The organism is Mesorhizobium sp. M1328 (assembly GCF_040318075.1).
Classification (GTDB): domain Bacteria; phylum Pseudomonadota; class Alphaproteobacteria; order Rhizobiales; family Rhizobiaceae; genus Mesorhizobium.
Map to the genome: position 1 here is coordinate 113,840 of NZ_JAMYLO010000009.1, position 56,928 is coordinate 170,767.

Here is a 56,928-nt window from a genome sequence, read left to right on the forward strand (position 1 = left end):
TCAAGGTCGCGAAACAGCATGTTGCCTTGTTCGATGGCGTCGCCCTGGCGACGTTCCATCATGCTGGACAGCACGTCGAAGCGCTGCTCGAGCCCCTGGAAGATGTAGTCCGCGTCGGGCATGGCAGGTGCATGGTCGATCTTGTCGGCAATAAGCGCGACTTGCCTGGCAAGCCGCTCCATCGCCTGTTCCGGCAGATTGGCTCGGCCGGCCAGCTCATCCACACGGCTCGACAATGTGTTGAGACGGTCGATGACCTCCCGACCCGGACGATCCTGCGACACTTCTTCGATTTGCTGGGCCAGTGAATCGATCCGCTTCTCGATGCGTTCGAAGGGCTCGGGGTCGAACGAATTGGCTTGCGCGGCAACCGTCGAGGCGACGATCGCGCGGGAAATCTCGTCGAGCCGCTCGTCGATCTGACTGAATGTGTCGCCGCCGCGATTGTCCTGCTGGCGGGCGAAATGGTCGACCGCTCCGGCAAGCGTGCGGACCTTTTCCTCGAGCGAGCGCAGCGACAGCGATTCCGGCAGATTGCTGACGGCATTGCTGATCTGTTCGAGCCGCTCCGTCAGCGCCGACAGGCCGGGTGCATCGGAACGCTTGCGCTGATCGGCCTCGACGCGGTCCTCGAAGGCGTTCCAGCGGCGGTCGAAATCGTCCCAGCGGCGTCCGACCGCCTGCACGCTCTCCTCGCGCGCCAGCGTATCGAGCGCGGCCTTGACCTGCTCAAGCTCGAGCCGCAGCATATTGACGCTTCTGTCGTCGCTTTTTTCGGCCAGTGTCTGGATGGCGCCGGAAAGGCGCTCGAACTCGACGCCGAGTTCGGCGCTGCCCTTGCCGCCACCATTTGACTGGAAGGCTCGCTCAATATTCTTGCGCAGTACATCGAACTCGCGTTGCAGGCCGGAGGTCATCTGCTGGCGCAGCTCTTCGCGCAGGCCGCGCAATTCCCCGGCGATCTTGCCGGCTAGGGCGACGCCGTCCTCCTGACCGCGCACCCGGTCGATATCGCGGGCGATCGCCTGGTAATTCTGGTCGAAAGCCGCTGCTGGACCTTTCGGCCGCTGCGCGCGTGGATCCTCATACCGGCGCTGCTGGCCATAGGGTTGGGCGCTGGAATAGCGCGGTTCTGCCGCTGATCGGCGCGGATCGGGGTGGCTTGCCGTCTCCTCGCGCGTCCGCTCTAGTCGCTGCTCCAGCGTTTCCAGGGAGCGGTTGAGCTCTTCAAGCGTCGTGTGCGGCCGGCGTTGCCTGCCGGCGTTGAGTGTATCGAGGTAGGACCGCTTGCTGTTCATCAATGCGCCCGTTTCAGAATTGCTGGCTTTCACCAGGTTCCCAAAGTCCTGCCGGGACGAAGGCGACTGCTTGGCTTGTTGCAGTGGAAGACGAGCTTCCCGGGTCTCATCCGCGCTCCGAAAAACCGTGAAAAATTCAATACAGGATAGACACGGGTAACCGACATGCGCACATTTCGCCCCAACGTGGTAAACAACGCGTTAACCAAGCTTAAGAAGTTGCAACTTTGTCGACTGGTCGCCGACCGCGCCGCCTGTCTTTTTGGACGTACAAAGGACGCTGTAGAATTTTGATCTGCCGCATGATCGCCTCCGAAATCGGCCGCGGCCTTTGGGTTATCCGCCGGCGCTGCGGCATAAAGTTCCAAGCCCAGAACGCTCTTGCGTGGTGAGGCGGCTATCGATATAGAATTGACGTAAACGTAAATGAGCGCATTACGCCGTTTGCGATTTGTTTGTTGAAACCACGAGTGGAAGCACGCCCCCGCTTTCACTCAGGCGACGCAAGGTCCGCGACCGCGACGCCGCCAGACGGGGAAGCCAGTGACCATGAAACTTATTTCGCCCGGCCAAGCCGCGGCCAACACCAACGATATGTCGAGCGAAGCCGGTGAAGAGCTTGTCCGCATCGGCGAAATGGCCAAGAAATACGGAGTGACGCTGCGTACGCTGCGTTTCTATGAGGACAAGGGTCTACTCAACCCGCAGCGTGACGGATCGACCCGTCTCTATACGCGCCGCGACAGGGCCCGGCTGAAGCTGATCCTGCTTGGCCGCAAGGTCGGGTTCTCGCTGCGCGACGTCAAGCAGATGATGGACCTCTACGATCCGAACGGCTCCAACACCAAGCAGTTGCGGCTGGCGCTCGACAAGTCGGAGAAGCAGCTTGCCCGTCTGCAGAAGCAGCGGGCGCTGATCGACGACGCCATCAGCGAACTGAGTGCTTCGATGTCGACCGTCCGGCAAATGCTGATCGAGCGCTCGGCGCCGCAGGCCAGCGTGGCGAGCTAAACTAACCTGTCGATTTCCGACGAATGAGAACCGCGTGGCTTTCGCTGCGCGGTTCTTCGTCGTTTGCCGTCTTTCGTCGTTTGCCGTCTTTCGTCGTTTGCCGTCTTTCGTCGTTTGCCGTCTTGGCGCGCGGCAGAAAATTTGCCGCACCGCAGAATTGACGTTTACGCAAACGTCAATATTTGTTATCTCGACCGTAACGTTGGTCCGCCTGCCATCCTCATATGCTGGGGCTGATTTCGGGGCCAAGACCGCATGGTGGAGGAAACGCATGCCGATCTACAGAGCGCCGGTCCGGGACACGCTGTTCGTGCTGAACGAAGTGCTGGGATATCAGCGTTATTCCAATCTTCCCGGATTTTCCGACGCGACGTCGGATGTGCTCGAGGCCATCCTTGCCGAGGGCGCGAAGCTCGCCGAAAACGTGATGCAGCCGCTGAACCGTGTCGGCGACGTGGAAGGCTGCGTGCACAATGACGACGGTTCGGTAACGACGCCGAAAGGCTTCAAGGAAGCCTTCGACCAGTATCGCGAGGGCGGCTGGATGGGGCTCGCGGCACCTGTCGAGTTTGGCGGGCAAGGCTTGCCCTACGCGGTGCACACTGCGGTTGCCGAATATATGGTGTCGGCCAATATGTCGCTGATGATGTATGCCGGCCTGACGCAGGGCGCGATCGCTGCGATCATCACCCATGGCACCAAAGAGCAGAAGGCAACATGGTTGCCGAAGCTGGTCGAGGGCGCCTGGACCGGCACCATGAACCTGACCGAGCCGCACTGCGGAACCGATCTTGGCCTGCTGCGCACCAAGGCCGTCCCAAATGGCGACGGCACCTACAGGATCTCCGGCCAGAAGATATTCATCTCGGCCGGCGAGCATGACATGTCGGACAATATCGTCCACCTCGTGCTGGCCCGTATCGAGGGCGCGCCGGATGGCGTGAAGGGCATCTCGCTGTTCATCGTGCCGAAGCTCAAGCTCGATGCCTCAGGCAATCCGGGCGAGAAGAACACCGTCTCCTGTGGCTCGATCGAGGAGAAGATGGGTATCCATGGCAATTCGACCTGCGTCATGAATTACGACGACGCTGAAGGCACGCTGCTCGGCGAGGCCAATGGCGGCCTGAAAGCAATGTTCACCATGATGAATGAGGCGCGGCTTGGCGTCGGCCTGCAGGGGCTCTCACTGTCGGAGGTTGCCTACCAGAATGCGGTTTCCTACGCCAAGGATCGTCTGCAGGGCCGCTCGCTGTCAGGGCCGATGGCGCCGGACAGGAAGGCCGATCCGATCATCGTCCATCCGGACATCCGCCGCAGCCTGATGACCATGAAGGCTTTCAACGAGGCCGGCCGCGCGCTGGCGCTGTGGACGGCGATCAAGTCCGACATCGCTCACCGCTCCAGTGACGACAAGGATCGCCAGGCGGCCGACGACTACACCGGCCTGATGACGCCGGTGGTCAAGGGCGTGCTCACCGACAAGGGTTTCGATCATGCGGTAATGGCGCAGCAGGTGTTCGGCGGCCACGGCTATATAGAAGAGCACGGCATGAGCCAGTTCGTCCGCGATGCTCGCATCGCCATGATCTATGAGGGTGCCAACGGCATCCAGGCGCTCGACCTCGTCGGCCGCAAGTTGGCCTTGAATGGCGGTCGCGCGATCCAGGCTTTCTTTAAGGAAGTCGGCGAGTTCTGCGAGGAAAACCGCACCGACGAAAAGATTGCGCCCTTCACCAAGGCGCTGAAGAAGGGCCTCAACGATCTGCAGGCGGCGACGATGTGGCTGGTGCAGAACGGCATGGCCAAGCCCGACAATGCCGGTGCCGCCTCGACCGACTACATGCATCTCTTCGGCCTGGTGGCGCTGGGCTATATGTGGGCCCAGATGGCCAAGGTGGCCGCAGCGAAATTGACGAATGGCGCCGACGGCGCTTCGTCTTTCTACGACAACAAGCTGGTGACGGCGCGCTTCTTCATAGAGCGGATCATGCCGGAGACGTCGGCGCATCTTGCCCGCATCTCCAGCGGTGCCGACACATTGATGGCACTGCCGGCGGAAGCGTTCTAGGTTCGGCGTTCCCCTCCCCCTCGAGGGGAGGGTGGCCCGAAGGACCGGGAGGGGTCCTGCGTGCAGTGCGCCGACCTCCATTCTGGTGCATGCCTTGGGAGGAGAACGATCGCAATGCCGTGGCACGTAGCGCAGGTTGTAAAAGATAAGGTCGAGCACGTCATCGGCGACCCCACCCGGCCGCTTCGCGGCCACCCTCCCCTCGAGGGGGAGGGGAACGTCGGCGCGAGGGAGAAAGCATGACCAACCCCGCCGAAATCCTTGGCCTTCCCAAGCCCGCCTGGGCGGCGGACGAGGTCGGCATGCTTTACGACATGGCGCACCGCTTCATGTCTGAAGAGATCGCGCCGCGTTACGACGAGTTCGAGAAGAACGAGATGGTCGACCGCGAAAGCTGGCTGAAGGCGGGTGCTGCCGGCCTGCTCTGCGCCTCGATGCCGGAGGAATATGGCGGATCGGGCGGCACCTTCGCGCATGAGAGCGCCATCATCGAGGCGATCGGCCATGTCGGCGTCGACGGGTTCGGCATTGGCCTGCACAATTCGATCGTTGCCCCCTATATCCTCCACTACGGCTCGGAGGAGCAGAAGAAGAAGTGGCTGCCGAGGCTGGCGAGCGGCGAGCTGATCGGCGCCATCGCCATGACCGAGCCGGGTGCGGGCTCCGACCTTCAAGGCGTCAAGACGCGCGCCGAAAAGGACGGCAACCGGTACAAGCTCAACGGCTCGAAGACCTTTATCACCAACGGCCAGCTCGCCAATTTCATCATCGTCGTTACCAAGACCGATCCTGAGAAGGGCGCCAAGGGCATCTCGCTGATCGTCGTCGAGACTGACGAGGTGGAGGGTTTCGAGCGCGGCCGCAACCTCGACAAGATCGGCCTCAAGGCCAACGACACGTCGGAACTGTTCTTCAACGACGTGCGTGTGCCGACCTCGAACCTGCTCGGCAACGACGAAGGCCAGGGCTTCGTCCAGTTGATGCAACAATTGCCGCAGGAGCGGCTGCAGATCGGCACCACTGCTATCGCCATGGTCGAGCGGGCCCTGGCGCTTACCATCGACTACGTCAAGGAGCGCAAGGCCTTCGGCAAGGCCATCATCGAATTCCAGAACACCCAGTTCAAGCTTGCCGAATTGAAGACCGAGGCGACCATCGGCCGCGTCTTCTATAATGACTGCGTTGCCCGCCACATTAACGGTGGCCTCGACCCGGTGACGGCTTCGATGGCCAAATACTGGCTGTCAGACCTGCAAGGAAAAGTCGTCGACGAATGCCTTCAATTGCATGGCGGCTATGGCTACATGAATGAATATCCGATAGCGCGCATGTTCCGCGACGCCCGCGTCCAGCGCATCTACGGCGGCACCAACGAGATCATGAAATTGCTGATCGGGCGCTCGCTCTGAGCGAGTTTCAGCAAACCCAAGGAGCAGGAAAATGGCCGAAGCTTATGTCTATGATGCGGTGCGCACGCCGCGCGGCAGGGGCAAGAAGGATGGCTCGCTGCACGAAGTGCCGGCGGTGCGGCTCGGCGCCAAGGTGCTCGAGGCCATCCGCGACCGCAACGGACTGGACACCGCCGCTGTTGACGACATCATCTTCGGTTGTGTCGATCCGGTTGGCGAGGCGGGTGCGGTCATTCCACGTGCCGCTGCTTTCGAGGCCGGCTACGACACCAAGGCGCCTGGCATGCAGATATCGCGCTTCTGCGCCTCGGGCCTCGACGCCATCAATTTCGGCGCCGCCAAAATCGCGCAAGGCGCCGACGAGATCGTCATTGCCGGTGGCGTCGAATCGATGTCGCGCGTCGGCATGGGCGCCTCCGGCGGCGCCTGGTTCATGGACCCGTCGGTCGGCCTGCCGGGCTGGTTCGTGCCGCAAGGCATATCCGCCGACCTGATTGCCACCAAATACGGCTTTTCGCGCGACGATGTCGATGCCTACGCGGTCGAAAGCCAGAAGCGTGCCGCCAAGGCGTGGGGCGAGGGCCGCTTCAAGAATTCGGTGATCTCGGTCAAGGACCAGAACGGCCTGACCATCCTCGACCACGACGAACATATGCGGCCTTCGACCGACATGCAGTCACTGGCCGCTCTCAACCCGTCCTTCGTCATGCCCGGCGAAATGGGCGGCTTCGATGCCGTCGCCGTGCAGAAGCATCCGGAGGTGGAAGAGGTCAACCACGTCCACCATGCCGGCAATTCGTCCGGCATCGTCGACGGCGCGGCGGCCGTGCTGCTCGGCTCGAAAAAGGCGGGAAAGACGCTCGGTCTCAAGCCGCGCGCGCGCATCCGCGCCTTCGCCAACATCGGCTCGGAACCGGTGCTGATGCTGACCGGCCCGGTCGACGTCACCGAGAAGCTGTTGAAGCGGGCGAAGATGAAGCTGTCGGACATCGACCTGTTCGAGCTCAACGAGGCATTCGCTTCGGTGGTGCTGCGCTACATGCAGGCTTTCGACATTCCCCATGACCGGATCAACGTCAATGGCGGCGCCATCGCCATGGGCCATCCGCTCGGCGCCACCGGTGCGATGATCTTCGGTACGGTGCTGGACGAATTGGAACGCCGCGACCTCAACACCGCGCTGGTAACGCTTTGCATCGGCGCCGGCATGGGCACCGCGACGATCATCGAACGCGTCTGACGGAGAAAGATGATGAGCTACACCAATTTCACCGTCGACATCGACGCCGACGGCATCGCGCTGGTTACCTGGGACATGCCGGACCGTTCGATGAACGTCTTCACCGAGGAGGTGATGCTCGAGCTGAACGCTATCGTCGACAAAGTGGCGAACGATGCAGCGATCAAGGGCGCGGTGATCACCTCCGGCAAGGATACGTTCTCGGGCGGCGCCGACATCACCATGCTGCAGAAGATGCTGGCGACCTTCGCCGCCGACAAGGCCAAGGACCCTGAGAAGGCGACCAAGGCGCTGTTCGATAATGCGGGCACTATGAACGGACTGTTCCGTAAGCTGGAAACCTCGGGCAAGCCGTGGGTTTCGGCGATCAACGGCACCTGCATGGGCGGCGCGTTCGAATTGTCGCTCGCCTGCCATGGCCGTGTCGCGGCCGATTCCGACAAGGTGAGGATGGCGCTTCCCGAGGTGAAGATCGGCATTTTTCCAGGCGCCGGCGGCACCCAGCGCGTGCCGCGGCTGACCGACCAGCAGCAGGCGCTGCAAATGCTGACCTCCGGCCAGACGCTGTCGCCTCAGAAGGCCAAGTCGATGGGCTTGATCCATGAGATTGCCGAGCCGCAGAAGCTGGTCGAAACTGCCAAGGCGATGATCAAGAACGGCTTGAAACCGGTGGCGCCATGGGATGAAAAGGGCTTCAAGCTGCCCGGCGCCCCGGTCTATTCGGTGGCCGGTGCCAATCTGTGGCCGCCGGCCATCGCCATTCTGCGCCGCGAGACCTATGGCAATTATCCCGCCGCTGCCGCCATCCTGAAATGCGTCTACGAGGGCCTGCTGGTGCCGTTCGACACCGCCTTGCGGATCGAGCAACGCTATTTCACCGAGATCATGCAGACCAGGGAAGCGGCAGCGATGATCCGTTCGCTGTTCGTGTCGCTGCAGGAACTGAACAAGGGCGCGCGCCGCCCGGCCGGAGTGCCGGAAACGAAGTTCAAGAAGATCGGCGTACTCGGCGCCGGCTTCATGGGCGCCGGTATCGCCTATGTGACGGCCAAGGCCGGCATTCCGGTGGTGCTGCTCGACCGCGACATGGAATCCGCGGCCAAGGGCAAGGCGCATTCCGACAACCTGATCTCGGATCAGGTAAAGAAGGGCCGTGCCAAGCCACAGGACAAGGACCAGTTGCTATCGCTGATCACGCCGACGGCCGACTATGCGGATCTCGCCGGCTGCGATCTTGTGGTCGAGGCGGTATTCGAGGATTCGGCCGTAAAGAAGGCTGCCACCGAACAGGCCGAGGCTGTACTCAAGCCGTCGGCGATCTTCGCCTCGAATACGTCGACCATACCGATTACATCGCTGGCCAGGAATTCGGCGCGGCCGAAGAATTTCATCGGCATCCATTTCTTCTCGCCGGTCGACAAGATGATGCTGGTCGAGATCATCCTCGGCAAGAAGACCGGCGACAAGGCGCTGGCAACCGCTATCGACTTTGTCCGTGCCATCAAGAAAACGCCGATTGTCGTCAACGATACGCGCGGTTTCTATGTTAATCGCTGCGTGCTGCGCTACATGTCGGAGGCCTACAAGATGCTGATCGAAGGTGTTCCGGCGCCAATGATCGAGAACGCGGCCAAGGCCGCCGGCATGCCGGTCGGTCCTTTGGCGTTGACCGACGAGACGGCGATCGACCTTGCCCAGAAGATCATGAAGCAGACCATGCGCGACCTCGGCGACAAGGCGGTCGATCCGAAGCAGATGGCGCTGATCAACACGATGGTCGACACGCATGGTCGCTTGGGCCGTAAGAACAGCAAGGGCTTCTATGACTATCCGGCAAAACCGGCCAAAAAGAAGCTGTGGCCAGGCCTCAGGGATCTCTACCCGCAGCTGGCGCCGGAGCAGGTCGACTATGAGGAACTGAAGCAGCGGCTGCTGGTCACCATCGCGCTTGAGGCGGTACGGGTGATGGAAGAGGGCATCGTTACCGACCCACGCGAGGCCGATGTCGGCTCGATCCTGGCCTTCGGCTTCGCGCCTTATACAGGCGGTGCACTATCCTACATCGACGGCATCGGCGCGAAGAAATTCGTCAAACTCGCCAAGCGCCTGCAGAAGAAATACGGCACCGAGTTCAAGGCGCCGAAGCTGCTGCTCGATATGGCGGAGAAGGGCGAGACCTTCTACGAGCGCTTCGATCCCTATACCAGGGACGAGGCCAAGGAGGCAGCGTGACGCCGTCTTCGGCGGTGGACAAGATGGCGGCCAAGGGGTAGAACAGGGAAGGTATTTTTTCCTGTTTCGAAGGAAGAGCAAGGTGCTCTCGCACGACCGCGTTTGGGCCGCCATCGACGCTCTTGCCGAGCGTTATTCGCTTTCGGCCTCCGGACTGGCCAGGCGCGCTGGCCTCGACTCGACCGCCTTCAACAAATCGAAGCGGCTGTCCTCAGATGGACGGCCGCGATGGCCGTCGACCGAATCGCTGGCCAAGATCATCGAGGCGACCGGCGCCTCGCTGGATGAATTTGCGGGGCTGGTCGAGGGTCGGGGTAATTCCGGCGCACTGCCCGTGCAGAGATCGTCGGTGCCGCTGCTCGGCTTCGCCCAGGCGGGCGCCGGTGGCTTCTTCGACGACGCCGGGTTTCCGGCGGGGCAGGGATGGGACCTGATCGAGCTTCCGGCACGGGCAACCGAAACCTCCTATGCCTTGAAGGTCCAGGGCGATTCCATGCTGCCGCTCTACCGCAATGGCGATGTCCTGATCGTCGAACCGGGGGCTACCATACGAAAGGGTGATCGCGTCGTCGTCAAGACCAATGCCGGCGAGGTGATGGCCAAGGTGCTCGACCGCCAGACACCGAGGTCGATCGCGCTGGTCTCCCTCAATCCCGATCACCCTGACCGCGACATCCCCATGCGCGATGTCGAATGGGTGGCGCGGATTGTCTGGGCAAGCCAGTAGGCGCGGGGCCGGTGCGTCTGCCTCACCTTGCCTTGGCTGTTCTGGCGATCCCGGCGATGGCCACGGCAATTGTCGCCGGCGGCCGCGCCGTCCAGAGCGAAAGCGGCGGCCCTTGGGAGCAAATCCAGGTCGGCCCTGAACCGCACCCCGCCGCGCCGGCTACGTCGGCCATCCCGAAACCAGTGCCGGCCAAGCAGGCGGCGCATTCGAGGGCAATCGATCCAGAAATCGTGGTGCCGCCGCAGCTCGGTTCCAACGAGCTTGAACGGATAGAGCCGCGCGCCCCGTTGAGCGATCTGGCATTGGCCGGACCGCCCAAGCCGCCAAAAACGAAAATGCCCGACGACTGGAAAGGCACGAAACTATTCCAGCCCGTCGCGTCGGCCGCCGGGGTCATCGAAGCAAAGGGCTATTCGATTGCGGTTTCCGGTATCGACATCGTCAAGCAGGAGGAGACTTGCACCGACGGCGGCGAGTCCTGGAATTGCGGCATCCGGGCCCGAACGGCCTTCCGCGCCTTTCTCCGCAGTCGTGCGGTGGTCTGTGCCGTGCCGCCCGAAGGCGGTCGTGATCTGATCGCCGCCGAGTGCCGGATCGGCAATCAGGATATCGGCCAATGGCTGGTCGAAAATGGCTGGGCGCGCGCCGCCAAGGGCGGCCCTTACGTGGAAGCCGGCGAGAAGGCGCGTGCAGCAAAAAAAGGCGTCTTCGGGCCGGCGCCGAGCGTTTCAGGCCTGCCGCCGCTCCCGGCTGCGTCGCGATCCGCGCCTGTAGCGCCTAGCTCGATCCTGCAGGAGCAAGACGGCGTCCTCATGCCGCCAGCTGACCAGCCAGCGCCCGCTGAATGAGCTCGCGCGTTTCGGCGATGCCGTAGAGCGCGGCGAAGGAGCCGAAGCGCGGCCCGCGTTCCTGACCTATCAGCACCTGATAGATCATCTGGAAGAAGGCGACGGAGACTCCGGGTCCGCCCTCCGGGCTCTGCTTGGAATGATCCTGGTACCGCTCGATCTTGCGCGCAACATTGAGGGCAGCGTTCTGGATCGCCTCGCTGTCGGCATCGGCCGGCAGCGCGGCGAGCGCTTCCGAAAGCTTGGTCAGCGCCTCGCGCTCGACCGCGTCGGCAGCACGGTACACTTTGGCCGGCTTCACGAAATCGTCGAAATAGCGGATGGCATATTCGGCCAGCCGGTCGAGCTCGGGATGGGTCGTCGGCGTCACACCCGGCGCGTGGCGCGAAATGAAACCCCACAGCACGCTCCTGTTTTGGGCATTCGAAGCGCTGACCAGGTTGAGCAGCAGCGAGAACGGAACCGGCAGGTCGACTGCCGGGGGATTGCCGTCATGCATGTGCCAGACCGGATTGCCCAGCCGCTCCTTCCAGTCCTGCCGCTGATAGGCAGAGAGGAACGTGTAATATTCGTCTACCGCCTTCGGGATGACGTCGAAATAAAGCTTCTTCGCGGTTCGCGGGCGCTGGAACATATAAAGGCTAAGGCTCTCGGTTGGCGCGTAAGTCAGCCACTCGTCGATGGTCAGCCCATTGCCCTTCGACTTCGAGATCTTCTGGCCGTGCTCGTCGAGGAACAGCTCATAATTGAAGCCCTCCGGCGCCGGAGCATCAAGCGCGCGGCAAATCTGACCGGCGAGCTTGACGGAATCGATCAGATCCTTGCCGGACATCTCGTAGTCGACGCCGAGTGCTGCCCAGCGCATCGCCCAATCAGGCTTCCATTGCAGCTTGGCATGGCCGCCGGTCACCGGCGTCTCGAAGCGCTCGCCGGTGTCCGGGTCGCGCCACACGATGGTGCCGGCGTCGAGCTTGCGCTCGTCGATCGCGACTTGCATGACGATGCCGGTCTTGGGATGGATCGGCAGGAAGGGCGAATAGCTCAGCGCCCGCTCCTCGCGCAGCGACGGCAGCATAATTGCCATCACCTTATCGAAGCGCTCGAGCATCTTGAGCAGCGTCGCGTCGAAGCGGCCGGAAGTATAATAGTCGGTCGAGGAAGCGAATTCGTAATCGAAGCCGAAACGGTCGAGGAAAGCGCGCAGCCGTGCGTTATTGGCGGCGCCGAAGGACGGATACTCATTGGAGAACGGGTCCGGTATCCTGGTCAGCGGCTTGCCGAGATAGGCGCGCAGCATGTCCTTGTTAGGCACATTGTCCGGCACCTTGCGCAATCCGTCCATGTCGTCGGAGAAGCACAGCAGCCGCGTCTTGACCTTGTCTTCGGTCAGCACGCGGAAGGCGTGGCGCACCATAGATGTGCGCGCCACCTCGCCGAACGTGCCGATGTGCGGCAGGCCGGACGGGCCGTAGCCGGTCTCGAACAGCACCGTTTCCGGGTAGCCGCTGCTCGCGTAGCGGGCGACGATCTTTTTCGCTTCCTCGAATGGCCACGCCTTGCTTTCGGCGGCGGCGGCGAGGACTTCCGGGCTGAGATCGATCGGCTGTTGTTCGGCCATGATGCTATTCCTGCAACTTTGCCAGCATCCATGCCGGCAGCCGCATGCTCTAGACCATGATCCCGAAAAGTGGAACCCGGTTTTCGGGCAGGACCGTGATCAGGCAAGAAGATTAAGAGCCCCCGTCCCGATAGTCAGGATGGATCAAGTTCCAACGCGTGACCGGAGCGCCAACGATCGCGGCTGTTTTTCCTTGCGGCGCCGGTCCCTCGTTCCTAACTTCGGGACCATCTCAAGGAGTTGTAAATGCCATTGTCGCCACACGAAGCCATGATCTACCTGATGGTCATCACCTCGGCGTCAGACCGCGACATGACCGACGTCGAACTAGCGCGGATCGGCGACGTCGTTCGATCCTGGCCGGTGTTTGAGGATTTCAACCAGGAGCGGCTGGTCGAGGTCGCCCAGGCCTGCCAGAAAATGCTGCAGGAAAAGGACGGGCTGGAGGGCGTCCTGGCGCGCGTCGCCGAGGCGCTGCCCGAACGCCTGCGTGACACCGCCTATGCGGCCGCCTTCGAGGTCGCAGCCGTCGATCTCGAGATGCGCCTGGAGGAGGTGCGCGTCCTGCAGCTCGTCCGCCGGGAACTCGACCTCGATGCGCTGACGGTCGCCGCCATTGCGCGAGCCGCCAAGGCCCGCCTTCGCACGCTGACCTGAGCCGGCGGCCAAGCTCAGAAAAAACTGACGGGAAAATAGCGCAGATAGAACTCGGCGAACGTGCCTTTCACCGAGATTTCCTGCAGCGCGTAGTCGAAAGCGGCGGCCAGTGCCGGATCGTCGGCCCTGGTGGCGATTGCCATGCCTGAGCCGAGATATTCGGGCGCCAGATAGGGGCCGCCGGCAAAGCGGCAGCAGCCCGCTGCATCCGAACCGCCGAGCCAGAAGGCGAAACGCATGCCGTCGCCGAAGGCGGCGTCGATCTTGCCGGCTTTCAGCTCGCCATAAAGCTCCTCCGGCTTTGCGAAGGGGACGATTTGGACGTCGCCGAAATAATCGCGCAGCATCCGCTCGTGCGCGGAGCCGGCGATCACGCCGACACGCTTGCTGCGCAGCTTGTCGAACATTGGTTCGGTCAGCGCCTGTGTCTTCAGCATGATGAAGCGTGCCGGAAATTGCAGGTAGGAGCGTGAAAATGCGTATTTCGACCGCGACTCCGGCGTCGCGGCGATGCCGGCAATGATCGCTTCGCCCTCGCCTTTCCCGAGCGCACCTTCGAGCTCGGCCCAGGGCAGCGCCTGGATCTGGCATTTTTCGGCAATGCCGAGCTCGGCGCAGATGGCGCGCGCCAGGTCGACATGGAAGCCCGACAGCCGGCCTGCCCCATCGAGGAAATTGAACGGCGGGAAATCCGTGGTGGTCAGGAATCGCAGCCGCGGCAGCATAGAAAGGTCCGGCTTTGGCAGCCGCTCCTTGGCGTCCCAAAACACCGGCACCTGCGGCTCCGCGGCGAGCGCAGCAGCCGCAAGCGATTGCGCTCCGATCAATATCGAGATCAATGAAATGGATATGCGCCGAAATGCCACGCGACGACTCCGTCCGGTCTTGCCCCGGCTTTCGTACGAAATAACACAGGTTTTTGTACGAAAAAAACACAGGTACAACGGTTTTTGGTTTCATCATTGCAATTTAGGGATATTGTTTAGTGAGTTTGCAAGTGACTGCGTGATGCCGGCTGAAGAGGAGCAGTAGGACGCACAGGGGAAGCAGCTTTGCAGTCCGGGGTTGATGGCGTGGTGCGGGTTGATCACTGCCATTGGCCTCAAGAGCGGAAGGCAACATGGGGTAGATGTTGCGATGGGTCATTTCGATCGTACCCTGGAGTTGATAGATCAGTTGCAGCACGCCGGCACAGCCGCCGCCGTCTGCGAAAAGCTGCTGGGGGTAACAAGCGGGTTCGGGCTGACGGCGCTGATGGCCGGGACGGTTCCGCAACCTGGCACGCCGAGAAACCAGCAAAAGGACCATGTGCTGCTCTGCGACTGGCCGGCCGAATGGCTTGAGCGCTACGTCGCGCGTAATTACGTCGATCACGACCCCGTCGTCAGTCACATGAAGCAGCTTCAAGCGCCATTCCAGTGGCGGGAAGCGTCTCAGGGCATCCGCATCGGCAAGAGCGGCGGCGAGGTGATGGGCGATGCCGGCGAATTCAAGCTGCGCGACGGGCTGGCCTTCCCGCTGATCACGCTCGATGGCCAGATCGTCATGGTGTCGCTGGGCGGCGAGGCTGTCGAATTGTCGGGCGCCGAATTCGGGCTGGTGTCGCTGGTCTCGACTTATGCGATTGGCCGCGCCATGCAGCTCCACACCATGGCAGGCAAAACCATCGACCATGTCGAATTGACGCCGCGTGAGCGCGAATGCCTGCAATGGGCCGCCGTTGGCAAGTCGGAATGGGAGATTTCACAAATTCTCGGCATTTCGGAACACACGTCAGAGAAACACCTTCTTAACGCCAAAAGCAAACTCGGTGCCGTCAACCGGGTCCAGGCCGTCGCGGAAGCGATAAGGCGCGGCTATATTAACTAGGTCGGCCGCGCCGGCCTAGAAATTCTTGCCTACGCGATCGCGTAATTTTTTCGGGAAAGCACGGCCGTATCTTCCTATTGAAACTAGGAGACGGCAAATGCTTTTTTCCCTCACGACCCAGGAATTGATGGAACGGCCCGACCTCTGGGAGGCAGTTCATCGTTTGCGTTACAGAGTTTTCGTCGAAGAGATGGGATGGACCGATCTGCAGCGCCCCGATGGCCTCGAGATCGATCAATTCGACCACGACGAGGCAGTGCACCAGATCGTCATCCGCAATGGCGAGCTCGCCGGTTACCAGCGGATGTTGCCGACGACCCGGGCACATCTTCTAACCGATGTGCTGGCGGACCTTTATGAGGGAACCCCACCGTCGGGCCCGAATGTCTATGAACTGACCCGCTATGCGGTTGCGCCGGGATTCCGCGACGGTCGGCGCGGCGTGTCGACGGTCGGCACCGAGCTGATCGCCGGCTTCGTCGAGTGGGGTCTGAAGCGCAACGTCAACCAGGTGATCATCGAATTCGAGCCGATGTGGGTGCTTCGCGCGCTGCAGCTGCATTTCCTGGCAACGCCGCTCGGTTACCAGCGTACCTATGGCAACCAGCAGGTGGTTGCCACACTGCTCACCTTCAACGAGCACACGCTCGACGTGGTGCGTTCGCGCCGCAACCACTTTGCGCCGGTGCTGGCCAGAGGGTACCCGGACATGCTCGGACAGAGACGCGCCTCGTGAGATTGGAGAGAGGCCATGAACGTTCACTCAAAAACAGAATACCGCAATCACACGCTGATCGTCACGGTGTCGTCGGGTGACGGCCGCCCGGTGCTGGACAGGCGGGCCTATGAAAGCCTGGCCAGGACATTCCACGAAGCCGCTGTCGACGACGACGTCCGCGTTGTGGTCCTTCGCGGCTTGGCCGGGTGCTTCTGCCTCGGTGCCGATTTCTCCGAATTTCTCGACGCCACCAAACATCGGCGACTGATCGCCGCCGTCACCGATATGTTCCGCACGCTGGCGACGTTCCCGAAACCGGTCCTTGCCTGTGTCGACGGCGACGCCGTCGGCGTCGGCTGCACCATCCTGTTCCACTGCGACATGGTGATCGCCTCGAGCAAGAGCACGTTTCGGGTGCCGTTCGTCGATTTCGGCCTGGTGCCGGACGCGGCGACCAGCATCCTGGCGCCGCAGAAGCTCGGCTATGCCGGGGCGTTCCGCTTCTTCTGCCTGGGCGACACGCTCGCCGCCGAAGATGCCAGGGCACTGGGCCTTGTCGGAGAGATCGTGACGGACGGGAGCGTCGAGGAAGCCACGCTGGCAAGAGCCAGGCAACTCGCCAAGAAGCCTGTCGCGGCGCTGCTGCAGACGCGCGACCTGCTCAGGGGGGACACCGGCGCGCTCTGCGACCGCATCGACCAGGAGATCTCGCTTTTCCAGCAGGCGCTGCAGGACGACACCACGCTGAAGCGACTGCAGCGGATTGCCCGGCTGGCGGCATGAAAGCCGCGTATCGATGAGGTGAGCTTATTTTTCGAGTAAAGTCGGCCCTTCGCCGATGATCTTCTTGTCCTCCTTGCCGATGACGTCGAGGTCGCGGCCGTCATAGGGAAGCGAAAGGAGAATGCGCTGCATGACGGCCAGCCGCGCGCGCCGTTTGTCGTTCGCCCGCACAATGATCCAAGGCGCGAACTCCTTGTGCGTGCGCTCGACCATCAGGTCGCGCGCTTTGGTGTAGTCGTCCCATTTGGTGATGCCGGCGATGTCGATTGGCGAAAACTTCCAGCTCTTCAGCGGGCTCCAGCGGCGGTCATGGAATCGCTCGAGCTGCGTTTCCCGGCCGATGTTCAGCCAGAATTTGAAGAAATGTATGCCCTCGTTGCGGATCATCCGCTCGAAATGCGGAACCTCGTCCAGAAATTGCTCGTGCTGCTCGGGCGTGCAGAATCCCATCACCGGTTCAACGCCGGCGCGGTTATACCAGGAGCGGTCGAAAGTGACGAATTCGCCCGACGTCGGGAAGTGGTCGACGTAGCGCTGGAAGTACCATTGTCCAAGCTCGGTGGGTGTTGGCTTGGTCAGCGCCACGTTGCGCGCCGTGCGAGGGTTCAGATACTGGCGCAAAACGAAGATCGTGCCGCCCTTACCGGCAGCGTCGCGCCCCTCGAACAGCGACATTACCCGCTTGCCTGTCGACTGCAGCCACGCCTGCGCCTTGACCAGCTCGATCTGCAGCTTCTCAAGCCTCTCGTCATACTCCTCGCTCTTCATCTTCTTGTCGTAGGGATAGCCGCCGGCGGTCAGCTTGCGGTCCTCGACCCAGTCGGGAAGCGTGGGGGCCTCGATGTCGAACTCCCGCTCCTTGCCGTCGATCATGATCTTCAGCGGCCCCGATGAGGGTGCGGCGGGGATTTCCTTCGCGTTTTTCATCGAGGCGAACCTTTCCAGCTTCCGGACTCATGCTATTGGGAGCCTTACTGCATCGGCCCGAAAATCGGAATCGATTTTCGGAAAGAACGATGCAGCATATAAAGTGGTAGAGCGTCCTTTGTGCGCCCAATTGGACGCACTGTGCTCTAGCGCCGGTCCAGCAGGAAGTTCTTGAAGTGGCCGCAGACGGAGCGCAAATGGCCGACATCGGCACAGAGCGGAAAGGCAGGGCGCAAGCCGTCGCCATGCGGCTGTGGAACAGCCGCTGGCTGCTGGCGGCTGCCTTAATTGCGGTGCTGATGGTCTATGGTTTTGCCGGCATGTCCGGCTATGTGGTGCTCCTGGCAGGCGTCGTGCTGGTTGCCGCTGCGATGCTGCCGGCCGGCGTCGCGCGTCAATCGACCCAAAATGCCGCGGCCATCGAGGCGAGCGGTCTGCAACGGCTTTCCGGCGAATATCTCGCGGCGGCGGTTGCCGATCCGCTGATCATTTTCGATCGCTCCGCCGCCATCGTCCACGCCAACGCCGCCGCCTTTGCCGCCTTTGGCGGAATTGCCCCCGGCATGTCGCTGTCGCTGAAATTCCGCGCGCCGGAAATGCAGGCCTTGCTGGATAGTATCTTGGCGGGCAACGTCGCTTCGGACAGCGTCGACTACATAGAAAAGCTGCCGGTCGAACGAGCCTATCGGGTGAGCGCGTCTTCTGTCGGCCATGCCACGGATCTCTACGTGCTGGTGTTCAAGGACCAGAGTGAGGCGCGCCGGATCGACAGAATGCGTGCCGATTTCATTGCCAATGCCAGCCACGAGCTGCGCACGCCTCTCGCCTCGATCACCGGCTTCATCGAGACGCTGCGCGGGCCGGCCCGCAACGACCCCGTGGCGCGCGAGCAGTTCCTGCAGATCATGCAGAACCAGACCAGCCGCATGGCGCGCCTCATCGACGACCTTCTGTCGCTGTCGCGCCTAGAGATGAAGCCCTATCTCAAGCCGGGAACCGAGGTCGACCTGCGCCAGGCCATCGACAGCGTCATCGATTCGCTTGGGCCGCTCGCAAAGGAAAACGGCGTCGTCATCGAGCGTGATTTCGCGGAAGGGCCGCTCGACGTGCCCGGCGATCGGGACGAGCTTTTCCAGGTCTTCGAAAATCTGCTGGAAAACGCCTGCAAATACGGTCAGTCGGGCGGACGCGTCGTGGTGTCGATCACGCGCAGCGATAGCGATCCCGAACCGGGCATCGACGTCACCATCAGGGATTTCGGCCCCGGCATCCCCGAAGAACACATCCCGCGCATCACCGAGCGCTTCTACCGCGTCGACGTAGAGAACAGCCGGACCCAGAAGGGCACCGGCCTTGGCCTGTCCATCGTCAAGCATATCCTGACCCGCCACAACGCCAGGCTCTCCATCAGGTCGGAGGTCGGCAAGGGCGCTGCGTTCACGGTCCATTTGCCGGCTCGCTGACGCGGTACTATCTCTAGCACATAATGGGCCGTTTCTTTTTTCTGTCATCCGGCTAGCGTATCAGCGGGGATTCGAGGGAACGACTCAACCACGAGATCCCGGGAAGGCATTTCGTCCATGCAGTCCGTGCATATCGTCAGCGCCTATGACGAGGAGCTGAAATATCTGTCGAAGCGCATCGCGGCGATGGGCGGGCATGCCGAGCGCATGGTCGAGCAGGCGGTCGCGGCGTTGGTTAATGCGGATCCGGGGCTTGCCCAGAAAGTCATTCGAGACGACCTGGTTCTGGATGAGGGACAGCGCGAGATCGACGACAAGGCGATCATCATCATCGCCAAGCGCCAGCCGATGGCGACGGATCTGCGCGAGATCGTAGGCGCGATCCGCATCTCGGCGGACCTCGAACGGGTAGGCGACCTCGGCAAGAACGTCGCCAAGCGGGTGGTTGCGGTCGCAGACGGGCGCCAGCCGAACAGTCTGTTCCGCGGCCTCGAGGCTTTGGCCAATCTGGCACTGACCCAGCTCAAGGAAGTGCTCGACGTCTATGCGTCGCGGTCGGTGGAGAAAATCGGTTTCGTGCGCGACCGCGACGACCAGATCGACGCCATGTACACGTCGCTGTTTCGCGAATTGCTGACCTACATGATGGAAGACCCACGCAACATCACCCCCTGCACACATCTCCTGTTTTGCGCCAAGAACATCGAGCGCATCGGCGACCACGCCACCAACATCGCCGAGACGATCTACTATATCGTCACCGGCGATCAGATGCCGGCCGATCGTCCAAAGGGCGACAAGACGGACAAGATTATTCTTCCTGCAACGCCACCGGCGAAGTGAGTTCTCCCGACACCGATGCGAATTTCGGATTCGCCACCTGACAGAAAATTGCGCTAAGCTTTCGACGCGCCGACTTCTCAGTTCCGCGATGAAGGCCCCGCCTTCAGGAGGCTGCGATGGAATATGTCCGCGAGTTTGCTCCTGCGCCGCCGCTGTCGGGCATAATCGCCTGCGGTGTCTATACGGCTGGGCGGCGCATCGCCGACATACCGATCGAGGAAGCCGGTGAATGGGCCGGGAAGCCGGGCCACGTGGTCTGGATCGGACTGCTGGAGCCCGACCGCAATTTGTTGCTGCGCGTCCAGGCGCAATTCCATCTGCATGAGCTGGCGATCGAGGACGCCGAGCATCCGCACCAACGGCCGAAGATCGAGCAATATGGTGATGCCCTGTTCATCGTTGCCCGCACGGCGCAGTTGATCGACAGCCGTGTCACCTTCGGCGAGACACATTTGTTCGTCGGCGCCGGCTATATCGTCAGCGTCAGGCATGGCCCGTCGACCTCCTACGCCGCCGTTCGCCAGCATTGGGAAAGCTGCCCGCATTCCCTTGCCAAGGGCGAGGATTTCGTCCTCTACGCCATTCTCGATTTCATCGTCGACAACTACATGCCGGTGCTCGAGCAGATCGAAAACGAGGTCGAGGCGATCGAGGACAAGGTTCTGCTGAAACCGATGACCGGCTCCGATATCGAACGGCTTTATATGCTGCGCCGCGATCTCTTGCGCCTGCGTAATGCGGCCCTGCCGCTGGTGGAGGTCTGCCGGCGGCTCACCAGCGCCGATCTGCCGCAAATCCACACAGCCATGCACCCGCTGTTTCGCGACGTCACCGACCACATCCGCACTGTCCAGGAAAAGATCGACAGCCTGCGTGAGGTTCTCGCCTTCGCCTTCGAGGCGAGCCTTCTGGTCGGTCAAAGCCAGGAGACGGCGATCTCCAAGAAGCTTGCCTCATGGGCCGCCATCTTGGCCGTGCCGACGGCATTCGCCGGCATTTACGGCATGAATTTCAGCGACATGCCGGAACTGAGGATGGAGTATGGCTACCCGGCCGTCCTGGCGGCAATTGCCCTGATCTGCACGTTTCTTTACTGGCGGTTTCGCAAGAATGGGTGGCTATGAAGTGGGGTGAATGGTGAATAGTGAATAGGGCTAGACAAGAGCCTTGCTTCTTACTCCAAGCTCAACCCGCTACCATTCACCATTCACCATTCACCATTCACCTGCTCCGCCGCCGCTCGGATGCCGGCTGAAACGCCACGCGGGCATGATACTTGCAGTAGGGCCCGGTTTCGGCGGCGTCGTTGCCGCAGAAATGGAAGTCTTCCGAAAGCGGATCGCCATTCGGCCATTTGCAGGTGCGCTCGTTCAGCTCGACGAGTTGCAGATGCCGCGAGATCGGCACGACGACGTTCTCGACCGGGCGGATATAGTGGCGCGCCACCGGTTCGGCATCGAACTGCGCCTTGAGCGCGGTCGCACCGATCGACATCGACGTGGTGGCATGGCGCGTGGCGCTTGCTGCCCGCGACACCGATTTCTGGATCGTCGATCCCTGTACCGTCTTCTTCTGGCGTGCCGGTGAGGCGGTCGTGCGTCCGCGACCGGACAGTTTCAGCCGGTGCACTTTGCCGATGACCGCATTGCGGCTGACCCCGCCAAGCTGCGCGGCGATCTGGCTGGCGCTGAGGCCCTCCGACCACAATTTTCTGAGAAGTTCGACTCGCTCGTCAGTCCAGTTCATGAGACCGCGCTCCTGCTGAAACGTGCGGCAATCGGAATCCATTCCCGACCCGGCTTCTGCCGGGCAGACACCACATATATCGGGTGATTAGGTCCGCCGCACGAAATCTAGTTATTTCTCTACTACAATTACCTTATGCGCTGACTCGGTGACAAGAGTCCCAAGGCCAACACGAATCGGTTTTTTCGGTTTTCCCCAACTTGCCCGGTCGCTTACGAGCCGGCGTTGTGCTGGAGGGCTTGCCGCACGTCCTTACGCGACCTTTTCGTTGACTTCACGGCCGAAAAACACGATAAGCCACAAGGGCCGCCGCTTTGGCGGCTTTTTGATTTTTCCGGTTCCGGAGACGCATATAATGAGCGGTTCGGCGCTTTTCGAGACCTTTGTTCGCGCACCCCTGGCTTTCGACCACGGTGAAGGCACCTGGCTGGTCACCGATAAGGGCGAGCGATATCTCGACTTCGCCGGCGGCATCGCCGTGAATTCGTTGGGCTACAGCCATCCGCATCTGGTCGCGGCCCTCACCGAGCAGGCCGCCAAGCTCTGGCACGTCTCCAATCTGTACGAGATTCCGGGACAGAGCCGGCTCGGCGAGCGGCTGGCCGACGCCAGCTTCGCCGACAAGGTGTTCTTCACCAATTCCGGCGCAGAGGCACTCGAATGCGCCATCAAGACGGCGCGGCGCTACCACTTCGTCAAGGGCCATCCCGAGCGCTACCGCACAATCACCTTCGAAGGCGCGTTCCACGGCCGCACCCTGGCGACCATCGCCGCCGGCGGCCAGTACAAATACCTGGAAGGTTTCGGCCCCAAGGTCGACGGCTTCGACCAGGTCGGTTTCGACGATATCGACGCCGCCGAAAAGGCGATCACGCCTGAAACCGCGGCGATCCTGATCGAGCCGGTGCAAGGCGAGGGCGGCATCAGGCAAGTGCCGACGCAATCGCTGAAGCGCCTCCGGCAGCTCTGCGATCAGCACGGGCTGCTCCTGATTTTCGACGAGGTCCAATGCGGCGTCGGCCGCACCGGAAAGCTGTTCGCGCATGAGTGGGCGGGTGTCACACCCGACCTCATGGCGGTGGCCAAGGGCATCGGCGGCGGCTTTCCGATGGGTGCCTGCCTCGCCACCGACGAGGCAGCGGTCGGCATGACCGCCGGCGTGCACGGCACCACCTTCGGTGGCAATCCGCTGGCGATGGCGGTCGGCAACGCCGTGCTCGACGTGGTGCTGGAAGACGGCTTTCTCGAGGACGTCCGGCGCAAGGCGCTGCTGTTGAAGCAGGGGCTTGCCGGTGTCGCCGACGAATTTCCGGATGTTATCGAAAGCATCAGGGGCACCGGCCTGATGCTCGGGCTTAAATGCGCGATGCCCAACACCAAGGTCACGGTGGCACTGCGTGACCAGCATCTCTTGACGGTTCCGGCCGGCGACAACGTTATCCGCCTGCTGCCGCCTCTCACCGTCACCGACGCCGAGATCCACGAAGCGCTCGAGCGCATTCGTGCCGGCGCCAAAAGCCTGGCGGATGCCATCGTCGCTGCCGCCGCGAAGTAATCCTGGAATTCCTGATGTCCCTTCGCCATTTCACCGATCTTTCCGCCGTTTCCGAAGGCGATCTGCGCTTCATGCTCGACGACGCAGCTGTGCGAAAGGCAAGGCTCAAGGCCGGCGAACGCACCAAGCCGCTCGAAGGAAAGGTGCTGGCAATGATCTTCGACAAGCCGTCGACGCGCACGCGCGTGTCGTTCGACGTCGGTATGCGGCAGTTGGGTGGCGAGACGATCATGCTGACCGGCACCGAGATGCAGCTTGGCCGTTCCGAGACCATTGCCGACACGGCCAAGGTGCTGTCGCGCTATGTCGATGCCATCATGATCCGCACCACCTCGCATGACCGGCTGCTGGAACTGACGGAAAACGCTACGGTCCCCGTCATCAACGGGCTGACCGACGAGACCCATCCCTGCCAGCTGATGGCCGACATCATGACCTTCGAAGAGCATCGCGGTCCGGTGGCCGGCAAGACGATCGCCTGGACCGGCGACGGCAACAACGTGCTGCATTCGCTGCTGGAGGCTTCTGCGCGGTTCCGCTTCAAGCTGAACGTCGCCGTGCCCGAGGGCAGCGAACCGGCTCAGAAACATGTCGACTGGTCGAAAGCCAATGGCGGCAAGCTGAAATTCACCCGTTCGCCCGAGGAGGCCGTTCACGAGGCCGACTGCATCGTCACCGACTGCTGGGTGTCGATGGGCCAGGAGCACCGTGCCCGCGGCCACAATGTCTTCTTGCCCTATCAGGTCAATGCGGCACTGATGGCGAAAGCCAAGCCGGACGCGCTGTTCATGCACTGTCTGCCGGCGCATCGCGGTGAGGAGGTTACCGACGAGGTCATCGACGGGCCGCATTCGGTGGTGTTCGATGAGGCCGAGAACCGGCTCCATGCCCAGAAGGCGGTCTTGGCCTGGTGCCTGGGCGCTTGATACGGGCCGCGGTGATCCGGGCCGGCCTGATCCGCGCCGCCTTGATCTGCGCCGCCTTGATCCGGGCCGCCTTGATCCGGAAGTGGGTGGTGCCTATCTCAGGCGCATCACGCAAATCGAGCGCGTCTCGTCGCATGCGCCCCGGAGGGCGGCATCGCCGCGCCCCGGAGCTTTGTCATGTTGGAAACTCATCAATTGGCTGAACATAAACCCAAGCTCGGCGAATTCGGCTACGCCGGCGACGACCATGTCGTGCCGTTCGAGGTCGGCCCGCTCGACGTGCGCGGCCGCACCGTCCAGCTCGGGTCGATGCTCGACGCTATTCTCAGCCGCCACGACTATCCCGAGCCGGTCGCCCGGCTCCTGGCCGAAGCCTGTGTGCTGACGGTATTGCTCGGAACTTCGCTGAAGTTCGAGGGTAAGTTCATTCTGCAGACCCGCACCGACGGGCCGGTCGACATGCTGGTCGCGGATTTCTCCACGCCGCACGCGCTGCGCGCTTATGCCCGCTTCGATGCCGACCGGCTGCAGGCTTTGACTTCTGCCGGCGAGACGTCACCGCAGACGCTGCTCGGCAGCGGCGTCCTGGCGCTGACCATCGACCAGGGCGCTCACACGCAACGCTACCAGGGCATCGTCCAGCTCGACGGCGTCACACTGGAAGATGCCGCACGCACCTATTTCCGCCAGTCGGAGCAGATTCCGACCGACCTCCGGCTTTCGGTTGCCAAGCTTCTGACGCCCGGCGTCGGCGGTGCCCGCGAGCAATGGCGGGCCGGTGGCTTGCTGGCACAATTCCTGCCGCAGTCGGCGGAGCGCATGCGCGTACCCGACCTTCCCGGTGGCGACGGCGATCCGCGTGAGGAAATCCACGACCCGACCGACAATTCCTGGCAGGAGCTGCTGGCGCTGCTTGGTACCATTGAACCGACCGAGCTGATCGATCCGACGATCGGCGCCGAACGGCTGCTTTACCGGCTTTTCCACGAGCATGGCGTCCGCGTCTTCGGCGGGGTGCCGGTCGCCGACCAGTGCTCATGCTCGAGGGAGAAGATCCGCGGCATCCTCGAAGGCTTTTCCGCCGAGGAGATCAGGGACAGCACCGAGGATGGCAGCATTCACGTCGCCTGCGAATTCTGCTCGAAGCAATATGACTTCGACCCGGCGGAGTTTGCAGCGGCTGGATGACGAGCCTCAATTGACGGTGCGCCGCGTGCCTGGCAAATCGAGCGAGAAGGCGGGGATGGCAACGTCGAACGTCTCGCCCCGTTTGTTGCGCATTGTGTAGTGCCCGACCATGATGCCGGACGGGGTCGAGAGCGGGCATCCAGACGTATACTGATAGCTGTCGCCGGGGTTGAGTCCGGGTTGCTCGCCGACGACCCCGGGACCGCGCACTTCCTCGACCTTGCCGGTGCCGTCGGTAATGTGCCAGTAGCGTGATAGAAGCTGCACGAACTCATCCGACTGATTGTCGATGGTCACCTGGTAGCCCCAGACATAGCGGTTTTGCGGCGGGTCGGAGTGATCCTCCAGATAGAACGGCCTGACCTGCACTTCGATGTTGCGGGTGACGGCGCTGTACATGAACTGCTCCAAAGCAATGTAGATGGAACTTTCGATGCTCAGCGCAGTTTGGTCAACGATGCGCGGCATCTTCTTGCCCGATCTCAAGCGCAGGTGCCGAAAAACAATGTCATTTGAGTGACACATGACAATGATGGTGTGCAGGCTTGTGCTGGGCGACTCAGCGTTTTGTCGAATTGTTGAAAACGGCCGTCATGCGGCCGGCATTTCTGGAGTGACCAGATCTCGATGGAACCGACATTCGCAGCCGCCCTCCTTTCCATAGCCCTCCTTCTTTCAAATCTCGCCAGCATCCTGTTAGCTTCGCTGAAGCTGAAGCGACCAGCCAGGATTGCACCGCCCGCGGCCGACGCGCCGCCGGTATCGATCGTCGTCCCGGCGCGCGGCGTCGAGCCGTTTGCCGAAGAGACTCTGGAGCGCGCCTTCTCCCTCGACTGGCCGCGCTACGAACTCATCTTCTGCGTCGCCCATACCGATGACCCGGTGGTCAAGCCGATCACCGCCGCAATGGCGCGGTTTCCAGCTATTCGCGCCCGCCTTCTAGTCGGTGACGACCGCATCAGCGGCAATCCAAAACTCAATAATTGCGTGAAGGGTTGGGAGGCGGCCCATTATCGCTGGGTCATCCTTGCCGATTCCAACGTGCTTATGCCGAGCGATTATGTCCAACAGCTGATGGCGGCATGGCGGCCCGATACCGGCCTCGTCTGCTCGACGCCGATCGGCTCGCGGCCGGGCGGGTTTTGGGGGGAGGTCGAATGCGCCTTTCTCAACACGCTGCAGGCACGCTGGCAGTACGCTGGAGAGGCGCTCGGCCTCGGCTTCGCGCAGGGCAAGAGCATGTTGTGGAACAAGCCGATGCTCGATGCCAATGGCGGCATCCGCGCGCTTGCTGCCGAGATCGCCGAGGACGCCGCCGCGACCAAGCTGGTCAACGGGCTCGGACTGCGGGTCAATCTTGTCGCCTCGCCCTTCGAACAGCCGCTCGGCCGGCGCACGCTTGGCGAGATCTGGTCGCGGCAGGCGCGCTGGGCGCGGCTGCGCCGCGTCACCTTTGCACTGTTCTTTGCCCCCGAAATCCTGATCGGCGCGGCGCCGCCGCTGGTGCTTGCGCTGATCGCCGCGGCTGACGCCGGCGTCAGCCTGCCGGCAACCGCCATCGCCGTGCTGGTCGCGGCCTACCTGCCGGAATGCGTCTTGGCCTCGGCCAAGGGATGGCACCTGTCGCCGCGCACGATCCCGGCGATGATGGCGCGAGACCTGATGCTTCCCGCCATTTGGGCGCGCGGATGGCTGAGCGGCGCCGTCGACTGGCGCGGCAACGTGATGACCATCCAGACCAAGGCCGTCGCGGAGCTGGAAGAGACCCCGTCCGGCGCCTGATCGGCGCATCCCCGCTCGCCTCTGTTCGGCCAGTCCTTATCCGGCAGCTCTCAGCGCTTGCTCGATATCTTCGAGCAGATCGTTGGCATCTTCCAGGCCGACGGAAAGCCTGAGCGTTCCCGGTCCGATACCGAGCTCGGCGCGAGCCTCATCGGTCAAGTTCTTGTGCGTCGTCGTCGCCGGATGGGTGATCAGGCTCTTGGCATCGCCGAGATTGTTGGAAATCAGCACGATGTCGAGTGCGTTCTGGAAGGCAAAGGCCGCCTGCTTGCCGCCCTTCACATCCAGGCAGATCAGCGTCGAGCCGCCCGACATCTGCTTCTGGACCACGGCCGCTTGCGGGTGGTCGGCGCGGCCGGGATAGATGACGCGGGCGATTTGCGGGCGCTCGGCGAGGAAATCCGCGATGCGGCCGGCACTTTCCGTCTGCTGACGTACGCGCAGCGGCAGCGTCTCCAGGCCTTTCAGCAGCGTCCAGGCATTGAAGGGCGAGAGGCTGGGGCCGGTGTGGCGGAAATAGTCGTGCAGGTTCTCGTCGATCCATTTCTTGTCCGACAGGACGATGCCGCCAAGACAGCGCCCCTGGCCATCAATATGCTTGGTCGCGGAGTAGACGACGATGTGGGCGCCGAGCTGCAGGGGTTTCTGCTGCAAGGGCGTGGCGAAGACATTGTCGACGATCAGCCTGGCGCCAATCGAGTTGGCAAGTGCGGCGACGGCGGCGATGTCGACCACCTCCAGCGTCGGATTGGTCGGGCTTTCCAGGAAGAACAGTTTGGTGTTCGGCTTGACCGCCTTTTCCCAACTGGCGATGTCTGTGCCGTCGACCAGTGTTGCCTCGATGCCGTATTTCGGCGCCAGCGTCTCGACCACCCAGCGGCAGGAGCCGAACAGCGCGCGCGCCGCGACGATATGGTCGCCCGCCTTGGCGCTGCACAGCAGTGCTGCCGTCACCGCCGCCATGCCGGATGCCGTGGCGCGCGCGTCCTCGGCGCCTTCCAGCGCGCACATGCGTTTTTCAAACATGTCGACGGTCGGGTTGGCATAGCGCGAATAGATGAAGCCCGGCTCCTCGCCCTTGAAGCGGGCTTCCGCCGCTTGCGCCGTCTCGTAGACATAGCCTTGGGTGAGATACATCGCCTCGGAGGTCTCGCCGAAGCCGGAACGCAGCGTCCCGGCATGCACGAGTGCGGTCTGAGGCTTCCAGTCGCGCTTCTTGTTCATCATTCTATCCAACACCAAAAATGGTCCAAACAACAAAAAACCGGTCGCGAAAGTCGCAACCGGTCCATATGGCCTTGCGGCCCGACGGTCCTTTAGCGACTTGTTTAACGTGGCTGCAAGCCGACCGGCCAAATCACCACGGGATAACGACCTTTAGACCCGCGCCACGCTTGCGTCAATTGCCGGCATGATTAAGAGGGTTGTACCAAGCAGGTGCCAAAGGCGTCCACGGTCGGACCTGCGACAGAACAAGACCTCGCCCGGCGTTCGAACGGAGCCAGACCCTTGCGGCAGACAGGCATTCTTCCCGATCAGGATATTTCCGCGCTGTTCCAGTCGGGCGCGCTGAAATCGCCGCGCACGCTCGATGCCGATCAGATCCAGCCGGCCAGCCTTGACCTCAGGCTCGGCGACAAGGCCTGGCGGGTGCGTGCTTCCTTCTTGCCCGGCCCGGACCACAGGGTTGTCGATAAGCTCGACCGGCTGAAGCTGCACGAGATCAACCTCGCCGATGGTGCCGTGCTGGAAACCGGCTGCGTCTACATCGTGCCGCTGCTCGAAAGCCTGGCGCTGCCCGTGCATATTTCCGCCTCCGCCAACCCGAAAAGCTCGACCGGACGGCTCGATATCTTCACCCGGGTAATGACCGATCGCGGCCACGAGTTCGACAAGATCGCCGCCGGCTATGAAGGCCCGCTCTATCTGGAGGTCAGCCCGCGCACCTTCCCGATCGTGGTGCGGACCGGCTCGCGGCTGTCGCAGATCAGGTTCCGCACCGGCAATGCGCTTTTGTCGGAAAGCGAGCTGCACGAGTTGCACCGCGCCGAAATGCTGGTCGCCACCGAACCACCCAATATCTCAGGCGGTGGCATCGCGCTGTCGATCGATCTCGACGGCGACAAGGACGGGCTGGTCGGCTATCGCGGCAAGCACCACACCGGCCTGGTCGACGTCGACAAGCGCGCCGCGCAGGATGTCGTCGATTTCTGGGAGCCGCTCTACAAGAGCGGTGCCGGCGAGCTGGTGCTCGATCCGGACGAATTCTATATTCTGGTGTCGCGCGAGGCGGTGCATGTGCCGCCGCTCTACGCCGCCGAAATGACGCCCTTCGATCCGCTGGTCGGCGAGTTCCGCGTCCATTATGCCGGTTTCTTCGACCCGGGTTTCGGCCATTCGGCGTCGGGCGGCACCGGCAGCCGGGCGGTGCTCGAGGTACGCAGCCATGAAGTGCCGTTCATCCTCGACCACGGCCAGATCGTCGGGCGGCTAGTCTACGAGCACATGCTGAAACGGCCGCAAGCGCTCTACGGCACAGATCTCGGCTCGAACTATCAGGCGCAGGGCCTGAAACTGTCCAAGCATTTCCGCGCCGCGCGCTGAGCTTGTTCGCAAGCCGTCAGCCGCGAACAAGCCGTCAGCCGCGAAACAGATATTCTTTCGCGGCGCCAAGGCAGCCATGAAACTGACCGATAAAGAGCAGTTCTCGCACTGCCAATCGCTTCTTCCCCCAAAATCCTCTGGTTTGCTTCTCGTCAAGTGAGGCGCTTGAGCTGGACTGCAAGGGGAACAACTGCTTGCCGAGACATCCCAGCACATGGGCTCTGGCGGAGTCGATACCGCAGGCTCTGCCATTGTCGTTCATTCTGTCAGCGCGGAGTGCGGACGTCATGCGATCCGCGTTGCGCATCAGAAAGCTCACTTGCGATTTCGAATAGCCGGTGGCCAGAAGCCGGTTAGTCATCGACATCCGGGCTTCGCGATAGGATTTTGCGCTGCATTGTCCGGCGCTGTAAGCCGCTGGGGAGAAATAGGCGAGGAACAGGACTAAACTTACGAACACAGTGCCAATCCGCAGGCCGTTCATCTTTCGCCCCTGAATTCTGTCACCAGTTTACAACGCCTTCACCGCCACCTTCACCGGCTGCTCGATTTCAAGCGGGTTGCGCAGCGGCAGGCCGAAATCCTGGGCCTCGATTTCGAACACGTCGCCGGCCTCGGTCCTGATGCCGTCGGCGAAGGACAGCGTCGCCGTGCCGAACATGTGCACATGCACGTCGCCCGGCTGGCGGAAGGCCGAGTATTTGAAGTGGTGATGCTCGAGATTGCCAATGGTGTGCGACATGTTCGCCTCGCCCGACAGGAACGGCTTTTCCCAAAGCAGCTTGCCGTCACGCAGGATGCGTGAGGCGCCGCGGATGTCGGACGGCAGATCGCCGATCAGGATTTCGGGCCCGAACGAAGCGTTGCGCAGCTTGGAATGGGCAAGGAAGAGATAGTTCACGCGCTCGGTGACGTGGTCGGAAAACTCGTTCGACAGCGTGAAGCCGACGCGGAACGGGGCGCCGTCGTCGCCGATCACATAGATACCGGCGATTTCCGGCTCCTCGCCGGCATCCTGGGCGAAGGCCGGCGACATAAGCGGCGCCCCGGGCGCCACTGCCATGGTGCCATTGCCCTTGTAGAACCATTCCGGCTGCACGCCAGTCTGGCCCTTCGCCGGCTTGCCGCCCTCAAGCCCCATGCGGAACATCTTCATGGAATCGGTCAGCTGTTCCTCGCCGTCCGTGCTGAGCTTCTTATGCATGGAATCGCGGGTCGCGGCGGAGCCGAGATGCGTCAGCCCGGTGCCGGTGAGATGGAGATGCGCCGGATCGGGATGGTTGATCGGCGACAGCAGCCGCCCCTTCTTGTAGGCTGCGTCGAGATCGACGGTTTCGCCAAAGCCCTTGCGCTCGATCAGGGCGACAAGCCCGCTGCCGGTGCGCGCGGCCTCCATCGCCAGCGAATAGACGCTGCGGGCGCCGTTGATGACGCGGGTCTTGCCGCCGTTGCGGGCAACGACGCGGATCGTCTCGGCGTCGTCGAGGATCTGTGAGATCAGCATGGTAACCCTCTCTGAATTGCGGGCTGGCCTGCCTTTCTCGGCAAACCCTACCCTGCGCGGCCCGGACCCTGTCCTCGCCTCGGTTGAAATTCTTCGTCCGGATTGCGCTCGCGGATCAGGTCCTTCGGGGGACTTTTTCGCGTCGCCCGGCAGCGCCGCGATATGACCCGTATGCCTCCTGGTTGCCTCTCAAGCCTTGTTCTTGTTGTAGACGTCGAAGACGACGGCGCCGAGCAGCACCAGGCCTTTGACCACCTGCTGCCAGTCGACATTGACGCCCATGATCGACATGCCGTTGTTCATGACGCCCATGATAAAGCCGCCGACCACCGCGCCGATGACCTGGCCGACACCGCCCATCGCCGAAGCGCCACCGATGAACACCGCGGCGATGACGTCAAGCTCGCTGCCGAGGCCCGCCGCCGGCACAGCCTGGCCCAGGCGCGCAGCGATAATCAGGCCGCCGAGTGCCGACAGCACGCCCATATTGATGAACACCATCAACGTCAGCCGTTCGGTCTTGATGCCCGATAGCTGGGCTGCCTTGGCATTGCCGCCCATCGCATAGATGCGACGGCCGATCGTCATGCGTTTGGTAACGAAGACGAACAACGCGATCAGCACGCCCATCACCATGAGAACGATGGGGAGACCCCTATAGGTGGCGAATTGGTAGACGAGAAACAGCGCCAGCGCGCTGATCACCAGGGTCTTGACGACGAACAGCGAGAAGGGCTCGGCTTCGTAGCCATGCTTCTCGCGGGTGCGCCGTGCCCTGAGTCCGAAATAGGCATAGGCGAGCACGGCGACGAGGCCGATCACGATCGTCGTCAGGTGCAGCGTCAGGCCGCTGCCGACAATGGTTTTGCCGGCGGCGTTCACGGTTGGCGGTATCAGCGTCAATGGGCCGATCAGGTCCGGAATGAAGCCGGAACTGAGCGCCTTGAAGCCGACGGGGAGCGGCCCCACGGAAGACCCGCCACCCAGCAGCGCCTGGCAGATGCCGCGGAAGATCAGCATGCCCGCCAGTGTGACGATGAAGCTCGGTATTCGATGATAGGCAATCCAGTAGCCTTGTGCCGCGCCGATCGCGCCACCGACGATCAGGCAGATGATCGACACCACCAGCGGATTGCTCAACGGGCCAAGCGGCCAGATGACCATCATCATCGCCGCCAGCGCGCCGATGAAGCCGGCGACGGAGCCGACGCTGAGATCGATGTGGCCCGAAACGATCACCAGAAGCATGCCCAGCGCCATCACGATGATGAAGCTGTTCTGCTGAACCAGATTGCTGAGGTTCACCGGCTTGAACAGCGTTCCGGACGTGGTGAACTGGAAGAACACCATGATTGCGATCAACGCCAGCACCAACCCGTATTCGCGCAGGTTGGTGACCAGCGCCGAGACGGCAATGCGAGGTCCCTGTTGTAGGTCCTGGGCAACGCCGGTCTGCGGCCCGGGAGCGCTTTCGGTGCTCATGATGCTTTTCCTTCTCCGCGGACGATGGCGCGCATTATCTTTTCCTGGCTGGCGTCGCTCGCCGCCATTTCGCCGACGATGCGTCCTTCGTTCATGACGTAGATGCGGTCGGTGATGCCGAGCAGTTCGGGCATTTCCGACGAGATGACGATGATTGCCTTACCCTCGGAGGCGAGACGCGCGATGATCGTATAGATTTCATACTTGGCACCGACGTCGATACCGCGTGTCGGCTCGTCGAGAATCAGCACTTCCGGATTGGCGAACAGCCATTTCGACAGCACCACCTTCTGTTGATTTCCGCCAGAAAGGTTGCCGGTCATCTGGTAGACGCTCGAGGCTCGGATATTGGTCCTGCCGCGATAATCATTGGCGACCGAGAGCTCGCGCAAATCGTCGATCACGCCGTGGCGCGACACGCCGGGCAGGTTGGCCAGCGTGATGTTGTGCTTGATGTGGTCGATCAAGTTGAGACCGTAGGTCTTGCGGTCCTCGGTAACGTAGGCGATGCCGTGCTCCACCGCCTTGCTCACCGAAGAGACATCGATCGGCTTGCCGTTAAGGAACGCCTCGCCGGTGATGCGACGGCCATAGGACCGGCCGAACAGGCTCATGGCAAACTCGGTCCGGCCGGCGCCCATGAGCCCGGCAATGCCGACCACTTCGCCCTTGCGGGCGTTGAGGTTGATGCCCTTGATGACCTGCCGCTCGGCATGGATGGGGTGGTAGACCGACCAGTTTTTCACTTCGAGGACGGTCTCGCCGATCTTCGGCTCGCGCGGCGGATAGCGGTCGTCGAGCGAACGGCCGACCATCGAGGTAATGATGCGGTCCTCCGAGATGTCCTTCTTGGCCAGCGTCTCGATGGTCCGGCCGTCACGGATGATGGTGACCTTGTCGGCGACCCGGTTCACCTCGTTGAGCTTGTGCGAGATCAGGATCGAAGTGATGCCTTGCCGCTTGAATTCGAGCAGCAGATCGAGCAGCGCCTGGCTGTCCTTTTCGGACAGGCTCGCGGTCGGCTCGTCGAGAATGAGCAACTTCACTTCCTTGCTGAGCGCCTTGGCGATCTCGACCAGCTGCTGCTTGCCGACGCCGATATTGGTGATCAGCGTGTTGGGGTCTTCCTTGAGGCCGACCTTCTTGAGCAGGGCGCTGGTGCGCGTCTCGTTGGCATTCCAGTCGATGACGCCGTATCTGGCGTGCTCGTTGCCGAGAAAGATGTTTTCGGCAATCGACAACATCGGCACCAGCGCAAGCTCCTGATGGATGATGACGATGCCCTTGCGTTCGCTATCATGGATGCCTTTGAAATGGCACTCATCGCCGCGATAGATGATCTGGCCGTCATAGGTGCCGGACGGATACACGCCCGACAGCACCTTCATCAGCGTCGACTTGCCGGCGCCGTTCTCGCCGACCACGGCATGGATCTCGCCTTCCTCGACCATGAGCTTGACGTTCGACAGCGCCTTGACGCCGGGAAACGTCTTGGTGATGTCGCGCATCTCCAAAATCGTCGATGCCATTGAGAATACCACTCCTGCGAGGTCCGCAAACAATACCGGGCTGGCTCGCCAACGAAAAGGGGCCCTGCCTGCGCAGGACCCCAGGCTTTGTAACCGCGATTACTTCAGTTCTTCGGCCTTGATGTAGCCGGAGTCGACCACCAGCGCCTGGTAGTTCGACTTGTCGACGTCATGCGGCGTCAACAGGATCGAGGGAACGACCTTGACATCGTTGTTGTAGGTCGTGGTGTCGAGGCCTTCCGGCTTGCCGCCCGAGAGCACCTTGTCGACGAGTTCGACCGTCGCCTTGGCGAGTTCGCGGGTGTCCTTAAACACGGTCGAATACTGTTCGCCGGCGATGATCGCTTTGACCGAAGCGGTCTCGGCGTCCTGTCCGGTGACGATCGGCCATGGCTGATCGGCAGTACCGTAGCCTACGGCGCGCAGCGAAGCGATGATGCCGCGCGACAGGCCGTCATAGGGCGAGAGCACGCCATCGACGCGGCTGCCGTCCGAGTAGTTGGCGGAGAGCAGATTGTCCATGCGGGCCTGGGCGGTTGCCGCCAGCCAGCGCAGCGTGCCGACCTTGTCCATGCCCATCTGGCCGGACTTCACGACGAGGGTCTTATCGTCGATCAGCGGCTGAAGAACCGACATGGCGCCGTTATAGAAGAAGAACGCATTGTTGTCGTCCGGCGAACCGCCGAACAGCTCGATGTTGAACGGACCCTTCTTCTCGGGATAGCCGAGGCCCTTGAGCAGCGATTTGGCCTGGATGACGCCGACGCCGAAATTGTCGAAGGTGGTGTAGTAGTCGACATTTGGCGTCTTCTTGATCAGGCGGTCGTAAGCGACGACGACAACGCCTGCGTCATTCGCCTTCTGCAGCGCATCGCCCATCGTGGTGCCGTCGATCGAAGCGATGATCAGCGCCTTCGGGCCCTTGGTGATTTCGTTTTCCAGCTGGCTGAGCTGGTTCGGAATGTCGTCCTGCGCATATTGCAGGTCGACGGTGTAGCCCAGAGCCTCGAGCTGGGACTTGACGGCGTCGCCGTCGTTGATCCAGCGCTGCGAGGTCTTGGTGGGCATCAGCACGCCGATCAGGCCTTCGCCCGCCTGCGCCGGCAGCGTCATGGCCGCGATGCCTAGGGCCGCGACGGCGGCCAGTGTCTTGATAATCTTCACATTAACTCTCCCTGGTTGATGGACGCGTACCCTTGGGTTTCGTGGGCCGCGCAATCGTGCAGGAGCGCCAAACGCGCCGCTGCCGTCAATCGATCTCCGGTATCCTCCCAATCGGCCCCGAAACTCTGGTTTCAATCGATACGAATTTTCCCTCGTCACCGATCGTCAAGTCTCAGGACGCGCGAAGGGTGTGTCGCTTTGCCATAACTGTCAAATGCGATCTTTGATGGTTGCTATATCGAGACTGATATGGCTTAGGCTAGTGACGACGCTGCCGGATTCAGCCGGGGCGCCGGGCGTAGGAGTAGGGAAAAAATCATGGCGGCGCTGCGAAATCCTGGCGGAATATCAGCCGGTTACGATGAGATTCCGGGTGATGGCGGAACCTTGCTGCGCAGCGGCTTGAGCCTGCGTCACATGCGCATGATCGCGGCCCTCGACGAGCACGGCCGGGTGAGTGCCGCGGCCCAGGTCATGAACATCTCGCAGCCGGCCGCCTCGCGCATGATCGCCGAGATGGAGGCCGTGCTCGACGTCAAGCTCTGCGAAAGGCTGCCGCGCGGCATCACGCTGACGCCTTATGGCAAGGCGTTGGCACGGCGCGCGCGATCGATCCTGCTCGAGATGCGCGAGGTCGACCGTGAGATATTCGAGCTCAAGGCGGGCAAGGGTGGCTCGGTGTTTCTGGGCGCGGTGACAGCACCGGCGATCGAGCTGGCAGTGCCGGCGATCCGCGAGATCCGGCGCCTCTATCCGCGCATCGAAATCACCATGCAGGTCGAGACCTCGAACGTGCTTGCGCGCGAGCTGATCGCCTCGCGCCACGATTTCATCATCGCCCGCATCCCCGACGATCTCAATCCGCGGCTGTTCGAAGCGCGAGTCATCGGCGTCGAGAAGGCCTGCCTGATCGTGCGCCGCGGCCATCCGCTGACCAAGGGCAAGGCAGTGCGGCTGGAAGACACCGCCGCCTATGACTGGGTCTTCCAGTCGGGCGGTTCGCCGCTGCGCCAGGCGATGGAGAGCAACTTCCTGAACCGAAACATCGCCCTGCCGGACCGCATCCTCAACACCAGCTCGCTGCTATTGACTCTGGTCATGGTCGCGCAATCCGACGCCATCGCGCCGGTGTCGATCCAGGTCGCGAAGTTCATCCAGAACCCGGAAGGCCTGGCCGGCGCCATCGATGTTGTCCAGACCGAATTCGACATCGAGGTCAGGCCCTACAGCCTGATCACGGTAAAGAACCGCGCGCTGTCGCCGGCAGCCAAGATGCTGCACGATTTTATTCTGCGAGAGGTGGGCTGAGGGTTGGAGCGGGTAGCGGGCGCATCCCGTGGTCGGCCAGACGACCAGACAGGCCCGCCAGCAGCGGCGCCGATGCACGTCCGCCCCTATTGCGTGATGCTTAAAAAAGCCCGCCAGCAGAAGCCAGCGGGCCAAGGGTAGACTTTCCGGTTGGGGTCATTCGAGGCCCCGCCGACCCTCAATGTGAGATATTCCACGAACTGGCACATCGGCCAAACAGATGAAAGACGGCCAGCCGGGCTATAAAAAAATTGCCTGTGAATTTCGCTGGTTTTCAGCCTGGCCAAAACAAGTTTAATGCAGTGGGGCAGAAGCTGGAGCGGGTAGCGGGAATCGAACCCGCGCGTTCAGCTTGGGAAGCTGACAAGCTACCATTACATCATACCCGCGCTGTTCCTCCGATATCATGGCCCGGCGCCGATGCGCAATCCGATTTGAGGCGCCGCCTTGATGCAGCGCGGTCGACTGCGTATTTCTGGGCATGTGCCCGAATCGCGGCACCCGACTGTGGAGACAGGCCTTGTCCGCACTGAACCGCTTTCTCGGCGATACGCCGCTCCGGGTGATCTTGAAGCTGCTTGTGGTGTCGTTCCTCGTCGGCCTGGTCATGAACGCTTTCGGCTGGTCGCCGATGGACGTGCTTTATGGCATCCGCAAATTCTTTATCGACCTGTGGAATTTGGGCTTCCACGCCATCGACCGCTTCCTCGGCTACATCCTGCTCGGTGCTGCGATCGTCGTGCCGGCGTTCATCCTGCTCAGGATCGCTAACTACCGGAAGTGAATTTTCAGTCGTAGGCAGCGGCCACCTCGAACAGGATGGCATGGCGTGCGGCAAGTGCTGCGACATCCGTTGAATAGCCGCCGCCGATGACGCCGCACACCGGTATGCCAAGCGTAAGGAAATGGCGGATCACCATATCGTCGCGGGCGCGCAGCCCGTCATCCGTGAGCGACAACCTGCCGAGCCGGTCCTCGGCATGGACATCGACCCCGGCATTGTAGAAGACGAGGTCCCAGCGCCTTCGCGCCGACAGCTCCGGCAGGGTGGCGTCCAGCCGCTCCAGATAGGCTGCATCGCCGGCGCCGTCGGGCAGGGCGACATCGAGATCGGAGGCGATCTTGCGCGCGGGGTAGTTGCGGTCGCCATGCATGGAGAAGGTAAACACGCGCGGCTCGTCGTTCAGGATATCCGCCGTGCCGTCGCCCTGATGCACGTCGAGATCGACCACCAGGATGTTTTGGACAGCAGCTTCGGCAAGCAGCACCAGCGCAGCCACGGCCACATCGTTAAAGGTGCAGAAGCCGGCGCCTTGCGCGCGCCGCGCATGATGGCTACCGCCGGCGGTGTTGCAGGCGATTCCGTTCAGCAAAGCCAGCCGCGCCGCCAGCACCGTGCCGGCCGTTGCGAGCTGCGCCCTCAGCGAAACCCGCGGTCCAACGGGAAAGCCGATCTCGCGCTCGATCCCCACCGGCACTTCGCAGGCAAGCACCTGATCGACATAGTCGGCCGCGTGGGCAAGCTTCAGCCATGATGGCCGCGCCGCCGCTGGCATGTTGAGCGCTTCGGGCCGCGCCAGGCCGCGTGCCCGCAAGGCGTCCATCAGCAGCGGATATTTGCTCATCGGGAAGCGGTGGTTGACGGCGAAGCCGGCGTCGTAATCGGGATGATGAACGATCTGCAAGGGCATGGGACGGCCGGTGCGCCAGAGGCGGGTTTCGGTTGACCATAGCGGGGTGGATGGTTGCGCGAGGTCCGCAAACTGGGGCACATCGGCTAGCCGATCAAGCGGCAACAGGAAGCAACACGCGTTTGGAGCAGGCTTTACCCACCGAAGCCCACGCCCCCGAAGCCAGGGCCTTCGTCGTCACCAACCGCTCGGTGCTCGCCATCGCCGTGCCGATGACGCTTGCCTATCTGACGACGCCGTTGCTCGGAATTGTCGACACGGCGGTGGTCGGACAGTTCGGCGACGCCGCCCTTCTCGGCGGCCTGGCGGCCGGCGCCCTGATCTTCGATGTCGTCTTCACCACCTTCAACTTCCTGCGCTCCGGCACCACCGGCTTGGTCGCCCAGGCCTTCGGGCGCGGCGATGCGCTGGAGGAGCAGGCGGTGTTCTGGCGCGCCGTGCTGATCGCGGTCGTCGCCGGCATTGTGCTTGCCGCACTTGCGCCGCTGGTCTCCACCGCCGGGCAATGGTTCATCGGCGCCGAGCCGCGCGTCAGCGCGGCGATGGACGTGTATATCCACATCAGGATGCTCGCAGCACCGTTCTCGCTGATCAATTACGCCATCCTCGGTTACGTGCTGGGGCGCGGCGAAGGCGGGCTCGGGCTGATGCTGCAATTGATACTGAACGGCATCAACATCGCCCTCTGCTTCCTGCTTGGCCTGGAGCTCGGCTGGGGCGTTGCCGGCGTTGCCTCGGCAACGGTCACCGGCGAATTCGTCGCCATGCTGCTTGGTCTCGCCATTGTCGGCCGGCGCTTTTGGGCGGCGCCCAGGTTGCCGCGCCACCACGTCCTCGATCTGCCGGCATTCCTGCGCATGATGTCGCTCAATGGCGATATCATGATCCGCTCCTTTTCGCTGCTCGCCGCCTTCGCGCTGTTCACGCGCCAAGGGGCGCAATTCGGCACGCTGACCCTGGCCGCCAACGCCGTGCTGATGAACCTCTTCCTGATTGCCGGCTATTTCCTCGATGGTTTCGCCACCGCCGCTGAACAGCTCGCCGGGCGCGCCATCGGTGCTCGTGCCGCCACGGCGTTCGACCGGGCGGTGCGGCTGACGCTGCTTTGGGGGCTCGGGCTGGCGGGCACGGCGACGCTCTTCCTCCTGCTGGAGGGCACCGATCTCGTCGCCCTGATCACGACCTCGACGGACGTCCGCGCCATTGCCGACATCTACTTGCCCTGGGCGGCGTTCACCGCGCTCAGCGGCGCGCTGGCTTTCGAGATGGACGGGGTTTTCATCGGCGCGACGTGGTCGCGCGACATGCGCAACATGATGCTGGTGTCGTTCCTGGCGTTCAGCGCCGCGCTGCTGATCCTGTCGCCGGCCTTCGGCAATCACGGCCTATGGGCGGCGTTGCATGTGTTCCTGCTTGTACGCGGCTTCAGCCTGCTCGCCATATTGCGGCTGCGGATGCGCACGGCCTTTGGCTGATCGCTAAAGCGGTTTCGCTGCCCAGTGATCGAGGCGGCTGTCGCGAAGCTCGCGCAGCGACTTCAGCCCATGACTGTCCATGAAACGGGCCATGCCGGAAAGAATGCGTCCCGGCAGCGCAGGCCCGGCATAGATCATGCCGGTATAGAGCTGCACGAGATCGGCGCCGGCACGAATCTTTTCCAGCGCCGTCTCGGCGGAATCCACGCCGCCGACGCCGATGATGGCGCGATCCGGCCCAAGCAGTTTTCGCATCTTAGCCAGCACGATCGTCGAGCGTTCGAACAAGGGTTTCCCCGAAAGCCCGCCGGCCTCGCCGGCAAGGCCGGCGCTGCTCAGGCCGGCTCGCGCGATCGTGGTGTTGGAGACGATGACGCCGTGTATTTGCTTCTCAGTGACCTCGGCGGCGATATCCTCCAGCTCGGCCTCGACCAGATCCGGCGCGATCTTGAGGAAGACGGGCGGTCTTGCCGGTGCCGCCGCACGCGCGGCCATGACCCGCGACAGGAGCTCGCCAAGCTGTTCGCGCGCCTGCATGTTGCGCAGGCCCGGCGTGTTCGGCGAGGAGATATTGATTGTCAGATAGCTGGCATATCGCGCGAACCGGATCACGCCGCTCTCAAAGTCACTGACGCGGTCGGCGCTGTCCTTGTTGGCCCCTATGTTGATTCCGACGATGCCGGCGCGGCCCTTACGGGTGGCAAGGCGCTTTTCCGCGGCGGCGTGGCCCTCATTGTTGAAGCCCAGCCGGTTGATCACTGCCCCGTCCGAAGGCAGCCGGAAGATGCGCGGCTTCGGATTGCCCGTCTGCGGCAGCGGTGTGATCGTGCCGACCTCGGCGAAGCCGAAAGCGAGGCCGAGCAGCGCGTCCGGCACTTCGGCATTCTTGTCGTAACCCGCGGCCATGCCGAGCGGGTTCGGGAAATCGAGCCCGCAAAGGCTGACCTTTAGCCTGTTGTCCTGCGGCGGACGACCGGCGACCGGCAGCCCGCATCTCAGCGCGGCGATCGACAGCCCATGCGCGGTTTCCGGATCGAGCGTGAACAGCAGTTTCTGGCCGATCCGGTCGAACGCGCTCATTCGGCCTCCAGCGCCGGGAATTCATGCCGGCCGTCGGCGCCGAGCGGCAATGCCTGCACCGAAACGACCGCATCGAGGCCGAGCGCGCCGTAGAGATGCGGGAACAAGGCGCCGCCGCGCGAGACCTCATATTTCAGCGCATCGCCGAGACGCGCCCCGTCGACGGCGACCAGCAGCAACCCGCTCCGGTCGGCGAAATGTCTGGCCGCCGTTTCCCGAACCTGCCCGGCGGTGGAAAAATGGATGAAGCCGTCGGTGACGTCGATCGGCGCGCCGGTGAAGCGGCCTTCTCTTTCGGCCTCGCGCCAAAGCGCCTCGGGAACTATCTTGTAGATGATCTCGGACATGGTTGCGCTATAGTCCGAACAGATCATGCGGGGAAGGGGCAAGCGGGTTTCGGAGGCTCCGAACTCTTCCCCATTTCAGGCGCAAACATGTGATACATTGAGCCAACTGGCTCATGGAGGAAAACATGCGTCTGAAACACGTCTTGATCCCCGCAGCACTGGTGTCGCTTGTCGCGGCGTCGGCCTTTTCCGAGGAAGCCGATCGCTACCGGTTGGAAAAATCGGCCAATGGCTATGTCCGCATGGATACGCAAACCGGCGCCATGTCGCTCTGCGAGGAGCGCTCCGGTCAGCTCGTCTGCAAGACGGCGGCCGACGAACGTGCCGCCTTCCAGGATCAGGTCGACCGGCTGCAAAATTCGGTGAAGGCGCTCGACGAACGCGTCGCCAAGCTCGAAAATTCGCTTGCCGCGCGTTTCGAATCGACTTTGCCCAGCGAGGAGGATTTCAACAAGACGATGGGCTATATGGAGCGCTTCCTGCGCAGCTTCATGGATATCGTCAAGGACATGGACAAGGACGAAGACGGCGCCAAGCCCAATTCGCAAAAGACCTAGGCAATTCGCAAAAAGACCTGGGGCGGGAATAGCAAGCCGGCCACGCCGAACAGCAGGCGAAGCGTTATAATCGTTCAGATCCTGCAAGGCGGAAAATCGCCAATGGGAGTCGGGGAGGGATATCACTGTTGGGCTACACATTCGTCATTGCCGACGATCACCCGCTTTTTCGCGGTGCATTGAGGGAGGCACTCGCGGGCATCGGGGATGTTGCCGCCATTCACGAGGCCGGCGATTTCGAAAGCGCCAAGGCGCTGGTCCTGGCCAATGAGGATGTCGATCTGGTGCTGCTCGATCTCTCGATGCCGGGGGCAAGCGGTCTTTCCGGCCTGATTTCGTTGCGCGGCATCCATCCGGCGGTGCCGATGATGGTGGTCTCGGCGCATGACGATCCGGTGACGATCCGGCGCGCGCTCGATCTCGGCGCCTCCGGCTTCATCTCCAAATCGGCCAGCATGGAGGAGATCCGCAATGCGGTGCAGTCGGTGCTCGCAGGTGATATCGCGGCACCCGCCGGGGTCGATCTCGGCGTCGAGCGCGATCCCGAGATTTCCGACCTGATCAAGCGGCTGCAGGCGCTGACCCCACAGCAGACGCGCGTGCTCGGCATGCTGGCCGAGGGACTGCTCAACAAGCAGATCGCCTATGAGCTCGGGGTCTCTGAAGCGACGATCAAAGCGCATGTCTCGGCCATCCTGCAGAAGCTCGGCGTCGACAGCCGCACCCAGGCGGTGATCCTTTTGTCCAAAATCGGCAGCGACCCGTTGCAGACGGCCGGCTGATTCCTATTCGGCCGCCGGCGCCAGCGGCCTGACCCTGGCCATCATCGAGCGCAGCATCGCCGGTTTCAGTGGTTTGCTGATCACCGGCACGTCGAGCCTGCCGGCGGCGGCGCGAACCTCGCTGGAGCGGTCGGCAGTGACCAGCACGGCCGGCAGGTCCTCGCCATGGATCGCACGCAACTCGGCGATCAATTCGAGGCCGGTCTTGTCGTCGAGATGATAGTCGGCAAGCACGATGTCCGGCCGATGCATACCGGACCTGTCGAGATCCTCCGCGCCGGAAAGCGTGTCGACGCTGCAGCCCCAGCCCTCGAGCAACAGCCGCATGCCGTCGAGGATGCGGCCGTCATTGTCGATGCAGAGCACATGCAGCCCGGCAAGCGAGGCCGCGGCACGGGCAGGCGGCTTCGCCTCGGCCTCGCGCCGCGGTGCCTGCACGGCCACCACCGGCAGCAACACGGAAAAGCGCGTGCCCTTGCCGGGATTGGAGAATATCCGGATTTCGAGGCGCAGGACGCGGGCGATGCGGTCGACGATGGAGAGCCCCAAGCCGAGGCCTTCCGCCTCGCGCATGCCCTCGTCGAGCCGGGTGAATTCGCGAAACACGGTGTTGAGCTTGTCGCCGGCAATGCCGATGCCAGTGTCGATAACCTGGATCTCGGCCAGTTCGCCGCGCCGCCGCACGCCGACCAGGATACGGCCACGGCGCGTATACTTGATGGCGTTTGAGACCAGGTTCTGGATCAGCCGGCGCAGCAGATTTCGATCCGTCATGACGCTGAGCGACGACGGCATGATCGAGAGTTCGAGTTTCTTTTCGGCGGCAAGCGGCCGGAAGTCGTTGCCGATCTGGCGCAGCAGCCCGTCGAGGCCGAAGCTCGTATCGTCCGGCTTCATCGCGCCGGCATCGAGGCGCGAAATGTCGAGCACCGCGCCGAGGATGGTCTCGACCGATTCCAGCGACGATTCGATGTTCATCGCCGCCTTGCCGGCAGGTCCCTTGCCGGTCTTCTCGATCAGCGACGAGCAATAGAGGCGGGCGGCGTTCAGCGGCTGCAGGATGTCGTGGCCGGCGGCGGCGAGGAAGCGGGTCTTGCCGAGATTGGCCTCCTCGGCCAGCATCTGCGCCTGCGCCAGCTCCTCGTTGACGCGGGTGAGCTCGGCGGTGCGGTTCTTCACTCGCTGTTCCAGTGATTCGTTGGCGCGCTTCAGCGCCAGATCCTGCTCGACGCGTCCGGAAATGTCGGCATAGGTGGCGACGATGCCGCCGTCCGGCATCGGATTGGAGCGCAATTCGAGAATGCGTCCGCTGGTCTTCAACTCCATCTGCCAGGGGCTGACGAAGCTGGTCAGGCGGTTGAGCATGGTAACGCGCTGGTCTGCCGGTATATCACCGCGCTCGGCAAGGTGGCGCAGGATACGATCGAGCGAGACGCCGACCTGGCCCATCTCGTCGGGCAGGTCGAACAGCGCCCGGTACTGGCGGTTCCAGCAGATCAACCGGAAATCGCGGTCGAAGACAGTGATGCCCTGCTCCATCTGATCGAGTGCGATCTGCAGCAGGTCGCGATTGTGCTGCAGCGCCTCGGTGGCGTCGTCGAGCAGGCGGAAGGCGTCCTTGGATTCGCGGTCGTTGCGGCGCAGCAGCAGCGACAGGATCAGCCGCGCCGAAGAGGAGCCGACGGCACTGGCCAGAAGCTGCTCGGAGAAGCGGATAACATCCATGCTGGCCTGTTCGTTGCCGTGCAGTGAAGTGCCGCTGCTCTTCTCGAACGACTGGAAGGAGCGCTCGGTGCGTTCGACACCGAGATAGCGCGCAATCGTGTCCTTCAGGTCGTTGACGGTGATGGTGGTGCGGAAGCGGCGCAGGCTCGGCAGCGGCCCCGCCTCGCGCGGCACGAAGATCGATGCCTGGATGCGCTCCAGCGGCACCGACGCGCGCGACAGTGAGCCGAACACAAAAAACAGCGTGTTGATAGACAGGCTCCACAGCACGCCATGGTTCAGCGGCTCGGCGACGGTGCCGAACAGGGATTGCGGCCGCAACGCATCGAAGCCGAACAGCCCGTGGACGAGGATGCCGGTATCGGCCGCGGCGAGCGATGGAAGCAGCAGCGTGTAGCTCCAGACGACGATGCCGGCGACCATGCCGAGTGCCGCCCCCCTTCCGTTGGCGCCGCGCCAGACCAGGCCGCCGATCATTGCCGGCGCGAACTGCGCGATCGCCGCGAACGACATCAGGCCGATCGAGGACAGCCGCGCGCTGTTGGTGCTCTCGCGGTAGTAGAGGAAGGCGATGAACAGCATGATGAAGATCGCCGCCCGTCGCACATTCAAGATGAGCGTCGACCAGTCCTCGTTCTCGGATGTCGTAGTCCGCAGCAATCGCCTCACGAACAGCGGAATGACCAAGTCGTTGGAGATCATGATCGACAGCGCGACGCTTTCGACGATCACCATCGCGGTCGCCGCCGACAGGCCGCCGATGAAGGCCGCCATCGCCAGCACGTCGTGGCCGCTGAACAGCGGCAGCGACAGCACGTAGAGGTCGCTGCTGGTCCTGGTGCCGACCAGTTCCAGGCCGGCCAGCGCGATCGGCAGCACGAACAGGTTGATCGCCACAAGATAGAGCGGAAACACCCATGTCGCGGTGCGCAGCTCGGCCTCGCTGCGGTTCTCGACGATGGTGACGTAGAACTGGCGCGGCAGCATGAGAATGGCAAAGCCGCTCAGGCATGTCAGCACAAGCCAGGTGGCGAGTGAGGTGTTGTAGCCCATCGCCTGGCGCACCTGCGTGTTTTCGGCGAGCCGGTCGAACATATCGCCCGGCCCGCCGAAGATCAGAAACATGACCATCAGGCCGATCGCCAGGAAGGCGGCCAGCTTGACCACGGTCTCGACCGCCACCGCCAGCACCAGTCCGTCCTGGTGCTCGGTGGCATCCGCATGGCGCGTGCCGAACAGCACCGCAAACAGCGCCAGCAGCATGGCCACGACCAGCGAGATGTCGCTGACGAACGGATCGAACGACGGGGGCGAGCCGGTATAGTGCTCGACCATCAGGCTGACCGAGCCGGAGATCGCCTTCAATTGCAGCGCGATATAGGGCACGGCGCCGATGGTCGCGATCAGCGTGGCGATCGCCGCGACAGCGAAGCTCTTGCCGTAGCGGGCACCGAGAAAGTCGGCGATCGAGGTGATCTTCTCGGTCTTGGCCAGCCTGACGATGCGCTGCAGCAGCGGAAAGCCGAACACGAACACCAGGACCGGTCCGATATAGATGCCGAGGAACTCGAGACCGCGCTCGGAGGACAGCCCGACCGAGCCGAAGAAGGTCCAGGAGGTGCAGTAAATGGCGAGGCTGAGCGCATAGATGAACGGCCGGGCGCGGCCGGGCCCGGATGAAGTCGAGCGGCGGTCGCCCAGGCTGGCGATGACGAACAGCAACGTCACATAGGCGATCGCGATGATGACGATGAACCAGCCCTGCACGCCTCGAACTTCCTCCCTGCGCCGGCTTTTTCATCCGGCCTTGCAGACGCAATCACAGCTTGGCGATCGAGTCCATCGCGGCTTTCGGCGTATCATATCGATTGCGTCGGGCAATCGTGACCGGCTGAAACCAGCTTTTGTTCCTGTTGCAACCGCAGGTTTTTGCTATTCTGCCTGCCGGTCGATGCCGGAGGAGCGGACGGCAGAACGGCCGGTCAGGACAAGGAGGAGTCGAATGCTGAAAGAGTTTCAGGAATTCATTTCCAGGGGCAATGTGGTGGACCTGGCCGTCGCCGTCATCATTGGCGCTGCCTTCGGCAAGATCGTCACCTCGCTGGTCGACGACATCATCATGCCTATTGTAGGTGCGATCTTCGGAGGACTGGACTTCAACAACTACTTCATACCCCTGTCTTCTGCGGTGAATGCAACCTCGCTGGCTGATGCAAAGAAACAGGGTGCGGTCTTCGCCTATGGCAGCTTCATCACCGTGGCGCTGAATTTCCTTATCCTCGCCCTCATCATCTTCCTGATGGTCAAGGCGGTGAACAATCTGCGCCAGCGTCTGGAGCGCGAGAAACCGGCCGCCCCGGCCGCTCCGCCGCCAGCCGACGTCGCGCTGCTCACCGAAATTCGCGATCTCCTCGCCAGAAAATAGCGCCTGCGAGAACCTTTCTGGACCAAAACCCCGGTCGCTTGCGGCCGGGGTTTTCTGTTTTCGTCCGCCCTGAAACACGCTAGCAGTCGAGCAAACGAAAACGGATCCATCCATGACCCTGATCGATACTCTGCGCGCCGAAGCGCGGGCGGCGCCTGAAAGCGGCATTGTCGCCGTCATGAACCGTGGCCGCGGCCGCGACGGCATGATCCCGCTCTGGGCCGGCGAGGGCGACCTGCCGACGCCTGCCTTCATCACCGATGCCGCCGCCAAGGCACTCGCCGGCGGCGAGACCTTCTACACCTGGCAGCGGGGCATTCCTGAACTCAGGCAGGCGCTCGCCCGCTACTACACCAGGCATTTCGGCAAGACTTTCGCCAACGAAGAATTTATCGTCACCGGCTCCGGCATGCACGCTATCCAGTTGGCCATCGATGCGGTGGCCGGCAAGGGCGACGAACTCGTCTACCTGTCGCCGGCATGGCCGAACTTCGCCGCCGCCGCCGGGGTGGCCGGCGCCGTGCCCGTCGCGGTCACGCTCGACCAGTCGGGCAATGGCTGGTCCTGCGATGTCGACAAGATCGCAGCGGCGATCACGTCGCGAACCAAGGCGCTGTTCGTCAACACGCCGTCCAACCCGACCGGCTGGACCGCCGACAAGGAAACGCTGCAGGCGATCCTCGATCTCGCCCGCGAGAGGGGCCTGTGGATCATCGCCGACGAGATCTACGCGCTGTTTCATTACGGCCATGGCCGCGCGCCGTCCTTCATCGACATCATGGCTGATGAGGACCGCATCCTGTTCGTCAATTCCTTTTCCAAGAACTGGGCGATGACCGGCTGGCGCATCGGCTGGATCAAGATCCATCCCGCCTTGCAGCAGGTGTTCGAGAACCTGGTCCAGTATTCGACCTCCGGCGTTGCGCAGTTCATGCAGCGCGGCGCCGTCGTCGCGCTCGACGAGGGCGATGCCTTCATCGTCGAACAGGTAGAGCGGGCGAGGGCGGCGCGCGACTTGGTCTGCGGCATTCTCGCCGAAACCGGCAGGGCCCGGTTCACCGTACCGCAGGGCGCATTCTATCTGTTCTTCGCCGTCGACGGCATCACCGATTCCCGCGCTGCCGCCTTCGACATGGTCGACCGCGCCAATGTCGGCCTGGCTCCCGGCACCGCCTTCGGCCCCGGCGGTGAAGCCTTCCTCAGGCTGTGCTTCCACCGCCGTCTCGACCAGCTCGAGGAAGCCGCGCACCGGCTGGCGAAATTGATGAAGAGTGTGTGAGGTGTGTTGAGGTTCGCGCCAGGCATCGCAGCACTGAAAAATGAGGCGGCACCGATAGGCGGCTACCGCAATGATGCCCGTGGCGGCGGAGTTACCCGCCCGACTTTGGCACCAGCAACGGAATGACGCGGTCGCTCTTGGCGACCGACGGTCGGCCCGCCGAACCGTAGGAAATCCCCAACGCGTCCCATGTCTCGACCAGCGCGTCCTGCAGAGAGGCGATCAGCGCGTCCGAATGGAACGGTGTCGGCGTGATGCGCAGCCGCTCGGTGCCGCGCGGCACTGTCGGGTAGTTGATCGGCTGGATGTAGATGCCGTGCACACCGAGCAGGCGGTCGCTGGCCATCTTGCAGAGCTCGGGATCGCCGACCAGAAGCGGCACGATGTGGGTAGGCGACTCCATCACCGGCAGGCCGGCCGCGGCCAGCACTTGCTTGGTCCGTGTTGCCTGACGCAGCTGCGCATCGCGCTCGGCCTGCGAGCGCTTGAGATGGCGGATCGAGGTGGTTGCCGCGGCAGCGATCGCCGGCGGCAACGCCGTGGTGAAGATGAAGCCCGGCGCATAGGAGCGCACCGCGTCGATCACCGCAGTGTTGCCGGCGATGTAGCCGCCAAGCGTGCCGAACGCCTTGGCCAGTGTGCCCTCGATGATGTCGATGCGGTCGGCCAGCCCTTCGCGCTCGGTGATGCCGCCGCCGCGCGGCCCGTACATGCCGACGGCGTGGACCTCGTCGATGTAGGTCATGGCGTTGTAGCGCTCGGCGAGATCGACGATCTGCTTGATCGGCGCGATGTCGCCGTCCATCGAATAAACGCTCTCGAAGACGATCAGCTTGGCGCGCTCGCGGCCGGCCGTCTGCAGCAGGCTTTCGAGATGCGCGACGTCGTTATGGCGGAAAATCTTCTTCTCGGCGCCCGAGCGCCGCACGCCTTCGATCATCGAAGCGTGGTTGAGCTCGTCCGAGATGATCAGGCAATTGGGAAGCAGCTTTGCAATGGTCGAGATCGACGCCTCGTTGGAAACGAAGCCGGAGGTGAAAACCAGTGCGGCTTCCTTGTCGTGCAGGTCGGCCAGCTCCAGTTCGAGCTCGACCAGCGGGTTGCTGGTGCCGGAAATGTTGCGGGTGCCGCCAGCCCCCGACCCCATCTTGCCTGCCGCCTTCTGGAACGCGGCAATGACGTCCGGATGCTGGCCCATGCCGAGATAGTCGTTGGAGCACCAGACGGTAATTTCCTCGGCGCGGCCATTGGCGCGCCAGATGGCGCGCGGGAATTTCCCTACGATACGCTCAAGGTCGGCGAAGACGCGGTAGCGACGCTCTGCATGGAGCTGGTCGATCGCTTCCTCGAAAAACCGCTGATAGTTCATGTCGCCTTCCCAGTTTTGCGCGGGATCATAGTCATTGGCCCATTCGTCGTCCACCTGGCCTTTTTGGTCAAAATGCCACGCCCCGAGCCTGTTCCTAACGACCACGGAACGTGGCCTATTCCCTTGATGTGGATCAATCTTGTTTCAGGACAATGCCACGCGCCGATGAGACCGGTTACCGCAGGTTCTAATGGCTTGGCGGCAGGTTTTCCAGTAAGGCGACGATTGAGACAGTGCCGATAAATCATGAATAGCGAGGATGCGGATGACGGTTTTGGTGACAGGCGGTGCCGGCTATATCGGTAGCCATATGGTCTGGGAATTGCTGGACACGGGTGACAGCGTCGTCGTCCTCGACCGGCTTTCGACCGGCTTTGAATGGGCGGTGGCTCCGGAAGCAAAGCTCGTCGTCGGCGACGTCGCCGACAGGGAACTGGTCGCCTCGATCATTCGCGACAATAAGGTCGACGCGATCATCCATTTCGCCGGCTCGATCGTGGTCCCCGAATCGGTCGCCGACCCGCTTGCCTATTACGAGAACAACACCTGCAAGACACGCACCTTGATCGAGACCGCGGTGCGCGAAGGCGTGCCCAATTTCATCTTTTCCTCGACCGCCGCCGTCTATGGCGGCGCGGGCCTGGAGCCGGTGCGCGAGGATGCCCGGCTTGCGCCGGAATCGCCGTACGGCCTGTCCAAGCTGATGAGCGAATGGATGCTGCGCGACGCGGCAATTGCCCATGGGTTGCGCTATACGGCGCTGCGCTATTTCAACGTCGCCGGCGCCGACCCGAAGGGCCGCACCGGCCAGTCGACGCCCGGTGCCACGCATTTGATCAAGGTCGCTTGCGAGACGGCGCTCGGCAAGCGCCCCTTCATGCAGGTGTTCGGCACCGACTATCCGACGCCGGACGGCACCTGCATGCGCGACTATATCCATGTCAGCGACCTGGCGGCGGCGCATCGGCTGGCGCTGCAGCGGCTGCGTGCCGGCGGATCGAGCCTGGTCGCCAATTGCGGCTACAGCCACGGCTATTCGGTGCTCGAGGTCATCGACAGCGTACGCCGCGTCTTCGGCCATGATTTCGAGGTACGGATGGGCGATCGCCGCGCCGGCGACGCCGCCGCGGTGGTCGCCAATTCGGAGCTGGCGCGCGGCGAACTCGGCTGGGTTCCGCAGCGCGACAACCTCGACCAGATCGTTGCCGATGCGCTTGCCTGGGAGCGCATCCTGACCAGCAAGAATTCGGCTCTGGGGTGATATGGCCTCTCCGCAAGGACTCGTTCAGCGCGCTGGGGGCGGAATGAAAATCCTGGTGCTTGGAGCCGGCGTCGTCGGCACGGCGGCGGCCTATTGTCTGGCCAGCGACGGCCATGAGGTGACGGTGATCGAGCGCCATCCGGCGGCGGCGCGCGGCACCAGCCGGTCGAATGCTGGCCTGGTGTCTCCTGGCGATGCCACCGCCTGGGCCTCGCCCGCCGCACTTAAAACGTTCCTGCGCGGCCTCTACAACCACGATCTCGGCATCAAGGTGCGGCTGCGCTTCGATCCGTATTTTTTCGCCTGGAGCCTGCGCTTCCTGCGCCAGTGCACGCATAAGCGCATGCGCGCCAACACCGACGTCAAGCTGCGTCTGGCGCTCTATTCGCGCGACTGCATCAACGCCGTCTCCGCCGAAACCGGCATCCATTATGACGAGCGCAAGAAGGGGATTCTGTATTTCTTCCGCTCGCAGCAGAGCTTTGATACCGGCACCGACAATTACCGCTATCTCGGCGAACACGGCCTGCCGATCGAGATCGTCGGCCGCGATCGGCTGGTCGAGCTCGAGCCAGGCCTCGCCGGCGCCAAGGACAAGATTGCCGGCGGCGTCTATTCGCTGATCGACCAGACCGGCGACTCCAGCCAATTCACGCAGGGCCTCGCTACCTATGCCGCCGAGAAACTCGGCGTCCAGTTTCTCTACGGCACCACTGTCGAAGGCCTCGACATCGACGGCGGCCGCGTGCGCGCGGTGATGACCTCGGCCGGCCCCGTGGCCGGCGATGCGGTGGTCATCTCGATGGGGCCGGAGAGCGGTCTGCTCGGCCGCCGCTACGGCATCGACCTGCCCGTCTATCCCGTGAAGGGCTATACCGTGACCGTTCCGCTAGAAGATGAAAGCAAGGGGCCGATCATGGGCGGCGCCGACGAGGACCGGCTGATCGGCTATTCCAGGCTGGGAAATCGGCTGCGGATGTCCTCGACGGCGGAGTTCACCGGTTTCGACCGCACGTTCAAGCCGCGCGATTTCAACTCGATCCTGAACACCGGCAAGGACCTGTTCCCCGGCACCTTCGACGAGAGCAAGGCCGAGCTCTGGGCTGGACTTCGCCCGATGATGCCGAACTCCGTGCCGGTCATCGGCCGGGCGCGGTACGACAATCTCTACCTCGACACCGGCCACGGCCATCTCGGCTGGACCATGGCCTGCGGCTCGGGAAAGTTCCTCGCCGACGTGGTTGCCGGCCGCAAGCCGGAGATCGATCCGCAAGGATTGCTTTACGGGAATTGATCAATCGTCATGTCGATCCAGTATCCACTCGCCCACGACCCATTCCGCGAGCCAGCCGGGTTCAAGTTCGACAACCTGCGCTAGGTTGTCTTGCCTGGCAGCAAGATGTCCGAAGCCGACAACTTGGAAATCAGAACAGTTAGCGGGATGATCATACTCCCCGCATGTTAGCTGCCACTCGCCGTCGAAATGGCGAATGGCCAATTTTATCGATCTCTCCGCCCGAAGGACGTGCCCACATACGATAGTTCTTGTGTCCGGCTTTGAAGCTGCCATGGCGGATTGCCCGTCGATTGTCGTCCTCGCCCACTCTCAATCGCACGGATCGATCATGGTGCGCCATGCCCGAACATAATCGAGCCACGCCGGATCGGCCGGCGGGTCAGTCCGCTCGCCATGGTTCTTTGCCGCAGCGCCATCCGACGCCAGCAAGGCGGCGCCGATGCTGGTGCCTGTCGCGGCCTCGGAGGCAATGACGGCGCGCGCCGTCGCCGCAGCCAGCATGCGGGTGAACTGCCGGTTGCGGGCGAAGGGTCCTTCGACGATGGTTGACCCCTCGCCGCCGATCAGGTCGAGGCAGGTCGCGGTCATCAGCGCCAGGTAGAACGAGATGGCGACAAAGCGCTGGCCGGCGCTCATACCGTCCGCGTTAACCCATGATGCGGTATGATGTGGAAACGGCCCCGAACCCTGTTGGGTCGAGGGCAACAGGGACGTCTTCCGCGCCAGCACCGTGGCAACATCGTCGTCCGTCCAGTTCTCCGATTGGCCCTCGGTCAGCACGGAAAACTCGCGGCCGCCCATGAAGCGCGCCGAGGGCACGGGATCGCCGAGCGCGTTGACATTGACCAACGTGTCGCGTGCAGGATCGAGCGTGACCTTGCTGCCACCTACCGCCATCGACACCACCCAGGTGCCGGTCGAGACGACGGAGAAGGGCGGCTTGTCGGACAGGAGATGCGGCAGCAGCGAGGCGTTGGAATCGTGCAGGCCGCAAAACACCGGCGTTTGCGGGTCGAGGCCGGTTTGCCGCGCGAGAGCGGGCAGGATCGGGCCCAAGCGGTCCTTGGCCTGCCGCACCGGCGCCATTAGCCGGCGCCATTGCAGCCGGTCGACCAGTGAGGAAAAATCCGCTTTCCACGGGTTCCACAGATCGGTGTGGCAGCCGAGCGAAGTCACCTCGCTGGCGGCGACGCCGGTCAGGCGCAAGGCCCAGTATTGCGGATACATCAGCATCGCGGCGGTTCTGGCGAAATCCGCCGGAAAGCGCTTCTGCTGCCAAAACAGCTGCGCGCCGAGATTGAGGCCGGCCGGCAGGCGTGGCGTGCCGGTCTCGAAGAATGCCGGACGGATCGTGTCATAGTCCCCGGCAAGGGCATCCGGCCCGTCGAATTCGTAGTCGAGCACCGGCAGCGCCAGCTCGCCTGATGCGTCGACCAGCACGCCCGTTGCGCCATGGGTGGTGATCGATATCGCATCGATGCGCTGCTCGCGATCGATCTCGGCCAGGCTGCCGAGGATAAACGCCCATAACCGCTCGACGTCATGGTGCGGGTACTGGCCTTGCCGAACCGGCTCGTTCGCCACCGTGCGCAGGGCCACTTCGCTCGATGTGGCGAGATCGACCAGCGCCACCTTGGCGTTGGTCTTGCCGATATCGATAACGGCGACGTAGCGGGTCATTCCATATGGAACATTGTTTCCAGCGGCACCGCCACCGGCTCGTTGTTCGGCTTGGTTTCCATGATGTCGGCCATCTCGGCCCATCAGCGCTGCATCACCGGATGCTTCGGCAATTCGTCCATACCGTGGTCATCGCGTCGCCACAGCACGCCGAACAGTATGTTGGTCTCCTCGTCGAGATGGATCGAGTAATCGGAGATACCAGCCTGTTTTAGCAACGCGACGAGTGACGGCCAGATGTCGTCGTGGCGCCTCTTGTACTCGGCCTTCATGCCGGGATTGAGCTTCATCTTGAACGCGTATTTCTCCGGCATCAGGCAAAGCGCTCCCGCCGCACGCGCCGCCACAGGATCGGCAGCGCGATGACGATGATCAGCAGCAGGCCGATGAAGATCGACATGACGATCCCGGGCACATTGAGCAGGCCGAGGCCGAAGGTCACCAGTCCCATGATAAAGGCCGCCAGCACCACGCCCAAAATGCTGCCGGCGCCGCCCAGGATGCTGACGCCGCCGAGCACCACCATGGTAATGACTTCGAGCTCGTAGCCCTGCGCGATAGACGGCCGGGTCGAGCCGAGCCGCGATGTGATCAGCACCGAGGCGATGCCCGCCATCAGTCCGGTCAGGCAAAACAGGATGAATTTGATGCGGCCTACGCGTACGCCGGAAAACCGCGCCGCGACCGGGTTGTTGCCGATGGCAAAGACCCGGCGGCCGAAGCTCGTGCGGTGCAGAAGGAACCAGTAGATAACTGCCGCGATCAGGAACAGCGTCAGTTCGAACGACACGACCCACCAAACATAGCCCTGGCCGAAGAAGGCGAAACTCGCGGGGTAGCCCTTATAGGCACGGTCGCCCAGGATGATGAAGGCAATGCCGCGAAACAGGCTCATCGTGCCGATTGTGACGACGATCGACGGCAAGCCGAGCCTGGTGACGAGCAGGCCGTTGAATGCGCCGCAGCCGAGCCCGACGACGAGGCCGATTGCCACCAGCACCGGAGTGCCGGCGCCGGCCTGCACCGCCATGCCCATCATCGTTGACGCCAGCGCAATGATGGCGGCGACCGACAGGTCGATTTCGCCGGAGATGATCAGCAGCGCCATGGCCAGCGCGATCAGCGCCTTTTCCGTGAAGTTGAAAGTCAGGTCCGACAGCGACCACGCGTCGAGGAAATAGGGCGAGGCAAAGCTGTTCACGGCAAAGATAGCGATGGCCACCGCGATTAGCAGCGCCTCCCATGAGAAAATCGCCGCAGTGAAAGGCTTGTCGAGCCGATCGGGAATGTGGCGTGTGGCAGGGGTGTCGGTCATGCCGCTTCCGCCTTCTTGAGAATGATGCGGCCTTGCCGGCGTTCGCCGCGTGCGTTGAGCACTACGGCCAGGATGATGGCGCTGCCTGAAATCGCCATTTGCCAGAAGGGCGAGATGTTGATGACCGGCAGCGCGTTGGAGATGATGCCAAGGAACAGCGCACCGAGCACCGCGCCGCCGACCGAGCCGATGCCGCCGGCAATCGAAATGCCGCCGATGACGCAGGCGGCGATGATGTTGAGCTCATAGCCATTGGCGACCTCGACCGAGGCGATGACGTAGCGCGAAATCCAGAGATAACCGCAGAGGCCGCCGATCATCCCCGAAATGCAGAAGACGATGAACTTGGTCCGGCCGACATCGATGCCGGCATAGACCGATGCGGTCGGGTTGACGCCGATGGCATAGATCGAGCGGCCGAGCGCGCTGCGCGTCATCACGAGGAAAAACAATGCAATGACCAGCAGGGCGATCCACGACAGCACCGGAATACCGAGGAACGCCGCGCGCTGCAGGCCGATGAAATCAGCGCTCATCTGGTCGGCATTGACCCAGGCGCCGCCTGATATGACAAAGGTGGCGCCGCGGTAGATGGTGAGCGTGCCGAGCGTAACCACGATCGAGGGAATGTTCAGCCGCCATACCAGCAGGCCGTTGATAGCGCCGAGCACCAGGCCGACCAGAAGTGCGATGACGATCAGCAGCGGGATCGGGATTGCCGGATGCGCGGCGTTCAGCATCGCCACCACCATGCCGGTGAAGCAGAGATTGGAAGCCATCGACAGGTCGATCGAGCGGGTCAGGATGACGACCATCTGGCCGAGCGCCAGGATCATCAGGATCGACGTGTCGTTGAACACCTGGCGCAGATTGGCCGGATCGGCAAAACCTGGAAAACGCGTTGAGATCAGCCCGATCAGCACGACGATTGCCGCCAGCAGCCAGACCTCGCGATATCTGAGAAAAGCCTTCATGCCGCGATCCCCGCTGCCGTCTTGACCAAGGTTTCGGCGTCGAGCCCCATATTGTCGTAGACCGCGGCAATGCGGCCCTCGCGCATGACGACGACGCGGTCGGACATGCCGAGGATTTCCGGCAATTCGGACGACACCATGATCACCGACAGACCTTGCGCGACGAGCTCGGCCATGAAGCCGTGCACGGCCGCCTTCGAGCCGATGTCGATGCCCTTGGTCGGCTCGTCCAAGATGATCACCTTGGGCGCGGTCGCCAGCCATTTGGCGATGACGATCTTCTGCTGGTTGCCGCCCGACAGCGTGCCGACGTCCTGGCTGAGCGAGGAGGCGCGCAGGTCGAGCCGCTCGGTGTAGGCGCGGGCCAGGGCAAACTCCTCCGCCAGCCGCAACATGCCGGACTTGGAGGTACGCTTGAGCGAGGGCAGCGAGACATTCTGGAAGATCGGCAGGCCGATCACCACACCTTGCTTGCCGCGCTCCTCCGGCACGTAGACGATGCCGGCATTGATCGAATCGGCCGCCGATCTCGGCGCGATCGCCTTGCCTTCCAGCGTGATTGTGCCTCCGCTGGTGCGGGTGATGCCTGATATCGCCTGCATCACCTCGCTGCGCCCGGCGCCGACAAGGCCGTAGAAGCCGAGGATTTCGCCCCTGTGCAGCTCGAAGCCTATGTCGTCGAACTCGGTCGGATGCGACAGGCCGGAGACAGTGAGCACCGGCGCGCCGATCTCGGCCTTGCGCTGCGGAAAGATATGATCGACGGCGCGGCCGACCATCATGCGCACGATCTGGCTCTGGCCGGCATCCCTAATCAGGCCTTCGCCGACCATCTCGCCGTCGCGGAACACCGTATAGCGGTCGGCGATGCGGTAGATCTCGTCGAACTTGTGGCTGATGAACAGGATCGCTTTGCCTTCGCTCTTCAGGAATTCGATCAGCAAGAAGAGCTCTTCGATCTCCTTCAGCGATAGCGCTGCGGTCGGCTCGTCCATAATGACGATTTGGGCATCAATCGACATGGCGCGGGCGACGGCGACGAGATGCTTGTTGGCGATGCCGAGGTCCTTCAGCCGCGCATCGGCGTCGATGTGCCCGGCACGCATCGTGTCCAGCACCTCGCGGGCGTTCTTGCGCATGGTGCGCCAGTCGATGGTTTTGAAACGCGTGCG

49 protein-coding genes, 1 tRNA gene, 1 pseudogene and 1 riboswitch (2 of these 52 only partly in view) are annotated in these 56,928 nt (G+C 62.8%); of the genes and pseudogenes, 28 read left to right on the top strand and 23 right to left on the bottom strand.

Annotation, left to right across the window (positions count from 1 at the left end; translation table 11 throughout):
* Window positions 1-1,298: the start of a peptidoglycan-binding protein gene (locus tag NKH23_RS17835; RefSeq protein ID WP_353035112.1), read on the bottom strand. It extends 2,563 nt beyond the left edge of the window; only the first 1,298 of its 3,861 coding nucleotides appear in the window; it begins with the start codon at window positions 1,296-1,298; its stop codon lies beyond the left edge, outside the window.
* Window positions 1,299-1,847: 549 nt separating this feature from the next.
* On the opposite strand from NKH23_RS17835, the gene NKH23_RS17840 reads away from it, so the two are divergent.
* The 7 genes from NKH23_RS17840 to NKH23_RS17870 all read left to right on the top strand — a co-directional run bounded on the left by NKH23_RS17840 (window position 1,848) and on the right by NKH23_RS17870 (window position 10,833).
* A complete protein-coding gene (locus tag NKH23_RS17840) occupies window positions 1,848-2,309 on the top strand; it encodes a MerR family transcriptional regulator (protein ID WP_023719513.1) in 462 nt (153 codons plus the stop codon).
* A gap of 271 nt (window positions 2,310-2,580) precedes the next feature.
* Entirely contained in the window at window positions 2,581-4,377 is a 1,797-nt protein-coding gene (locus NKH23_RS17845) for an acyl-CoA dehydrogenase (protein ID WP_352715717.1), read from the top strand.
* 239 nt (window positions 4,378-4,616) lie between these two features.
* On the top strand, window positions 4,617-5,786 hold the full coding sequence (locus NKH23_RS17850) for an acyl-CoA dehydrogenase family protein (RefSeq protein ID WP_352715714.1): 1,170 nt from the start codon (window positions 4,617-4,619) through the stop codon (window positions 5,784-5,786).
* Between the two features lie 31 nt (window positions 5,787-5,817).
* Complete coding sequence (locus tag NKH23_RS17855) at window positions 5,818-7,026, top strand: acetyl-CoA C-acetyltransferase (protein WP_352715712.1); 1,209 nt, start codon at window positions 5,818-5,820, stop codon at window positions 7,024-7,026.
* A gap of 12 nt (window positions 7,027-7,038) precedes the next feature.
* Window positions 7,039-9,258, top strand: coding sequence for a 3-hydroxyacyl-CoA dehydrogenase NAD-binding domain-containing protein (locus tag NKH23_RS17860; RefSeq protein ID WP_352914289.1), 2,220 nt, complete (start codon window positions 7,039-7,041; stop codon window positions 9,256-9,258).
* A gap of 82 nt (window positions 9,259-9,340) precedes the next feature.
* The gene (locus NKH23_RS17865) at window positions 9,341-9,985 is read left to right on the top strand and encodes a S24 family peptidase (RefSeq protein WP_023677336.1); all 645 of its coding nucleotides are present in this window, start codon (window positions 9,341-9,343) and stop codon (window positions 9,983-9,985) included.
* Between the two features lie 11 nt (window positions 9,986-9,996).
* Window positions 9,997-10,833 carry a thermonuclease family protein gene (locus NKH23_RS17870; RefSeq protein ID WP_352715707.1) on the top strand — a complete coding sequence of 279 codons (837 nt, stop codon included), beginning with the start codon at window positions 9,997-9,999 and terminating at the stop codon, window positions 10,831-10,833.
* On the opposite strand, the gene NKH23_RS17875 is transcribed toward NKH23_RS17870, so the two are convergent.
* The gene (locus NKH23_RS17875; protein ID WP_352715706.1) at window positions 10,796-12,451 is read right to left on the bottom strand and encodes a lysine--tRNA ligase; all 1,656 of its coding nucleotides are present in this window, start codon (window positions 12,449-12,451) and stop codon (window positions 10,796-10,798) included. The genes NKH23_RS17870 and NKH23_RS17875 overlap by 38 nt on opposite strands.
* A 246-nt stretch (window positions 12,452-12,697) precedes the next feature.
* Between NKH23_RS17875 and NKH23_RS17880 the strand changes: the two genes are divergently transcribed.
* Complete coding sequence (locus NKH23_RS17880) at window positions 12,698-13,108, top strand: tellurite resistance TerB family protein (RefSeq protein WP_292659499.1); 411 nt, start codon at window positions 12,698-12,700, stop codon at window positions 13,106-13,108.
* 14 nt (window positions 13,109-13,122) lie between these two features.
* Here NKH23_RS17880 and NKH23_RS17885 read toward each other — a convergent pair whose 3' ends face one another.
* On the bottom strand, window positions 13,123-13,974 hold the full coding sequence (locus NKH23_RS17885) for an ABC transporter substrate-binding protein (RefSeq protein WP_352914284.1): 852 nt from the start codon (window positions 13,972-13,974) through the stop codon (window positions 13,123-13,125).
* A 271-nt stretch (window positions 13,975-14,245) separates the two neighbouring features.
* On the opposite strand from NKH23_RS17885, the gene NKH23_RS17890 reads away from it, so the two are divergent.
* The 3 genes from NKH23_RS17890 (at window position 14,246) to NKH23_RS17900 (ending at window position 16,478) form a co-directional block, all read left to right on the top strand.
* Window positions 14,246-14,977 (top strand): helix-turn-helix transcriptional regulator, encoded by a 732-nt coding sequence (locus NKH23_RS17890; RefSeq protein ID WP_352898518.1) that lies wholly within the window; start codon window positions 14,246-14,248, stop codon window positions 14,975-14,977.
* Window positions 14,978-15,074: 97 nt separating this feature from the next.
* On the top strand, window positions 15,075-15,713 hold the full coding sequence (locus NKH23_RS17895; RefSeq protein ID WP_023677342.1) for an acyl-homoserine-lactone synthase: 639 nt from the start codon (window positions 15,075-15,077) through the stop codon (window positions 15,711-15,713).
* Between the two features lie 15 nt (window positions 15,714-15,728).
* Window positions 15,729-16,478, top strand: a complete 750-nt coding sequence (locus NKH23_RS17900; protein ID WP_352914282.1) for an enoyl-CoA hydratase-related protein — start codon at window positions 15,729-15,731, stop codon at window positions 16,476-16,478.
* 24 nt (window positions 16,479-16,502) lie between these two features.
* Here the strand turns inward: NKH23_RS17900 and ppk2 are convergent, their stop codons facing one another.
* Window positions 16,503-17,405, bottom strand: a complete 903-nt coding sequence (ppk2, locus tag NKH23_RS17905; protein ID WP_353015805.1) for a polyphosphate kinase 2 — start codon at window positions 17,403-17,405, stop codon at window positions 16,503-16,505.
* 197 nt (window positions 17,406-17,602) lie between these two features.
* Here ppk2 and NKH23_RS17910 point away from each other — a divergent pair, with 197 nt between their 5' ends.
* From NKH23_RS17910 to NKH23_RS17920, 3 genes are all read left to right on the top strand, one after another.
* Window positions 17,603-18,868 (top strand): sensor histidine kinase, encoded by a 1,266-nt coding sequence (locus NKH23_RS17910; protein WP_352914278.1) that lies wholly within the window; start codon window positions 17,603-17,605, stop codon window positions 18,866-18,868.
* Window positions 18,869-18,985: 117 nt separating this feature from the next.
* Window positions 18,986-19,711, top strand: a complete 726-nt coding sequence (gene phoU, locus NKH23_RS17915) for a phosphate signaling complex protein PhoU (protein ID WP_352488223.1) — start codon at window positions 18,986-18,988, stop codon at window positions 19,709-19,711.
* Window positions 19,712-19,827: 116 nt separating this feature from the next.
* The gene (locus NKH23_RS17920; RefSeq protein ID WP_352715689.1) at window positions 19,828-20,835 is read left to right on the top strand and encodes a magnesium and cobalt transport protein CorA; all 1,008 of its coding nucleotides are present in this window, start codon (window positions 19,828-19,830) and stop codon (window positions 20,833-20,835) included.
* A 97-nt stretch (window positions 20,836-20,932) separates the two neighbouring features.
* On the opposite strand, the gene NKH23_RS17925 is transcribed toward NKH23_RS17920, so the two are convergent.
* The gene (locus NKH23_RS17925) at window positions 20,933-21,457 is read right to left on the bottom strand and encodes a GcrA family cell cycle regulator (protein ID WP_023677348.1); all 525 of its coding nucleotides are present in this window, start codon (window positions 21,455-21,457) and stop codon (window positions 20,933-20,935) included.
* A gap of 355 nt (window positions 21,458-21,812) precedes the next feature.
* On the opposite strand from NKH23_RS17925, the gene NKH23_RS17930 reads away from it, so the two are divergent.
* From NKH23_RS17930 to NKH23_RS17940, 3 genes are all read left to right on the top strand, one after another.
* Window positions 21,813-23,012 (top strand): aspartate aminotransferase family protein, encoded by a 1,200-nt coding sequence (locus NKH23_RS17930; RefSeq protein WP_352715686.1) that lies wholly within the window; start codon window positions 21,813-21,815, stop codon window positions 23,010-23,012.
* A 14-nt stretch (window positions 23,013-23,026) separates the two neighbouring features.
* Complete coding sequence (argF, locus tag NKH23_RS17935) at window positions 23,027-23,938, top strand: ornithine carbamoyltransferase (RefSeq protein WP_352914271.1); 912 nt, start codon at window positions 23,027-23,029, stop codon at window positions 23,936-23,938.
* 177 nt (window positions 23,939-24,115) lie between these two features.
* Window positions 24,116-25,126 carry an Hsp33 family molecular chaperone gene (locus tag NKH23_RS17940; RefSeq protein ID WP_352715680.1) on the top strand — a complete coding sequence of 337 codons (1,011 nt, stop codon included), beginning with the start codon at window positions 24,116-24,118 and terminating at the stop codon, window positions 25,124-25,126.
* Between the two features lie 6 nt (window positions 25,127-25,132).
* On the opposite strand, the gene apaG is transcribed toward NKH23_RS17940, so the two are convergent.
* Window positions 25,133-25,525: a Co2+/Mg2+ efflux facilitator ApaG/CorD gene (apaG, locus tag NKH23_RS17945; protein ID WP_254816331.1), complete on the bottom strand. Its 393-nt coding sequence runs from the start codon at window positions 25,523-25,525 to the stop codon at window positions 25,133-25,135.
* A 228-nt stretch (window positions 25,526-25,753) separates the two neighbouring features.
* Between apaG and NKH23_RS17950 the strand changes: the two genes are divergently transcribed.
* Window positions 25,754-26,908 (top strand): ceramide glucosyltransferase, encoded by a 1,155-nt coding sequence (locus tag NKH23_RS17950; RefSeq protein ID WP_353035114.1) that lies wholly within the window; start codon window positions 25,754-25,756, stop codon window positions 26,906-26,908.
* Window positions 26,909-26,944: 36 nt separating this feature from the next.
* Here the strand turns inward: NKH23_RS17950 and NKH23_RS17955 are convergent, their stop codons facing one another.
* Window positions 26,945-28,135 carry an O-succinylhomoserine sulfhydrylase gene (locus NKH23_RS17955; protein WP_353035116.1) on the bottom strand — a complete coding sequence of 397 codons (1,191 nt, stop codon included), beginning with the start codon at window positions 28,133-28,135 and terminating at the stop codon, window positions 26,945-26,947.
* A 69-nt stretch (window positions 28,136-28,204) separates the two neighbouring features.
* Window positions 28,205-28,282, bottom strand: a riboswitch (SAM riboswitch).
* Window positions 28,283-28,417: 135 nt separating this feature from the next.
* Here NKH23_RS17955 and NKH23_RS17960 point away from each other — a divergent pair.
* Window positions 28,418-29,512, top strand: coding sequence for a 2'-deoxycytidine 5'-triphosphate deaminase (locus tag NKH23_RS17960; protein WP_353025665.1), 1,095 nt, complete (start codon window positions 28,418-28,420; stop codon window positions 29,510-29,512).
* A gap of 34 nt (window positions 29,513-29,546) precedes the next feature.
* Here the strand turns inward: NKH23_RS17960 and NKH23_RS17965 are convergent, their stop codons facing one another.
* The 5 genes from NKH23_RS17965 to chvE form a co-directional block, all read right to left on the bottom strand.
* Complete coding sequence (locus NKH23_RS17965) at window positions 29,547-29,996, bottom strand: hypothetical protein (RefSeq protein WP_352914266.1); 450 nt, start codon at window positions 29,994-29,996, stop codon at window positions 29,547-29,549.
* Window positions 29,997-30,023: 27 nt separating this feature from the next.
* A complete protein-coding gene (araD1, locus tag NKH23_RS17970; protein WP_352715665.1) occupies window positions 30,024-31,016 on the bottom strand; it encodes an AraD1 family protein in 993 nt (330 codons plus the stop codon).
* Window positions 31,017-31,205: 189 nt separating this feature from the next.
* The gene (mmsB, locus tag NKH23_RS17975) at window positions 31,206-32,498 is read right to left on the bottom strand and encodes a multiple monosaccharide ABC transporter permease (RefSeq protein WP_292659525.1); all 1,293 of its coding nucleotides are present in this window, start codon (window positions 32,496-32,498) and stop codon (window positions 31,206-31,208) included.
* Window positions 32,495-34,027, bottom strand: coding sequence for a multiple monosaccharide ABC transporter ATP-binding protein (gene mmsA / locus NKH23_RS17980; protein ID WP_292659527.1), 1,533 nt, complete (start codon window positions 34,025-34,027; stop codon window positions 32,495-32,497). The genes mmsB and mmsA overlap by 4 nt, the downstream gene beginning before the upstream one ends.
* Window positions 34,028-34,126: 99 nt before the next feature.
* Complete coding sequence (chvE, locus tag NKH23_RS17985; RefSeq protein WP_254816339.1) at window positions 34,127-35,191, bottom strand: multiple monosaccharide ABC transporter substrate-binding protein; 1,065 nt, start codon at window positions 35,189-35,191, stop codon at window positions 34,127-34,129.
* Window positions 35,192-35,509: 318 nt separating this feature from the next.
* Between chvE and NKH23_RS17990 the strand changes: the two genes are divergently transcribed.
* Window positions 35,510-36,499 (top strand): LysR family transcriptional regulator, encoded by a 990-nt coding sequence (locus NKH23_RS17990; protein ID WP_352464898.1) that lies wholly within the window; start codon window positions 35,510-35,512, stop codon window positions 36,497-36,499.
* A 315-nt stretch (window positions 36,500-36,814) separates the two neighbouring features.
* Here NKH23_RS17990 and NKH23_RS17995 read toward each other — a convergent pair.
* Window positions 36,815-36,888 (bottom strand) — tRNA-Gly (locus NKH23_RS17995).
* A 92-nt stretch (window positions 36,889-36,980) separates the two neighbouring features.
* Between NKH23_RS17995 and NKH23_RS18000 the strand changes: the two genes are divergently transcribed.
* Window positions 36,981-37,283 carry a DUF6460 domain-containing protein gene (locus NKH23_RS18000; RefSeq protein ID WP_198030500.1) on the top strand — a complete coding sequence of 101 codons (303 nt, stop codon included), beginning with the start codon at window positions 36,981-36,983 and terminating at the stop codon, window positions 37,281-37,283.
* A gap of 4 nt (window positions 37,284-37,287) precedes the next feature.
* On the opposite strand, the gene NKH23_RS18005 is transcribed toward NKH23_RS18000, so the two are convergent.
* Complete coding sequence (locus NKH23_RS18005; protein WP_352715661.1) at window positions 37,288-38,190, bottom strand: histone deacetylase family protein; 903 nt, start codon at window positions 38,188-38,190, stop codon at window positions 37,288-37,290.
* Between the two features lie 50 nt (window positions 38,191-38,240).
* Between NKH23_RS18005 and NKH23_RS18010 the strand changes: the two genes are divergently transcribed.
* Entirely contained in the window at window positions 38,241-39,665 is a 1,425-nt protein-coding gene (locus NKH23_RS18010; RefSeq protein WP_353035123.1) for an MATE family efflux transporter, read from the top strand.
* Between the two features lie 3 nt (window positions 39,666-39,668).
* Here NKH23_RS18010 and NKH23_RS18015 read toward each other — a convergent pair whose 3' ends face one another.
* Both NKH23_RS18015 and NKH23_RS18020 read right to left on the bottom strand, forming a co-directional pair.
* Window positions 39,669-40,745 carry a quinone-dependent dihydroorotate dehydrogenase gene (locus NKH23_RS18015; RefSeq protein WP_352715658.1) on the bottom strand — a complete coding sequence of 359 codons (1,077 nt, stop codon included), beginning with the start codon at window positions 40,743-40,745 and terminating at the stop codon, window positions 39,669-39,671.
* Complete coding sequence (locus NKH23_RS18020) at window positions 40,742-41,092, bottom strand: DUF952 domain-containing protein (RefSeq protein ID WP_352715656.1); 351 nt, start codon at window positions 41,090-41,092, stop codon at window positions 40,742-40,744. The genes NKH23_RS18015 and NKH23_RS18020 overlap by 4 nt, the downstream gene beginning before the upstream one ends.
* A gap of 125 nt (window positions 41,093-41,217) precedes the next feature.
* Here NKH23_RS18020 and NKH23_RS18025 point away from each other — a divergent pair, with 125 nt between their 5' ends.
* Both NKH23_RS18025 and NKH23_RS18030 read left to right on the top strand, forming a co-directional pair.
* Window positions 41,218-41,649: a hypothetical protein gene (locus tag NKH23_RS18025; protein ID WP_352715654.1), complete on the top strand. Its 432-nt coding sequence runs from the start codon at window positions 41,218-41,220 to the stop codon at window positions 41,647-41,649.
* A 128-nt stretch (window positions 41,650-41,777) separates the two neighbouring features.
* Entirely contained in the window at window positions 41,778-42,431 is a 654-nt protein-coding gene (locus NKH23_RS18030) for a response regulator (protein WP_254816346.1), read from the top strand.
* Between the two features lie 3 nt (window positions 42,432-42,434).
* Here the strand turns inward: NKH23_RS18030 and NKH23_RS18035 are convergent, their stop codons facing one another.
* Window positions 42,435-45,923, bottom strand: coding sequence for a hybrid sensor histidine kinase/response regulator (locus tag NKH23_RS18035; RefSeq protein WP_353025671.1), 3,489 nt, complete (start codon window positions 45,921-45,923; stop codon window positions 42,435-42,437).
* Between the two features lie 235 nt (window positions 45,924-46,158).
* On the opposite strand from NKH23_RS18035, the gene mscL reads away from it, so the two are divergent.
* Window positions 46,159-46,581 (top strand): large conductance mechanosensitive channel protein MscL, encoded by a 423-nt coding sequence (mscL, locus tag NKH23_RS18040; RefSeq protein WP_352715847.1) that lies wholly within the window; start codon window positions 46,159-46,161, stop codon window positions 46,579-46,581.
* A 112-nt stretch (window positions 46,582-46,693) separates the two neighbouring features.
* Entirely contained in the window at window positions 46,694-47,860 is a 1,167-nt protein-coding gene (locus NKH23_RS18045) for a pyridoxal phosphate-dependent aminotransferase (protein ID WP_353025673.1), read from the top strand.
* Between the two features lie 91 nt (window positions 47,861-47,951).
* Here the strand turns inward: NKH23_RS18045 and hemA are convergent, their stop codons facing one another.
* The gene (gene hemA / locus NKH23_RS18050) at window positions 47,952-49,229 is read right to left on the bottom strand and encodes a 5-aminolevulinate synthase (RefSeq protein ID WP_352715646.1); all 1,278 of its coding nucleotides are present in this window, start codon (window positions 49,227-49,229) and stop codon (window positions 47,952-47,954) included.
* Window positions 49,230-49,494: 265 nt separating this feature from the next.
* Between hemA and galE the strand changes: the two genes are divergently transcribed.
* Both galE and NKH23_RS18060 read left to right on the top strand, forming a co-directional pair.
* Window positions 49,495-50,490, top strand: coding sequence for a UDP-glucose 4-epimerase GalE (gene galE, locus NKH23_RS18055; RefSeq protein WP_352715644.1), 996 nt, complete (start codon window positions 49,495-49,497; stop codon window positions 50,488-50,490).
* Window positions 50,491-50,533: 43 nt separating this feature from the next.
* Window positions 50,534-51,784 carry a D-amino acid dehydrogenase gene (locus tag NKH23_RS18060; protein ID WP_353025677.1) on the top strand — a complete coding sequence of 417 codons (1,251 nt, stop codon included), beginning with the start codon at window positions 50,534-50,536 and terminating at the stop codon, window positions 51,782-51,784.
* Between the two features lie 312 nt (window positions 51,785-52,096).
* On the opposite strand, the gene NKH23_RS18065 is transcribed toward NKH23_RS18060, so the two are convergent.
* The 5 genes and pseudogenes from NKH23_RS18065 to NKH23_RS18085 form a co-directional block, all read right to left on the bottom strand.
* Entirely contained in the window at window positions 52,097-53,467 is a 1,371-nt protein-coding gene (locus NKH23_RS18065) for an FGGY-family carbohydrate kinase (protein ID WP_353025681.1), read from the bottom strand.
* Window positions 53,464-53,781: pseudogene (locus tag NKH23_RS18070) on the bottom strand (L-rhamnose mutarotase). The gene NKH23_RS18065 and the pseudogene NKH23_RS18070 overlap by 4 nt, the downstream one beginning before the upstream one ends.
* Window positions 53,781-54,782, bottom strand: coding sequence for an ABC transporter permease (locus NKH23_RS18075; protein ID WP_353025683.1), 1,002 nt, complete (start codon window positions 54,780-54,782; stop codon window positions 53,781-53,783). The pseudogene NKH23_RS18070 and the gene NKH23_RS18075 overlap by 1 nt, the downstream one beginning before the upstream one ends.
* Entirely contained in the window at window positions 54,779-55,756 is a 978-nt protein-coding gene (locus NKH23_RS18080) for an ABC transporter permease (protein ID WP_352977907.1), read from the bottom strand. Before NKH23_RS18080 ends, NKH23_RS18075 begins: the two co-directional genes overlap by 4 nt.
* Window positions 55,753-56,928, bottom strand: partial view of a sugar ABC transporter ATP-binding protein gene (locus NKH23_RS18085; RefSeq protein WP_353025685.1) — the 3' portion only. 366 nt of this gene lie beyond the right edge of the window; the window shows 1,176 of its 1,542 coding nt (coding positions 367-1,542); the start codon falls outside the window, past its right edge — the gene reads right to left on this strand; its stop codon occupies window positions 55,753-55,755. Before NKH23_RS18085 ends, NKH23_RS18080 begins: the two co-directional genes overlap by 4 nt.

Coding starts and splice junctions, on each gene's coding strand:
- ppk2 (WP_353015805.1), bottom strand. CDS start 17,405: ATGAAAAACGCGAAGGAAATCCCCGCCGCACCCTCATCGGGGCCGCTG.
- mmsB (WP_292659525.1), bottom strand. CDS start 32,498: ATGAGCACCGAAAGCGCTCCCGGGCCGCAGACCGGCGTTGCCCAGGAC.
- NKH23_RS17950 (WP_353035114.1), top strand. CDS start 25,754: ATGGAACCGACATTCGCAGCCGCCCTCCTTTCCATAGCCCTCCTTCTT.
- NKH23_RS18060 (WP_353025677.1), top strand. CDS start 50,534: ATGAAAATCCTGGTGCTTGGAGCCGGCGTCGTCGGCACGGCGGCGGCC.
- NKH23_RS17845 (WP_352715717.1), top strand. CDS start 2,581: ATGCCGATCTACAGAGCGCCGGTCCGGGACACGCTGTTCGTGCTGAAC.
- NKH23_RS18025 (WP_352715654.1), top strand. CDS start 41,218: ATGCGTCTGAAACACGTCTTGATCCCCGCAGCACTGGTGTCGCTTGTC.
- NKH23_RS17930 (WP_352715686.1), top strand. CDS start 21,813: ATGAGCGGTTCGGCGCTTTTCGAGACCTTTGTTCGCGCACCCCTGGCT.
- NKH23_RS17860 (WP_352914289.1), top strand. CDS start 7,039: ATGAGCTACACCAATTTCACCGTCGACATCGACGCCGACGGCATCGCG.
- galE (WP_352715644.1), top strand. CDS start 49,495: ATGACGGTTTTGGTGACAGGCGGTGCCGGCTATATCGGTAGCCATATG.
- NKH23_RS17925 (WP_023677348.1), bottom strand. CDS start 21,457: ATGAACTGGACTGACGAGCGAGTCGAACTTCTCAGAAAATTGTGGTCG.
- NKH23_RS17955 (WP_353035116.1), bottom strand. CDS start 28,135: ATGATGAACAAGAAGCGCGACTGGAAGCCTCAGACCGCACTCGTGCAT.
- mmsA (WP_292659527.1), bottom strand. CDS start 34,027: ATGGCATCGACGATTTTGGAGATGCGCGACATCACCAAGACGTTTCCC.
- NKH23_RS18020 (WP_352715656.1), bottom strand. CDS start 41,092: ATGTCCGAGATCATCTACAAGATAGTTCCCGAGGCGCTTTGGCGCGAG.
- phoU (WP_352488223.1), top strand. CDS start 18,986: ATGCAGTCCGTGCATATCGTCAGCGCCTATGACGAGGAGCTGAAATAT.
- NKH23_RS18065 (WP_353025681.1), bottom strand. CDS start 53,467: ATGACCCGCTACGTCGCCGTTATCGATATCGGCAAGACCAACGCCAAG.
- NKH23_RS18075 (WP_353025683.1), bottom strand. CDS start 54,782: ATGACCGACACCCCTGCCACACGCCACATTCCCGATCGGCTCGACAAG.
- NKH23_RS17880 (WP_292659499.1), top strand. CDS start 12,698: ATGCCATTGTCGCCACACGAAGCCATGATCTACCTGATGGTCATCACC.
- NKH23_RS17940 (WP_352715680.1), top strand. CDS start 24,116: ATGTTGGAAACTCATCAATTGGCTGAACATAAACCCAAGCTCGGCGAA.
- apaG (WP_254816331.1), bottom strand. CDS start 25,525: ATGTACAGCGCCGTCACCCGCAACATCGAAGTGCAGGTCAGGCCGTTC.
- argF (WP_352914271.1), top strand. CDS start 23,027: ATGTCCCTTCGCCATTTCACCGATCTTTCCGCCGTTTCCGAAGGCGAT.
- NKH23_RS18000 (WP_198030500.1), top strand. CDS start 36,981: ATGTGCCCGAATCGCGGCACCCGACTGTGGAGACAGGCCTTGTCCGCA.
- NKH23_RS18080 (WP_352977907.1), bottom strand. CDS start 55,756: ATGAAGGCTTTTCTCAGATATCGCGAGGTCTGGCTGCTGGCGGCAATC.
- NKH23_RS18005 (WP_352715661.1), bottom strand. CDS start 38,190: ATGCCCTTGCAGATCGTTCATCATCCCGATTACGACGCCGGCTTCGCC.
- NKH23_RS17920 (WP_352715689.1), top strand. CDS start 19,828: ATGGAATATGTCCGCGAGTTTGCTCCTGCGCCGCCGCTGTCGGGCATA.
- NKH23_RS17990 (WP_352464898.1), top strand. CDS start 35,510: ATGGCGGCGCTGCGAAATCCTGGCGGAATATCAGCCGGTTACGATGAG.
- araD1 (WP_352715665.1), bottom strand. CDS start 31,016: ATGCTGATCTCACAGATCCTCGACGACGCCGAGACGATCCGCGTCGTT.
- NKH23_RS18010 (WP_353035123.1), top strand. CDS start 38,241: ATGGTTGCGCGAGGTCCGCAAACTGGGGCACATCGGCTAGCCGATCAA.
- NKH23_RS17855 (WP_352715712.1), top strand. CDS start 5,818: ATGGCCGAAGCTTATGTCTATGATGCGGTGCGCACGCCGCGCGGCAGG.
- NKH23_RS17900 (WP_352914282.1), top strand. CDS start 15,729: ATGAACGTTCACTCAAAAACAGAATACCGCAATCACACGCTGATCGTC.
- NKH23_RS17840 (WP_023719513.1), top strand. CDS start 1,848: ATGAAACTTATTTCGCCCGGCCAAGCCGCGGCCAACACCAACGATATG.
- NKH23_RS17895 (WP_023677342.1), top strand. CDS start 15,075: ATGCTTTTTTCCCTCACGACCCAGGAATTGATGGAACGGCCCGACCTC.
- NKH23_RS17850 (WP_352715714.1), top strand. CDS start 4,617: ATGACCAACCCCGCCGAAATCCTTGGCCTTCCCAAGCCCGCCTGGGCG.
- NKH23_RS17875 (WP_352715706.1), bottom strand. CDS start 12,451: ATGGCCGAACAACAGCCGATCGATCTCAGCCCGGAAGTCCTCGCCGCC.
- NKH23_RS18045 (WP_353025673.1), top strand. CDS start 46,694: ATGACCCTGATCGATACTCTGCGCGCCGAAGCGCGGGCGGCGCCTGAA.
- hemA (WP_352715646.1), bottom strand. CDS start 49,229: ATGAACTATCAGCGGTTTTTCGAGGAAGCGATCGACCAGCTCCATGCA.
- NKH23_RS17910 (WP_352914278.1), top strand. CDS start 17,603: ATGGCCGACATCGGCACAGAGCGGAAAGGCAGGGCGCAAGCCGTCGCC.
- NKH23_RS18015 (WP_352715658.1), bottom strand. CDS start 40,745: ATGAGCGCGTTCGACCGGATCGGCCAGAAACTGCTGTTCACGCTCGAT.
- NKH23_RS17965 (WP_352914266.1), bottom strand. CDS start 29,996: ATGAACGGCCTGCGGATTGGCACTGTGTTCGTAAGTTTAGTCCTGTTC.
- NKH23_RS17890 (WP_352898518.1), top strand. CDS start 14,246: ATGGGTCATTTCGATCGTACCCTGGAGTTGATAGATCAGTTGCAGCAC.
- mscL (WP_352715847.1), top strand. CDS start 46,159: ATGCTGAAAGAGTTTCAGGAATTCATTTCCAGGGGCAATGTGGTGGAC.